61 protein-coding genes, 5 tRNA genes and 2 pseudogenes (2 of these 68 cut by a window edge) are annotated in these 57,671 nt (G+C 41.7%); 11 read left to right on the top strand and 57 right to left on the bottom strand.

What is annotated here, in order from left to right:
- From J4856_RS07035 to J4856_RS07015, 5 genes and pseudogenes are all read left to right on the top strand, one after another.
- Positions 1–53, top strand: partial view of a GTPase domain-containing protein gene (locus J4856_RS07035; protein WP_025837534.1) — the 3' portion only. The gene continues 610 nt to the left of window position 1, outside the view; the window shows 53 of its 663 coding nt (coding positions 611–663); its start codon lies beyond the left edge, outside the window; it ends in the stop codon at positions 51–53.
- A gap of 5 nt (positions 54–58) precedes the next feature.
- Positions 59–532, top strand: coding sequence for a hypothetical protein (locus tag J4856_RS07030; protein ID WP_025837533.1), 474 nt, complete (start codon positions 59–61; stop codon positions 530–532).
- Entirely contained in the window at positions 514–1,257 is a 744-nt protein-coding gene (locus J4856_RS07025; protein ID WP_025837531.1) for a hypothetical protein, read from the top strand. The genes J4856_RS07030 and J4856_RS07025 overlap by 19 nt, the downstream gene beginning before the upstream one ends.
- An 825-nt stretch (positions 1,258–2,082) precedes the next feature.
- Positions 2,083–5,472 (top strand): annotated as a pseudogene (locus tag J4856_RS07020) (SusC/RagA family TonB-linked outer membrane protein).
- 12 nt (positions 5,473–5,484) lie between these two features.
- Positions 5,485–7,401 (top strand): SusD/RagB family nutrient-binding outer membrane lipoprotein, encoded by a 1,917-nt coding sequence (locus tag J4856_RS07015; RefSeq protein WP_025837529.1) that lies wholly within the window; start codon positions 5,485–5,487, stop codon positions 7,399–7,401.
- 712 nt (positions 7,402–8,113) lie between these two features.
- On the opposite strand, the gene rplQ is transcribed toward J4856_RS07015, so the two are convergent.
- From rplQ to rpsL, 33 genes are all read right to left on the bottom strand, one after another.
- Positions 8,114–8,596: a 50S ribosomal protein L17 gene (gene rplQ, locus J4856_RS07010; protein ID WP_025837528.1), complete on the bottom strand. Its 483-nt coding sequence runs from the start codon at positions 8,594–8,596 to the stop codon at positions 8,114–8,116.
- 58 nt (positions 8,597–8,654) lie between these two features.
- Positions 8,655–9,653, bottom strand: coding sequence for a DNA-directed RNA polymerase subunit alpha (locus J4856_RS07005; protein WP_025837524.1), 999 nt, complete (start codon positions 9,651–9,653; stop codon positions 8,655–8,657).
- A 13-nt stretch (positions 9,654–9,666) separates the two neighbouring features.
- Complete coding sequence (gene rpsD / locus J4856_RS07000) at positions 9,667–10,275, bottom strand: 30S ribosomal protein S4 (RefSeq protein WP_025837523.1); 609 nt, start codon at positions 10,273–10,275, stop codon at positions 9,667–9,669.
- 37 nt (positions 10,276–10,312) lie between these two features.
- Entirely contained in the window at positions 10,313–10,702 is a 390-nt protein-coding gene (rpsK, locus tag J4856_RS06995; protein WP_004383890.1) for a 30S ribosomal protein S11, read from the bottom strand.
- A 20-nt stretch (positions 10,703–10,722) separates the two neighbouring features.
- Positions 10,723–11,103, bottom strand: a complete 381-nt coding sequence (gene rpsM, locus J4856_RS06990; protein ID WP_025067926.1) for a 30S ribosomal protein S13 — start codon at positions 11,101–11,103, stop codon at positions 10,723–10,725.
- A gap of 98 nt (positions 11,104–11,201) precedes the next feature.
- Positions 11,202–11,318: a 50S ribosomal protein L36 gene (gene rpmJ / locus J4856_RS06985; protein WP_004352823.1), complete on the bottom strand. Its 117-nt coding sequence runs from the start codon at positions 11,316–11,318 to the stop codon at positions 11,202–11,204.
- Between the two features lie 13 nt (positions 11,319–11,331).
- Positions 11,332–11,550: a translation initiation factor IF-1 gene (infA, locus tag J4856_RS06980; RefSeq protein WP_004352768.1), complete on the bottom strand. Its 219-nt coding sequence runs from the start codon at positions 11,548–11,550 to the stop codon at positions 11,332–11,334.
- Between the two features lie 7 nt (positions 11,551–11,557).
- The gene (gene map, locus J4856_RS06975; RefSeq protein WP_025837519.1) at positions 11,558–12,358 is read right to left on the bottom strand and encodes a type I methionyl aminopeptidase; all 801 of its coding nucleotides are present in this window, start codon (positions 12,356–12,358) and stop codon (positions 11,558–11,560) included.
- Positions 12,359–12,374: 16 nt separating this feature from the next.
- Complete coding sequence (secY, locus tag J4856_RS06970; protein ID WP_025837517.1) at positions 12,375–13,715, bottom strand: preprotein translocase subunit SecY; 1,341 nt, start codon at positions 13,713–13,715, stop codon at positions 12,375–12,377.
- A 4-nt stretch (positions 13,716–13,719) separates the two neighbouring features.
- The gene (gene rplO / locus J4856_RS06965) at positions 13,720–14,166 is read right to left on the bottom strand and encodes a 50S ribosomal protein L15 (RefSeq protein ID WP_025837516.1); all 447 of its coding nucleotides are present in this window, start codon (positions 14,164–14,166) and stop codon (positions 13,720–13,722) included.
- Between the two features lie 26 nt (positions 14,167–14,192).
- Entirely contained in the window at positions 14,193–14,369 is a 177-nt protein-coding gene (gene rpmD, locus J4856_RS06960) for a 50S ribosomal protein L30 (protein ID WP_025837515.1), read from the bottom strand.
- Between the two features lie 19 nt (positions 14,370–14,388).
- Positions 14,389–14,901 carry a 30S ribosomal protein S5 gene (gene rpsE / locus J4856_RS06955; protein WP_025837514.1) on the bottom strand — a complete coding sequence of 171 codons (513 nt, stop codon included), beginning with the start codon at positions 14,899–14,901 and terminating at the stop codon, positions 14,389–14,391.
- Positions 14,902–14,907: 6 nt separating this feature from the next.
- Positions 14,908–15,252 (bottom strand): 50S ribosomal protein L18, encoded by a 345-nt coding sequence (gene rplR / locus J4856_RS06950; RefSeq protein ID WP_025837513.1) that lies wholly within the window; start codon positions 15,250–15,252, stop codon positions 14,908–14,910.
- A gap of 21 nt (positions 15,253–15,273) precedes the next feature.
- Complete coding sequence (rplF, locus tag J4856_RS06945; RefSeq protein ID WP_009012402.1) at positions 15,274–15,840, bottom strand: 50S ribosomal protein L6; 567 nt, start codon at positions 15,838–15,840, stop codon at positions 15,274–15,276.
- 14 nt (positions 15,841–15,854) lie between these two features.
- A complete protein-coding gene (gene rpsH, locus J4856_RS06940; protein WP_025837511.1) occupies positions 15,855–16,250 on the bottom strand; it encodes a 30S ribosomal protein S8 in 396 nt (131 codons plus the stop codon).
- Positions 16,251–16,374: 124 nt separating this feature from the next.
- Positions 16,375–16,677: a 30S ribosomal protein S14 gene (gene rpsN / locus J4856_RS06935; RefSeq protein WP_004361619.1), complete on the bottom strand. Its 303-nt coding sequence runs from the start codon at positions 16,675–16,677 to the stop codon at positions 16,375–16,377.
- A gap of 5 nt (positions 16,678–16,682) precedes the next feature.
- Positions 16,683–17,237, bottom strand: a complete 555-nt coding sequence (gene rplE, locus J4856_RS06930) for a 50S ribosomal protein L5 (RefSeq protein ID WP_025837509.1) — start codon at positions 17,235–17,237, stop codon at positions 16,683–16,685.
- Positions 17,237–17,554 (bottom strand): 50S ribosomal protein L24, encoded by a 318-nt coding sequence (rplX, locus tag J4856_RS06925; RefSeq protein ID WP_025837507.1) that lies wholly within the window; start codon positions 17,552–17,554, stop codon positions 17,237–17,239. Before rplX ends, rplE begins: the two co-directional genes overlap by 1 nt.
- 20 nt (positions 17,555–17,574) lie before the next feature.
- Complete coding sequence (gene rplN / locus J4856_RS06920; protein WP_004361616.1) at positions 17,575–17,940, bottom strand: 50S ribosomal protein L14; 366 nt, start codon at positions 17,938–17,940, stop codon at positions 17,575–17,577.
- A gap of 2 nt (positions 17,941–17,942) precedes the next feature.
- Positions 17,943–18,209: a 30S ribosomal protein S17 gene (gene rpsQ / locus J4856_RS06915; protein WP_004361615.1), complete on the bottom strand. Its 267-nt coding sequence runs from the start codon at positions 18,207–18,209 to the stop codon at positions 17,943–17,945.
- Between the two features lie 2 nt (positions 18,210–18,211).
- Entirely contained in the window at positions 18,212–18,406 is a 195-nt protein-coding gene (gene rpmC / locus J4856_RS06910) for a 50S ribosomal protein L29 (RefSeq protein WP_025837504.1), read from the bottom strand.
- A gap of 5 nt (positions 18,407–18,411) precedes the next feature.
- Positions 18,412–18,840, bottom strand: a complete 429-nt coding sequence (gene rplP, locus J4856_RS06905; protein ID WP_004361613.1) for a 50S ribosomal protein L16 — start codon at positions 18,838–18,840, stop codon at positions 18,412–18,414.
- Positions 18,841–18,854: 14 nt separating this feature from the next.
- On the bottom strand, positions 18,855–19,583 hold the full coding sequence (gene rpsC / locus J4856_RS06900; RefSeq protein WP_025837499.1) for a 30S ribosomal protein S3: 729 nt from the start codon (positions 19,581–19,583) through the stop codon (positions 18,855–18,857).
- Between the two features lie 8 nt (positions 19,584–19,591).
- Positions 19,592–20,005, bottom strand: coding sequence for a 50S ribosomal protein L22 (rplV, locus tag J4856_RS06895; RefSeq protein ID WP_065367842.1), 414 nt, complete (start codon positions 20,003–20,005; stop codon positions 19,592–19,594).
- A gap of 36 nt (positions 20,006–20,041) precedes the next feature.
- Positions 20,042–20,311 (bottom strand): 30S ribosomal protein S19, encoded by a 270-nt coding sequence (rpsS, locus tag J4856_RS06890; RefSeq protein WP_004361611.1) that lies wholly within the window; start codon positions 20,309–20,311, stop codon positions 20,042–20,044.
- Between the two features lie 22 nt (positions 20,312–20,333).
- The gene (gene rplB, locus J4856_RS06885) at positions 20,334–21,161 is read right to left on the bottom strand and encodes a 50S ribosomal protein L2 (protein WP_004361610.1); all 828 of its coding nucleotides are present in this window, start codon (positions 21,159–21,161) and stop codon (positions 20,334–20,336) included.
- A gap of 7 nt (positions 21,162–21,168) precedes the next feature.
- The gene (rplW, locus tag J4856_RS06880) at positions 21,169–21,513 is read right to left on the bottom strand and encodes a 50S ribosomal protein L23 (RefSeq protein ID WP_025837496.1); all 345 of its coding nucleotides are present in this window, start codon (positions 21,511–21,513) and stop codon (positions 21,169–21,171) included.
- Between the two features lie 22 nt (positions 21,514–21,535).
- A complete protein-coding gene (rplD, locus tag J4856_RS06875) occupies positions 21,536–22,165 on the bottom strand; it encodes a 50S ribosomal protein L4 (RefSeq protein WP_025837494.1) in 630 nt (209 codons plus the stop codon).
- Complete coding sequence (gene rplC, locus J4856_RS06870) at positions 22,165–22,779, bottom strand: 50S ribosomal protein L3 (protein WP_025837493.1); 615 nt, start codon at positions 22,777–22,779, stop codon at positions 22,165–22,167. The genes rplD and rplC overlap by 1 nt, the downstream gene beginning before the upstream one ends.
- 71 nt (positions 22,780–22,850) lie before the next feature.
- Complete coding sequence (gene rpsJ, locus J4856_RS06865) at positions 22,851–23,156, bottom strand: 30S ribosomal protein S10 (RefSeq protein ID WP_004352787.1); 306 nt, start codon at positions 23,154–23,156, stop codon at positions 22,851–22,853.
- An 87-nt stretch (positions 23,157–23,243) separates the two neighbouring features.
- Positions 23,244–25,361, bottom strand: coding sequence for an elongation factor G (gene fusA, locus J4856_RS06860; RefSeq protein ID WP_065367841.1), 2,118 nt, complete (start codon positions 25,359–25,361; stop codon positions 23,244–23,246).
- Between the two features lie 27 nt (positions 25,362–25,388).
- Positions 25,389–25,865: a 30S ribosomal protein S7 gene (rpsG, locus tag J4856_RS06855; RefSeq protein ID WP_025837490.1), complete on the bottom strand. Its 477-nt coding sequence runs from the start codon at positions 25,863–25,865 to the stop codon at positions 25,389–25,391.
- Positions 25,866–26,083: 218 nt separating this feature from the next.
- Positions 26,084–26,467, bottom strand: coding sequence for a 30S ribosomal protein S12 (gene rpsL / locus J4856_RS06850; RefSeq protein ID WP_004335835.1), 384 nt, complete (start codon positions 26,465–26,467; stop codon positions 26,084–26,086).
- A gap of 872 nt (positions 26,468–27,339) precedes the next feature.
- Between rpsL and J4856_RS06845 the strand changes: the two genes are divergently transcribed.
- The 4 genes from J4856_RS06845 to J4856_RS06830 all read left to right on the top strand — a co-directional run bounded on the left by J4856_RS06845 (position 27,340) and on the right by J4856_RS06830 (position 33,568).
- Positions 27,340–28,227, top strand: coding sequence for a TonB-dependent receptor plug domain-containing protein (locus J4856_RS06845; protein ID WP_065367840.1), 888 nt, complete (start codon positions 27,340–27,342; stop codon positions 28,225–28,227).
- 108 nt (positions 28,228–28,335) lie between these two features.
- Positions 28,336–30,216 carry an IS1634 family transposase gene (locus J4856_RS06840; protein WP_065367839.1) on the top strand — a complete coding sequence of 627 codons (1,881 nt, stop codon included), beginning with the start codon at positions 28,336–28,338 and terminating at the stop codon, positions 30,214–30,216.
- Positions 30,217–30,386: 170 nt separating this feature from the next.
- Positions 30,387–32,267 carry a TonB-dependent receptor domain-containing protein gene (locus J4856_RS06835; RefSeq protein ID WP_234967333.1) on the top strand — a complete coding sequence of 627 codons (1,881 nt, stop codon included), beginning with the start codon at positions 30,387–30,389 and terminating at the stop codon, positions 32,265–32,267.
- Positions 32,268–32,281: 14 nt separating this feature from the next.
- Positions 32,282–33,568: a hypothetical protein gene (locus J4856_RS06830; protein ID WP_025839984.1), complete on the top strand. Its 1,287-nt coding sequence runs from the start codon at positions 32,282–32,284 to the stop codon at positions 33,566–33,568.
- A gap of 358 nt (positions 33,569–33,926) precedes the next feature.
- Here the strand turns inward: J4856_RS06830 and J4856_RS06825 are convergent, their stop codons facing one another.
- From J4856_RS06825 to J4856_RS06815, 4 genes and pseudogenes are all read right to left on the bottom strand, one after another.
- A complete protein-coding gene (locus J4856_RS06825) occupies positions 33,927–34,313 on the bottom strand; it encodes a DUF1634 domain-containing protein (protein WP_025839983.1) in 387 nt (128 codons plus the stop codon).
- 1 nt (position 34,314) lies between these two features.
- Entirely contained in the window at positions 34,315–35,151 is an 837-nt protein-coding gene (locus J4856_RS06820) for a sulfite exporter TauE/SafE family protein (RefSeq protein ID WP_025839982.1), read from the bottom strand.
- 195 nt (positions 35,152–35,346) lie between these two features.
- A pseudogene (locus J4856_RS13215) lies at positions 35,347–35,501 on the bottom strand (DUF3467 domain-containing protein); the annotation flags it as partial.
- A gap of 57 nt (positions 35,502–35,558) precedes the next feature.
- Positions 35,559–35,849, bottom strand: a complete 291-nt coding sequence (locus tag J4856_RS06815; protein WP_025839981.1) for a hypothetical protein — start codon at positions 35,847–35,849, stop codon at positions 35,559–35,561.
- 379 nt (positions 35,850–36,228) lie between these two features.
- On the opposite strand from J4856_RS06815, the gene J4856_RS06810 reads away from it, so the two are divergent.
- The gene (locus tag J4856_RS06810; protein ID WP_428842430.1) at positions 36,229–37,191 is read left to right on the top strand and encodes an IS256 family transposase, variant Zn-binding type; all 963 of its coding nucleotides are present in this window, start codon (positions 36,229–36,231) and stop codon (positions 37,189–37,191) included.
- 271 nt (positions 37,192–37,462) lie between these two features.
- Here the strand turns inward: J4856_RS06810 and J4856_RS06805 are convergent, their stop codons facing one another.
- The 19 genes from J4856_RS06805 to J4856_RS06715 form a co-directional block, all read right to left on the bottom strand.
- Complete coding sequence (locus J4856_RS06805) at positions 37,463–37,792, bottom strand: DUF3467 domain-containing protein (RefSeq protein WP_025838823.1); 330 nt, start codon at positions 37,790–37,792, stop codon at positions 37,463–37,465.
- 496 nt (positions 37,793–38,288) lie between these two features.
- The gene (gene rpoC, locus J4856_RS06800; protein WP_065367610.1) at positions 38,289–42,659 is read right to left on the bottom strand and encodes a DNA-directed RNA polymerase subunit beta'; all 4,371 of its coding nucleotides are present in this window, start codon (positions 42,657–42,659) and stop codon (positions 38,289–38,291) included.
- Positions 42,660–42,687: 28 nt separating this feature from the next.
- Positions 42,688–46,497 carry a DNA-directed RNA polymerase subunit beta gene (gene rpoB / locus J4856_RS06795; protein ID WP_025838821.1) on the bottom strand — a complete coding sequence of 1,270 codons (3,810 nt, stop codon included), beginning with the start codon at positions 46,495–46,497 and terminating at the stop codon, positions 42,688–42,690.
- A gap of 148 nt (positions 46,498–46,645) precedes the next feature.
- Positions 46,646–47,023, bottom strand: a complete 378-nt coding sequence (gene rplL / locus J4856_RS06790) for a 50S ribosomal protein L7/L12 (protein WP_025838819.1) — start codon at positions 47,021–47,023, stop codon at positions 46,646–46,648.
- Positions 47,024–47,087: 64 nt separating this feature from the next.
- Complete coding sequence (rplJ, locus tag J4856_RS06785; protein ID WP_025838817.1) at positions 47,088–47,606, bottom strand: 50S ribosomal protein L10; 519 nt, start codon at positions 47,604–47,606, stop codon at positions 47,088–47,090.
- Positions 47,607–47,624: 18 nt separating this feature from the next.
- Entirely contained in the window at positions 47,625–48,317 is a 693-nt protein-coding gene (gene rplA / locus J4856_RS06780) for a 50S ribosomal protein L1 (RefSeq protein ID WP_025838815.1), read from the bottom strand.
- Between the two features lie 21 nt (positions 48,318–48,338).
- Positions 48,339–48,779 carry a 50S ribosomal protein L11 gene (gene rplK, locus J4856_RS06775; protein ID WP_025838813.1) on the bottom strand — a complete coding sequence of 147 codons (441 nt, stop codon included), beginning with the start codon at positions 48,777–48,779 and terminating at the stop codon, positions 48,339–48,341.
- 54 nt (positions 48,780–48,833) lie between these two features.
- Complete coding sequence (gene nusG, locus J4856_RS06770; protein WP_025838811.1) at positions 48,834–49,382, bottom strand: transcription termination/antitermination protein NusG; 549 nt, start codon at positions 49,380–49,382, stop codon at positions 48,834–48,836.
- A gap of 11 nt (positions 49,383–49,393) precedes the next feature.
- Positions 49,394–49,585: a preprotein translocase subunit SecE gene (gene secE / locus J4856_RS06765; protein WP_025838808.1), complete on the bottom strand. Its 192-nt coding sequence runs from the start codon at positions 49,583–49,585 to the stop codon at positions 49,394–49,396.
- Positions 49,586–49,602: 17 nt separating this feature from the next.
- Positions 49,603–49,675, bottom strand: a tRNA-Trp gene (locus tag J4856_RS06760).
- Positions 49,676–49,736: 61 nt separating this feature from the next.
- Entirely contained in the window at positions 49,737–50,933 is a 1,197-nt protein-coding gene (gene tuf, locus J4856_RS06755; protein ID WP_025838806.1) for an elongation factor Tu, read from the bottom strand.
- Positions 50,934–50,995: 62 nt separating this feature from the next.
- A tRNA-Thr gene (locus J4856_RS06750) sits at positions 50,996–51,067 on the bottom strand.
- A gap of 6 nt (positions 51,068–51,073) precedes the next feature.
- Positions 51,074–51,146, bottom strand: a tRNA-Gly gene (locus J4856_RS06745).
- A gap of 18 nt (positions 51,147–51,164) precedes the next feature.
- A tRNA-Tyr gene (locus J4856_RS06740) sits at positions 51,165–51,246 on the bottom strand.
- A gap of 29 nt (positions 51,247–51,275) precedes the next feature.
- Positions 51,276–51,349: transfer RNA gene (locus J4856_RS06735), tRNA-Thr, on the bottom strand.
- A gap of 87 nt (positions 51,350–51,436) precedes the next feature.
- The gene (hpf, locus tag J4856_RS06730; protein WP_025838804.1) at positions 51,437–51,736 is read right to left on the bottom strand and encodes a ribosome hibernation-promoting factor, HPF/YfiA family; all 300 of its coding nucleotides are present in this window, start codon (positions 51,734–51,736) and stop codon (positions 51,437–51,439) included.
- Positions 51,737–51,758: 22 nt separating this feature from the next.
- Positions 51,759–52,643: a tyrosine recombinase XerC gene (locus J4856_RS06725; RefSeq protein WP_025838802.1), complete on the bottom strand. Its 885-nt coding sequence runs from the start codon at positions 52,641–52,643 to the stop codon at positions 51,759–51,761.
- A 71-nt stretch (positions 52,644–52,714) separates the two neighbouring features.
- Positions 52,715–52,906, bottom strand: a complete 192-nt coding sequence (gene rpsU, locus J4856_RS06720) for a 30S ribosomal protein S21 (RefSeq protein ID WP_009012368.1) — start codon at positions 52,904–52,906, stop codon at positions 52,715–52,717.
- Between the two features lie 245 nt (positions 52,907–53,151).
- Complete coding sequence (locus J4856_RS06715) at positions 53,152–54,939, bottom strand: aminopeptidase P family protein (RefSeq protein WP_025838800.1); 1,788 nt, start codon at positions 54,937–54,939, stop codon at positions 53,152–53,154.
- A 543-nt stretch (positions 54,940–55,482) separates the two neighbouring features.
- On the opposite strand from J4856_RS06715, the gene J4856_RS06710 reads away from it, so the two are divergent.
- On the top strand, positions 55,483–56,475 hold the full coding sequence (locus tag J4856_RS06710; protein WP_065367611.1) for a malate dehydrogenase: 993 nt from the start codon (positions 55,483–55,485) through the stop codon (positions 56,473–56,475).
- A 186-nt stretch (positions 56,476–56,661) separates the two neighbouring features.
- Here J4856_RS06710 and J4856_RS06705 read toward each other — a convergent pair whose 3' ends face one another.
- On the bottom strand, positions 56,662–57,671 hold the 3' portion of the coding sequence (locus tag J4856_RS06705; protein WP_065367612.1) for a DUF4374 domain-containing protein. 238 nt of this gene lie beyond the right edge of the window; 1,010 of the gene's 1,248 nt are visible here — the last part of the coding sequence; its start codon lies beyond the right edge, outside the window; it ends in the stop codon at positions 56,662–56,664.

Raw genomic sequence — 57,671 nt, 5'->3', positions numbered from 1 at the left:
GCAACCTCACGAATGAAAAGGATATGAACGAATTAGTAAACAAATTATTTTAATAATTATGGAGAGTATTTTATGGTCACAAGGAGCGTCTCCGACAGAGAGTTCCACATTCGTCATTAATGGCACAATAAAGAGAGAGAAGTATTCCGAAAGCAACCAAAAAGCATACGATAAACTCATAAGTATGAGTGAGCAAGTTCTACATGCTAAGATCACAAATCTTTTGTACAAAAGAGGACTCATATCTTCATATCAAACAAAGATTGCACACAAGAAGGGAGATGGAATCTTTTTTAAATCTATCTATAAAAGTTTAGATGAGGCAGGGAGAAATATACCATATATGTTTTATTGTCAAACAGATAACATAGATGAAGCTTATGCCATATTCTGTAGAGATTCAAAGATGGCTGGTAGAGAGGTTTATGACTCCGAAGGCAAGATGCTGAAACTCATATTCAATTTAAATAAATACACCTTGATTTCTATAAGTTTAATTATAATTGCTATAATATGGAAAATAATAAGTTAGAAGCAGCTATACTGCAAATAAGCACAGAAGAACGTGCAGTTAATTATCAGTGGGAGAAAGATGCTGATAAACTTGATAAAAACATTTCTATTGTTTGTATGGATGATATTCAGAAAATGAAGGATAATGGATGGACATTCAAGACTAATATGCCATTATGCGAAGGTATGACATTAGCATTACATCCTTTTATCCACAAATGTTATATAGATATTACTTCAGCAGAAGATGAAATATTCAAAGATAAATTAGATTGCCTTGGGAAAGTATCAAAATTACTTGGAGTCAAAATATTTGAAGCAAAAGCAATTTTCATTGAAGAAAAACATCGTAATTTAGATGCATCTGGTAACATTAACTACAAAGCAGTAAAATTAGATGCTTCATATAGAAAAGAGGAAGAAGAGAAATATGCAAAAACATATAGCCGTAAAGAAACTTTCTCGGGTGAATTCACACAAATAGGCTATGAGAAAGCAAAACAATTAATAAAGCAATATAAATTAAATGATTTAGACTATATAGTCGAGCAAAGAAATCCTGAAGATAGTAGTAAACTTTCTGCACAAGAAGTTAAGGTACAACTAACAAAAGAATTAAATAGTTTAGCAGAATGTGCATTCTCTCTCAACATCTTGAAAGGGGTATTTACACTAAACGCAAATGTTAAACAAACTATCGCTACCCAGAAAAAAGTTATTTTAGAAACAAAATTAATATTCTAAAATTGACTAAAAAGATGGGAAGAAAATCTATTTAGTCATTCCTTAAAAACAAAGACTAACCCCAACTTGATTGCGCCCCACACGAAGATATCTCTGGCTATATCTTTATGGTTCCTAATTGGGCACACAAATGGTTCCGCCACAATGGGTATGTGTCAAGAATATTAAAGTAAAAACACTTATGCTAAAAAACAATCCCGAAAGTTTATAATAACCTTCGGGATTGATAATTCTGACTTTCCGTTTTCTCATGCGGACAAGTTTGATGGCATTCTATTCGACTGCTACAACTTTTGAATAGTCCTTCACTTTAACAATATAGATAATCTCATTCTATCAACAATCTACAGATTTAACGGAAGAACCCAAAATAATCACCCCTTTTATTGCCTAATATATTTATTTTGTTTAAATTTGCTCACAGAAGAAGAAATATATAAACAAGCGTTAAGCTACACTTTGTGTTATCAAACGTACTAACACTAACCAACAATCGAGATTACAATATCTACAATACTCAATATCATCTTTGGATTATAAATCTACCCACTCAAAGAAGTTATTAAAAATGCTATATGCCGTAAGGAAGTAAACCAACGCATAAAAAGCCAACTCACTAATTCGATGCTTAATAAATCTGATGTGATAAGGTTTCGTGACATCTTCAAATCATCATATAACAAAGAAAAGAGCGTGAAAAGCTGACTTTATTATTCAAAACAACAAAACCAAACAAAAAGAGTTGGCACCGAATGAAAGTGAGATAGAGACATAAATAACACCTAAACAATAAATATTACACATTAATCTTTAACTATAAGCAAAATGAACAACAAGCAGAACAAAGCGCAAGCCTTATGGCGAATCTGTATGATGGCACTGATATGGATGTTCGCTACTGAACTTTATGCGCAAAATGTCACAGTTAGTGGCATTGTAAAAGACCCAACGGGCGAGCCTGTAATCGGTGCTTCTGTAACGGTGAAGGGTACAAATATGGGTACAGTGACTAATATCGATGGGCAATACACCTTACAATGCCCCGCAAAAGGTACATTAGTATTTTCATACTTGGGAATGAAACCTAAAAATGCAGATATTAATGGTCGCCAACAGATAAACGTTACCCTTGAAGAAGAAGCTACTACGCTTAACGATGTAGTGGTTACGGCATTGGGAATTAAACGACAAACAAAAGCATTGGGTTATGCTGTCACCGAGCTAAAAAGCGATGAACTGGAGCGAGCCAACACAGTTTCTCCTGTCACTGCATTGCAAGGTAAGGTGGCGGGTGTAGAAATCAGCCAGTCAGACGGTGGAATGTTTGGTTCTACTAAAATTCAGATAAGAGGCGCATCTACCCTTAATGCCAACAACCAACCTATCTTTGTAGTAGATGGTGTGATATTAGATAATGCCACAAGCCAATCAGGAGACGCTGATTGGAATAGCAATATCAATGACTATGGTAACCAACTAAAGAATCTTAACCCCGACGACTTTGAGAGTGTGAGTATACTAAAAGGTGCTGCCGCAACAGCATTGTATGGTTCACGCGGTTTGAATGGTGCTGTCGTAATTACCACTAAAAGTGGGAAAGCAGGCAAAGGGGTTACTGTAAAGGTTTCGCAAACAGTAGGATTAGAAACTGTCTATCGTTCACCAGATCTACAAAACACTTATATGATTGGTTCGTTCCCTGGCGCTGTAGACTATGGAGACGAATACACTGCCACGGGAAATCTTTGGAGCGATAATATGACATCGTTCGCACGCAATTCTAAAGGTGAATACTCGCTCATCGAACAATATGGGAACTATGCTTGGGGACCAGATATCTCATGGGCTGAGGGTAAACAGTTTGAACAGTACGATGGAACAATGGGAACAGCGAAAATGTTCCCAAACAACTATAAAGATGCTTACGACACAGGCTTTAATACCAATACGAATGTATCATTGCAAGGTGGTAATGATCGTACACAATTCTACGCTTCTGCATCTTATAAGTACAATAAGGGTACTACACCACGCAACACCTTTAACCGTCTGTCTTTCTTAGGAAAAGCTTCACAAAAGATTGGGAATATCGTGACAGTAGATTTCAGCGTGAACTTTACGCAATCACAACCCCGTAATGCACCATTAAACATCGGAGAATACTTTGCAAATAGTACGTTCCCACGTGAATACGACGTTAATCGTTATCGTAACCTTTACAAAGGGGAACATGGTGGACTTGCCAACGCAAAATATGGCGATCTTTATCGTGCAGTACCAGGGAAGGAACTATGGTGGAGTATCTTTGAGAACGATTACAAACAAACAGAAACAATGTTCCGTCCTGTGCTTAATATCAATATTCAAGCACTACCTTGGCTGCAGCTTTCGACTGGTGGTTCACTCAACTATTATGCTATCGATGGCGAACTAAAAGCCCCTGGTAGTGGTTATGCCAACGAAGGTGGTTCTTATGCACTCTCACACACGCACACTACACAAGAGAACTTGTACCTCGCAGCTAATATAAACTATCAAATTAATAATGATTGGGAAGTGCACGGGTTCTTACGTGAGGAATATTTTTAACCAATATGCACAGTATAATAGCGAGAGTACAAACGGTGGACTTATTGTGCCCAACCAATTCTTTATCAAGAATTCAAAGCAACAAGCCAGCTTTAATGCGTATAAGTTCAACACCAAAACGTATTGTTTCCACCATTTTTATGATTGGAACAAGCTGGAAAAATCAGCTATTCTTAGACATAACGGGACGTAACGACTGGTCATCAGCCCTGGTTTTACAGCTACGGAACAGGTAACTTCTCTTATTTCTATCCTTCAGTTTCTGGCTCGTGGATTATCACTGAAACTTTTAAAGACAAACTTCCTAAATGGGTTAGCTTTGCAAAAGTACGCGGCTCTTGGGCGCAGGTGGGTAACGACACGTCTCCTTATTATATAAATTCGGGCTATTCTGTGGCAACATATCAACGTGGCGATAAGAAAATCTATGGCATGATTATTCCTGAAAATATGAAGAGTACCAACTTAAAACCTGAACGTAAGAATGCTTGGGAAGTGGGACTTGACTGGCGTTTCCTTGATAGTAGGATTGGATTAGACCTTACCTATTATAAGGAGAATACTAAAAACCAAATTATGACCATCAATGTACCTTGGGAATCAGGCGTAAAAGAAAAGCTAATCAACGCTGGTAATATACAGAACTCAGGTATAGAAATAGCACTCAACACAACTCCTATAAAGAAGAAACAATGGCAATGGGATCTAAATTTCACCTACACTCGCAACCGCAATAAGATTGTAGAACTAAGTCCTGATGTAACCTCTTACATTAATCTGGATGGTGCAGCAAACTATGGTAACTACCGCATAGCCTCTGTCGCCAAAGTAGGCTCCGACTATGGTATGCTAATGTCTGACTCTTGGATAAAGACCGACGAAAAGACTGGCAAACCAGTGGTGGGCTACACTAACAAATTCCGAACAGTGTATTATAAGCGCGGAGGTACTGTGAAAGAAGTTGGTTCTATGTTGCCTAACTTCCTTGGATCACTAAATTCTACCCTAAGATGGAAAGACCTTAGTCTCTATGTGCTATTTGACGCACGCTTTGGAGGATACGTTGCTTCGTATAACTCACGCTACGCAACTGCATACGGATTCTCTGGAGAGACCGAAAAATACCGTAAGGGCATGACCTGGACCAGCAAATACGCTAATGCGCAAGATAAGGTGTTTACTGATGGCTTTATCCCTGATGTCGTTTTCGATGCAGGGACTATTGTTACCACGCCGGGAGGAACTAACCAAGACGTTAGTGGTATGACTTATCAGGAGGCTTATGAAAAAGGTTATGTAGAACCAGCACACCTGCAAAGTGCAGCATACTTTAAGAATAGCTGGGGAACAGGCGTTATTAACGATGATTGGTTTAAAAAAATCAATTACATCGCCCTACGAGAAATAACTCTCTCGTACAACGTTCCAACCAAAATTAGCAGCTATATCGGGGCAAAGAACCTGTCTCTCAGTTTCACCGGGCGTAACTTGGCATACCTACTGAATACTGCACCAAATCACGAAAATCCTGAATCGGTACGTGGAACAGGAGCTGCACAGTTCCGTATGCGCTCATTTATGCCTTACACAGCAAGCTATCTCTTCACATTAAACGCTACATTCTAAACATTTTTCATTATGAAACAGAATATTTTAAAATTCAAATCGCTTGCCTTTGGTATATGTACCACATGCATGGTACTGACAACAGGATGCAGCGAAAGCGAATACGCAAAGATAAATACCGACCCATCGACTATCGCCGAAGGAAATCCTATATTCTTGTTTACTCAAGAACAAGTGCAATACCAACCCTTCGATTATCTACTATGGTATTATGATGGGGCATACACATCAAAAATAGTTCAGGCGTATTCTCCGTCAAGTAGTTTTAACGACTTGTACAACAAGTTGGCTGAACTGGGCGGTGTGGGTTCTCAGCTCATTTATGTTAAACGATACGAGAACGACATTAAAGCTACTATTGATAAGATGCCAGCCAATAAAGCTGCTCAATACTCACACCTTTCGGCTATGGCAAACGCTCTAACAGTTTACATGGGACTGTTCGATACCGACCTCTTTGGTTCAAGACCTTACTCTGAAGCTGCACAAGCCCAATATGGAGGTACATTAACACCTAACTACGAATCGCAGGAGAGCCTATTCGACCAATGGCTAACCGAACTGAACGCCGACCTGGATAAACTGAAGTCAACGACAACGCAGATAAGTGTTGGAGACAATGACTTAGCCTACGGGGGAGATACTAAGAAATGGGTAAAATTTGTAAACGGCCTAAAACTTAAAATTGCTGTAAGACTTCTTCACCAAAATAAAAATAAAGCCTTAAAAATAGCCGAAGAAGTGGGTGCTGACGATGCAAACGTGATGCAATCTATTACAGACGACTATGTATATAACAAGGGTACGGGTGGAGATGGCGGTAACAACACCTATGGAAGTGATAATAGTGTGAACTTAGGTGTTAGCAGCAAAAACGTTATCGACTTCATGAAGCGTAACAAAGACCCACGAATGCTGGTAATGTTTACCAAAAACGACTTCAACTCTGAGGTTATTCAAGCATTCTTCGATGCACAAGCAAGAGGTGATAACAACTGTGCTATTCCTAAATATATTTTAGACCAGGTAAATTATACCACGGATGCTTCTGGTAAAAAACATTTCGACAGTTGGAAAGGTGACGGCGAACCATGGGTGCGCTATCAGGGATTGCCTATCGGTATGGCTATATCTGAAAAGGCCGAATACACTGGGAACAACAACTATTTTGTAACTACCCGATGGAAAGTAACTGATGGTGACAAATCGAAAACCTACTCACCGCTGTCATACTTTAACGAGGAATTAGTGCGTGGACGCGTTGACTTCACTTTCCCAACAGCTCCGAAAGGTAAAGTAGTGCAAGACACTGAAGATAACCCACTTTACGAAATGACTCTTTCCACAGCCGAAATGAACCTCTATCTGGCTGAGTTTAAATTACTGGGTGCTAACTTGCCACATACTGCAGCCGAGTACTTCAAACTTGGTGTTGAGGCTTCAGCAAAGGCTTATAACCGTTTAGCAATACTGAACAAAATACCTTATTACGATAAGGCACATTGTAATGACAAGTTAGACGAGCCAGTTACCTACGACGATGCTGCTATTGCTACGATGATGGCTAATTCTGACTACCAGCTAACTGGTAATGTTCCAAGTGATTTAGAGAAGGTTTACATCCAATTGTATCTACATTTCTTCTATCAACCACTTGAGCAGTTTGTAACAGTGCGCCGTTCTGGTGTTCCTAAAGTAGGTAGTTCGCTCATCCCTTGGGTCACAATGAAACCCAACACCGAGTTGCCTCGCCGATTCTATATCGCTCAACCCGATCCAGCTGACAAGATGCGTACTATTATCGAGACTGCAATGACACAGCAAGGTTTCACATTTACTGATGGACAAAAACCAGAACTGCTTAATTCGGAAAGAGTATGGTACGATAAAGGAGCTCCAAACTTTGGTGAAGGTCCCAACTATTTATAGGAAAAATAAAGAAAAATCATAAACACTATGAAGAAGCAGGTTGGTAAAAAACTAATAAACATATACCAATCTGCTTCAAAATGACTTTCCTTTAGATTAATAAAAGAGAGATGTGTCAAAGCACAAATCACTAACTTGATACTTTCAATCTATAAGTAGGCTCCAACTAAAGACGAAAAAAGACCATTTCTTTACTCAAAAAAGGGTATAGAAATGGTCTTTTTTTCTTCAGAAATTTGGAGTGATACCTTTTGATATTAGAACTTTGAAGAAGCGTCACACAGAGAAATGGAGAGCACGGAAGATTGCTTACAACAAAGCTATTATTGACACAGAGGCACCGTTGGTGCGTGGAGAAACAGAGGAGATTTGCAAGTTTAATTAATACTTAGGCCTACTTCACTACAAAGCAGTGGTTTGCAAGATTAGTTAAAATCGTTTATTACCAAAACTATCAGCAACACGTACACTACGGCTCTGTCGCTCTTTGTACCTTCGGTACCTCCGTGATATTGTCTGCTTTCACCTCCGTGTTCTCCCCCCTCTGTGTGCCTTTTATATGCAGTAGGCTTACTTTATCACTCCATATTTCGGAAGAACCTTATTTTTAGGATCATCATAAGCATCCAAATTACTTTAATTACGAAATATAAAAACTCCCGATACATCAAGTACCGGGAGTTTTCTATTATAGAGATAAATTTTATACGGATTATTCAGCCTTTGCCTCTTCAGCAACATTCTCAACAGCCTCTGCAGGAGCATCAGCCTTCTTTGTAGAACGACGGCTACGACGAGTCTTCTTAGCTTCAGCCTTTGGAGTCTTAGCCATATTCTCGTTATAGTCAACAAGCTCAATAAATGCTATCTGAGCAGCGTCACCCTGACGGGTACCAAGCTTGATAACGCGTGTATAACCGCCTGGACGATCAGCTACCTTTACTGAAATCTCCTTAAAGAGCTCAGTAACAGCCTCTTTGTTCTGAAGATAACGGAATACAACACGACGTGAGTTAGTTGTATCATTCTTAGAACGTGTAATCAGCGGCTCAACATACTTCTTAAGAGCCTTTGCCTTAGCAAGAGTCGTAGTGATTCTTTTGTGCTGAATCAAAGCAACTGCCAAGTTTGAAAGCAACGCAGCGCGGTGGTCAGCAGTACGACCCAAATGGTTGAATTTCTTATTATGTCTCATTTTGTTTTTAACTTGTTGTGGATAAACCCGTCAACTTGTCGTTTTGGCAACTTATCAACTATTCTTTATCCAATTTATACTTTGTAATGTCGGTTCCAAACGACAGATTCAGACTCTCGAGCAAATCATCAAGCTCAGAAAGCGATTTCTTACCAAAGTTACGGAACTTCAAGAGATCAGTCTTGTTGTACTGTACGAGGTCGCCTAATGTCTCTACATCAGCTGCCTTCAAGCAGTTGAGTGCACGAACACTCAAGTTGAGACTTGCGTCGGTCAACTTGGTCTTCAAGAGCTGGCGCATGTGCAGAACCTCCTCATCAAACTCCTGGTTGCCCTCCTGATCTGGATTCTCAAGAGTAATCTTCTCATCAGAGAACAACATGAAGTGATAAATAAGAATCTTTGCAGCCTCTTTCAATGCATCCTTTGGGTGAATGGAACCATCAGTCGTAACTTCAATGATGAGTTTGTCATAGTCGGTCTTTTGTTCAACACGATATGGTTCAACTGCATACTTAACGTTACGAATTGGGGTGTAGATGGAATCGATTGGGAGTACGTTTACATCAGTGCAGAATTCACGATTTTCCTCAGCAGGAACGTAACCACGTCCCTTATTGATGGTCAAATCAATCTGCATAGAAGCCTTGGAGTCTAAATGACAAATCACCAAATCAGGGTTTAACACTTCAAATCCAGTCAGATACTTACCGATATCACCTGCTTTGAATTCGGTTGAATTCTCTACGGTGATACTAACTTTCTCATTCTCGAATTCTTCTACTACTTGCTTGAATCGAACTTGTTTGAGATTCAAGATGATGTTGGTAACATCTTCCTTTACACCAGGGACTGAAGAGAACTCATGCTCAACACCAGCTATACGGATGGTGTTGATTGCAAAGCCTTCCAGTGATGAAAGGAGGATGCGGCGAAGAGCGTTACCAATGGTAACACCAAAGCCAGGCTCAAGAGGACGGAATTCGAACTTGCCGAAATGGTCATTGGCCTCCAGCATCACTACTTTATCAGGTTTTTGAAATGCTAATATCGCCATTAATTTAATGATTTTATTGTTTAGAGTACAACTCAACGATTAACTGCTCCTTTATATTCTCAGGGATGTCAGCACGGTCTGGACGATGGAGGAACTTACCGCACTTAGCATTGTCATCCCACTCAATCCATGGGTATTTGCTGTGGTTGAAGCCTGCCAAAGCAGCCTCGATAACCTCAAGTGACTTAGCCTTCTCGCGAACGCCGACAACGTCACCAGCCTTTACCTGATATGAAGCAATATTTACAACATTACCGTTAACAACAATGTGCTTGTGGCCTACGAGCTGACGCGCAGCTGCACGTGTAGGAGCGATGCCAAGACGGAACACTACATTATCGAGGCGGCTCTCGAGAAGTTGAAGAAGAACCTCACCTGTAATACCATCTGCCTTAGCAGCTTTGTCGAATAGATTACGGAACTGACGCTCCAAAACGCCATAAGTGTATTTAGCCTTCTGCTTCTCTGCAAGCTGAGCACCATACTCAGATACCTTACGACGACGGTTATTACCGTGCTGTCCAGGAGGGAAGTTTCTCTTAGCTAATACCTTATCTGCGCCGAAAATTGGTTCACCGAAACGGCGTGCGATTCGTGATTTTGGACCTATGTATCTTGCCATAATTAATATGAATTCTTTTAATTGTTATAAGATGTGATTATACACGACGACGCTTTGGAGGACGGCAACCGTTGTGTGGTAATGGAGTAACGTCAACGATTTCAGTTACCTGAATACCTGCTGCGTTCACCGCACGGATAGCGCTTTCACGACCGTTACCTGGACCCTTAACGAATGCCTTAACCTTACGAAGACCGAGATCGAAAGCTACCTTAGAGCAATCCTCTGCTGCCATCTGTGCAGCGTAAGGAGTATTCTTCTTTGATCCACGGAATCCCATCTTACCAGCTGAAGACCAAGAGATAACCTGACCCTCGTTGTTAGCCAAAGATACAATGATGTTATTGAATGAGCTGTGCACGTGAAGCTGTCCGAGTGCATCAACTCTTACATTTCTTTTCTTAGATGTTGCTGATTTCTTTGCCATAATTAATTTCCTCCTTAGAATTACTTAGTAGCCTTCTTCTTATTAGCAACAGTCTTCTTCTTTCCCTTACGGGTACGAGCATTGTTCTTAGTACTCTGACCGCGAACAGGAAGACCATTACGATGTCTTACACCACGATAGCAACCTATATCCATGAGGCGCTTGATGTTCATCTGGATCTCAGAACGGAGATCACCTTCAACTTTGAATTCAGCACCGATAATTTCACGGATCTTGGCTGCCTGGTCATCAGACCACTCGCTGACCTTCAGGTCACGGTTAATACCAGCCTTATCCAATATCTTTGCTGAACTACTTCGACCAATACCATAGATATAGGTCAATGCGATTTCGCCACGCTTATTCTGGGGCAAATCTACTCCAACAATTCTTATTGCCATTGTTTGATAATTAATTAATTAAATGTCATTTAACGCTAAAAAGCACGCAAAGGTAAGCATAATTTATGAGATTGCCCACCTTGTTACACTTTTTTAACTTAACCCTGACGCATTTTAAACTTAGGGTTTTTCTTGTTAATAACGAACAGACGACCCTTACGACGAACGATCTTGCAATCGGCTGTGCGCTTCTTTAATGATGCTCTTGTCTTCATATCTCTATGTTGTTTATTTGTATCTGAAAACGATTCGACCCTTAGTAAGGTCATATGGACTCATCTCAACCTTCACCTTATCACCTGGAAGGATCTTGATGTAGTGCATTCTCATTTTACCGGAAATATGAGCGGTGATATCCACACCATTCTCTAATTCCACTCGGAACATTGCATTTGAAAGTGCTTCAAGAATTGTTCCGTCCTGCTCTATTGCAGTTTGCTTTGCCATATACTAATTAAAAATTTTGTCCTTCTAAATGTTCAACTTCCTCAAAAGAAGATAAAATATCAGCCTTGCCGGCCCTAATCGCAATAGTATGTTCAAAATGAGCTGCAGGGCGACAATCACGTGTAACTATACTCCAACGATCAGGTAACAAGCCTATTTCTCGTTTACCCATTGTAACCATTGGTTCAATCGCAATACACATTCCAACTTTAAGTAATACTCCACTACCCCGCTTACCATAATTAGGGACAGCTGGGTCTTCATGCATCTCACGTCCTATACCATGTCCTGTTAATTCACGAACAATACCATAACCTTGAGCTTGACAATAATCCTGAATAACTTGACCGATATCACCAACGTGATGGCCTGCCTGAGCCACTTCAATACCCTTGTATAGAGATTCCTTCGTCGTACGAAGGAGTGTCTTGACATCTTCACTTACTTCCCCTACACAGAATGTATAGCAACTATCTCCGTTAAAACCGTTCAATAAAGTACCACAATCAACAGAAATAATATCACCATCCTTCAGAATAACATCCTTACTTGGCACACCATGTACTACAACGTCATTTACCGACGTACAGATGCTACCAGGGAAAGGAGGCCCATAAGCATTAGGGAAACCTTTGAAGGTAGGTATCGCACCATTATCACGAATAAACTCTTCAGCTATTTGATCTAATTGGAGCGTAGATACACCAGGCTTAACATGACGACCAACTTCTGCTAGTGTTTTACCGACCAGCAGGTTGGCCTCACGCATAAGTTCGATTTCATCTTCAGTCTTTAGAAATATATTCATTCCTTAAGATAAAGATTTAATAGGCTGCAACACCACCATTGCCACGTGTATGTCCTGAATTGAGGAGTCCATCATAGTGACGCATCATCAAGTGTGATTCAATCTGTTGAAGCGTATCAATAACAACACCAACAAGAATCAACAATGAAGTACCACCAAAAAACTGACCAAAAGCATCAGCAACATTTAAATATCCTGCTAATGCTGGCATAATAGCAATGAAAGCGATAAACAAAGCTCCAGGTCCCGTAAGACGAGACATAACAGTATCAATGTAATCTGCAGTATCCTTTCCAGGTCTAACACCAGGGATAAATCCGTTATTACGTTTCATATCCTCAGCCATCTGAGTTGGATTAAGTGTTATCGCAGTATAGAAATAAGTAAACACGATGATGAGAAGCACATAAACGCAGTTATATGCGAAACTCTTTGTGTTCATTAAAGACTGAAGTACAGAGTTTGTACTATCAGAAGAATACTGAACAATTGCTAATGGTATGAACATCAAAGCCTGTGCAAAGATGATAGGCATTACATTAGCAGCAAATAGTTTCAAAGGAATATACTGACGTGCACCACCATATTGTTTATTTCCTACAACGCGCTTGGCATACTGCACAGGAATCTTACGAGTACCTTGTACTAGAAGGATAGCCGCACAAACAACAGCATAAAGGATAATAATCTCAATGATAAGCATTACGATACCACCACCGATAGCTTCAGAAACACGATTACTAAATTCCTGAATAACCGCCTGTGGAAGACGTGCAATAATACCCACCATAATAATTAAGGAAATACCATTTCCGATACCCTTATCTGTAATACGCTCACCCAACCAAAGAATGAACATTGATCCTGCAGCAAGAATAATAGTTGCAGGAATCATAAATGTAGTCCAATCAATACCTGATGCAAGTGCACCAGAGGCCTGCATTTTTAAGTTCATAAGGTAAGACGGTGCCTGAAACAGTAGGATGACTACTGTCAGGACACGCGTATACCAGTTTATTTTCTTATGGCCGCTCTCACCTTCGCGCTGCATCTTTTGGAAATAAGGTACAGCGACAGCGAGGAGTTGCATAACAATAGATGCTGAGATGTAAGGCATAATTCCTAATGCGAAGATTGACGCATGAGAAAATGCACCACCGGAGAACATGTCCAAAAGTGACATAAGACCGCCCTTGGTCTGTGCTTGCAATTTTTCCAACAGGGCAGGATTGATGCCAGGAAGCACCACAAACGACCCAAAACGGTAAATAGCTGTGAACAGAATGGTGATGAGAAGTCGCTGACGCAAATCCTCAATCTTCCAACAGTTCTTCAGTGTCTCAATAAACTTTTTCATTAACTTAGATTATAGTTGTGTTACCACCAACTGCCTTAATAGCTTCTTCGGCAGTCTTAGAGAATGCATTAGCTGAAACTTCCAACTTAGCCTTCAGTTCACCATTACCGAGAACTTTAACAAGTTCCTTACCATTTGTAAGACCAGCGGCCTTGAGTTCCTCAACACCGATCTTTGTAAGGTTGTGCTTCTCAGCAAGAGCCTGAAGAGTAGAAAGATTTACAGCAAAATATTCTTTGTGGTTGATGTTCTTAAATCCAGCCTTCGGTACACGACGCTGGAGAGGCATCTGACCACCCTCAAAGCCGATCTTTTTCTTATAACCAGAACGTGACTTTGCACCCTTGTGACCACGAGTAGAAGTACCACCGAGTCCAGAACCTGGACCACGACCAATACGACGACGTGAATGTGTAGAGCCAACAGCTGGTTTCAAACTATTTAATTTCATAATTACTGTTTTCTTTAAAAGATTAATTAATCAATTACTGATACCAGATGATGCACCTTACGGATCATACCGCGGCAGCTTGGAGTATCTTCTACTTCAACAACCTGAGAAATCTTACGAAGTCCCAAAGCACGCAAAGTTTCTTTCTGGTCTTTAGGAGCACCGATACGGCTCTTAATCTGCTTAATCTTAATTGTTGCCATAAAATTATACCTCCTAAAATTAACCGTTAAATACTTTTTCCATACTGATACCACGCTCACCAGCTACTGTATATGCATCACGCATTTCAGCAAGGGCAGCAATAGTAGCCTTCACAAGGTTGTGAGGGTTAGAAGACCCCTTTGACTTTGCAATCACGTCAGAAATACCTGCGCTCTCAAGAACTGCACGCATAGCACCACCGGCTTTCAAACCAGTACCGGCTGCAGCTGGCTTAAGGAGAACATGAGCACCACTAAAGCGAGCTTCTGCCTCATGAGGAACAGTACCCTTCAAAACAGGAACCTTAACGAGGTTCTTCTTAGCTGAGTCTGTACCCTTCTGGATAGCAGCAGTAACTTCGCCAGCCTTACCAAGACCCCAGCCAATAACGCCTTTACCGTCACCTACAACGACGATAGCTGCGAATGTGAAAGTACGACCACCCTTTGTAACCTTAGTTACACGGTTGATAGCAACCAAGCGATCTTTCAGTTCTACATCACTATTTACTTTTACTCTATTCATTGCCATAATCGTTTAGAATTTAAGTCCTCCCTCACGTGCAGCATCAGCCAAAGCCTGTACACGTCCGTGATAGAGATAACCGTTACGGTCAAAAACAACCTGCTCAACACCAGCAGCCTTAGCATGCTCTGCAACGAGCGCACCCACTTTCTTAGCCTGCTCAATCTTAGCCATCTTTTCGAGGCCGAGAGAAGAAGCTGAAGCGAGGGTTGTTCCGGTCAGATCGTTAATAACCTGTGCATAAATCTGCTTATTACTGCGGAAAACGCTCAAACGTGGGCGCTCAGCAGTACCGTTCACACTCTTACGAATGCGGAACTTTATCTTAATTCTTCTTTGTTCTTTCTTTGTTGTCATAATCGTAATGATGTATTAAAGTTACTTAGCTGCAGCTGTCTTACCAGACTTTCTGCGAATAACCTCACCCTGGAACAGGACACCCTTACCCTTATAAGGCTCAGGCTTACGGAAAGAACGAATCTTTGCACAGATGAGACCAAGCAGCTGCTTGTCAGCTGATTCAAGAGTGATGATTGGATTCTGGTTACGCTCACTCTTTGTCTCAACCTTAACTTCTGAAGGAAGTTGAATAAAGATTGGGTGAGTATAACCAAGAGAGAACTCTACCAAGTTACCTTGGTTAGAAACACGATAACCTACACCAACAAGTTCCAATGTTTTCTTATAACCTTCACTTACACCAACAACCATGTTGTTAACGAGTGAACGATAGAGACCATGGAAAGCCTGCTTCTGCTTATAGTTTACCGGGCTATTCTCATCAATTTCGAATGTTACCTGACCGTCCTCGATGATAGTCTTAATAGAAGAATCAACCTTCTGAGAAAGTTCACCTTTAGGACCCTTTACTGTAACAACACCATTGTTAAGAGCAACTGTAACGCCAGCTGGAACACTAATTGGCAATTTTCCTATTCTTGACATATTCAATCCTCCAATTAATAAATGTAGCAAAGAACCTCTCCACCGATCTTCTCAGCAGCAGCTTCCTTGTCTGTCATTACACCTTTAGACGTGGAAAGGATAGCAATTCCAAGTCCGTTAATTACTCTCGGCATGTCTTTGCAACCAGTATACTGGCGAAGACCTGGGGTAGAAACACGCTTCAATTTCTTGATAGCGCTCTGCTTTGTTACAGGATCGTACTTCAGTGCGACCTTGATTGAACCTTGGGGACCATCCTCGATGAACTTGTAGTTCAAGATGTAACCCTTCTCGAAGAGAATCTTAGTAATAGACTTCTTCAAGTTAGACGCAGGAACCTCAACAACACGATGATGAGCCATAATTGCGTTTCTGAGTCTTGTCAGATAATCTGCTATTGGATCTGTCATAAAATATAAATGTTTAATTAATCGGGACTACCCCGACAATATTAAAAATCGCTTGAAAGCGGATAATGAACTGCAAAGATACAAAATAAATTTCACAATTCACTATCCGCATCGATATATTTGATTACCAGCTTGCCTTCTTCACACCTGGTATAAGTCCTTGAGATGCCATCTCACGGAACTGTATACGAGAGAGGCCGAACTGACGAATGTATCCCTTTGGACGTCCTGTAATCTTGCAACGATTGTGCAAACGGATAGGATTAGCATTCTTAGGAATAGACTGCAATTTGCGAGCAGCCTCATAAGCCTCTTCAGGATCATTTGAAGTAGCGATAATCTTCTTCAGAGCTGCGCGTTTCTCAGCATAGCGCGCAACAAGCTTTGCACGCTTTACCTCGCGAGCTTTCATTGATTCTTTTGCCATATCAATTAATCGTTTTTAGCATTCTTGAATGGAAGTCCGAAGCCCTTGAGCAAAGCAAAGCCTTCTTCGTCAGTCTTAGCTGATGTAACGAAGGTAATGTTCATACCTTGGATGCGGTCAACCTGATCGATATTAATCTCTGGGAAGATGATCTGCTCGGTAATACCGAGAGTATAATTTCCACGACCATCAAACTTGCTCTCAATACCCTTGAAGTCACGGATACGTGGCAAAGATACGCGAACGAGTTTCTCGAGGAATTCATACATACGCTCACGACGCAGAGTTACCATAACGCCGATAGGCATCTTCTTACGCAACTTGAAGTTTGCAATATCCTTCTTAGAATAGGTTGCAACTGCCTTCTGACCTGTGATTGAAGAAATCTCGTTAACAGCAACCTCGATAAGCTTCTTATCTTGAGTTGCATCACCAAGACCCTGATTGATAACAATCTTCTTCAAAACAGGAACCTGCATAGCTGAAGAATAGTTGAACTGCTTCTGCAAAGCTGGAGCAATCTGCTCCTTATACTGTTTCTTTAACTGAGCTGTATTCATTACTTAATTTCCTCCCCTGACTTTTTAGCGATACGCTTAACAGTCTTGCCTTCACGTTCAATCTTGATACGTGTAGCCTTACCGCTCTTCGGATCGATGAGACTTAAATTTGAGATATGAATTGCAGCCTCCTGCTTAATGATACCACCCTGAGGGTTAGCTGCAGAAGGTTTTGTGCTCTTAGAGACCATATTCAAGCCCTCTACAATAGCACGTTCCTTAGCTGCGATAACCTTAAGCACCTTTCCAGTCTTGCCCTTATCTGCACCAGCAAGAACAATGACCTGATCGTCTTTCTTTATATGGAATTTTGCCATTTTATTATTCTATTTAATAATTAAAGAACCTCAGGTGCCAAAGAAACGACCTTCATGTTCACTGCACGCAACTCACGAGCAACAGGGCCGAAGATACGGCTACCACGAATTTCGCCAGCATTGTTGAGCAATACACATGCATTATCATCGAAACGGATGTATGAACCATCAGCACGACGAATTTCCTTCTTTGTGCGAACGATCAAAGCCTTTGATACTGCACCCTTTTTCAATTCACTTGATGGGATGACGTTCTGTACAGCAACTACGATAACGTCACCAACACTTGCGTAACGACGGCGTGTGCCACCGAGCACACGGATGCACTTAGCTTCACGAGCACCGCTGTTATCACATACTGTAAGTTTTGATTCTGTCTGTATCATAATTACTTAGCTTTTTCTACAATTTGAACTAATCTCCATCTCTTTGTCTTAGAAAGAGGACGAGTTTCCATGATAAGCACTGTATCACCTACATTAGCCTCATTTTTCTCGTCATGAGCATGGTACTTCTTTGTCTTCTGGACAAACTTACCATAAATAGGGTGCTTCTCCTTGAACTTAGCTGCAATAACGATGGTTTTATCCATTTTGTTGCTGATAACGACACCCTGTCTTACTTTTCTTAAATTTCTTGTTTCCATCTGGACCATTGTTATTTATTAAGTTCTCTCTGTGAAAGTTCTGTTTTCATACGTGCAATGTCACGACGAGCGGCCTTAATCTGAGATGGATTCTCAAGCGGAGTAATCTGATGATTCAGCTTCATCTTTGCGAGAGCTGTTTCAGCATTTTCTATTTTCTCAACCAATTCCTTGGTTTCGAGTTCTTTTACTTCTTTAATCTTCATCTTTCTTAAGCGTTTTTATCGAAATCACGTCTAACAATAAACTTTGTCTTAACAGGCAGCTTCTGTGCAGCGAGGCGGAGAGCCTCCTTTGCGATATCAAAGCTTACGCCTTCTACTTCAAAGAGAACACGACCTGGGGTAACTGGTGCAACCCATCCTGCAGGATCACCCTTACCCTTACCCATACGAACATCGGCAGGCTTACGTGTGATTGGCTTATCAGGGAAGATGCGAATCCAGACCTGGCCCTGACGGTTCATATAGCGGTTTACTGCTATACGAGCGGCCTCAATCTGACGGCTGTCGATCCACTTAGCCTCAAGTGTCTTGATGCCGAATGAGCCGAAAGCCAATTGTGTACCTCTGTGGGCGTTGCCTTTATTGCCACGTCCGTCTTGAGGTCTTCTATATTTTACTCTTTTTGGCTGTAACATGTTAGCTTCTTCTTTTAACGGTTATTGTTTCTTCTACGATTACCTCTTCCAGAACGGCCACCATTGTTAGAACGGCCATTGTTCTTCTCCTGAGTAAAGTTAGGAGTGAGATCTACCTTGTTGTAAACTTCACCACGGCAAATCCATACCTTAATACCCAGCAAACCAACCTTTGTAAGGGCTTCTGTCTGACAATAATCGATGTCTGCACGGAATGTATGCAGAGGAGTACGACCCTCTTTGAACATTTCCTTACGAGCCATTTCGGCACCATTCAGACGACCTGTAATTTGAATTTTTATACCCTCAGCACCAGCACGCATTGTGTTGGCAATAGCCATCTTGATAGCACGACGGTAAGCAATCTTACCTTCTACCTGGCGAGCGATATTGTTACCAACGATGTTAGCATCAAGTTCAGGTTTCTTAACCTCGAAGATATTAATCTGAATCTCCTTCTTGAAAAGGTTCTTCAACTCTTCTTTAAGCTTATCAACATCCTGACCACCTTTACCGATAACGATACCCGGACGAGCGGTGCAAATAGTAATGGTGACGAGCTTCAATGTGCGCTCAATGACAATACGGGATACGCTTGCTTTTTCCAAACGCTTGTTCAGGTAAGTACGAATCTTACGATCCTCTACGAGATTATCCCCGAAGTTTTTGCCACCGAACCAATTTGATTCCCAACCGCGGATGATACCAAGACGGTTGCTAATTGGATTAACTTTCTGTCCCATTCTACTATTTATTTATCATCATTATTAGCGTCATTCTTTGAGTTAACAAAGAGAGTGACGTGGTTAGAACGTTTGCGGATTCTGTAGCCACGGCCCTGTGGTGCAGGACGCATGCGCTTCATTGTAACGCCTTCATCTACGAAGATCTTAGAGATATAAAGTTCACCGTCTTCAGCCTTGCGGTCATTCTTTGTCTCCCAGTTGTTGATAGCTGAACGCAGAAGTTTCTCAACGTTCTGAGCAGCTGCTTTCTTGGAGAATCTTAGCACGCCAAGGGCACGATTGACCTCCATACCACGGACCATGTCAACTACATAGCGCATCTTACGTGGAGAAGAAGGACAGTCCTTGAGCTTTGCAAAATACTGGCTTCTCAAAGCTTCTTTACGAGCTTCAGCCTTTATACGTTTTCTTGCTCCCATTATATTTTTCTATTTTCTAAATGGATTATGACCTGCTTACCTCTTATTATTACCAGAGTGACCACCGAAACGGCGTGTAGGGCTGAACTCTCCGAGCTTGTGACCTACCATGTTCTCAGTAATGTAAACAGGGATAAATTTATTTCCGTTATGAACTGCAACAGTGTGACCCACAAAATCAGGGGAAATCATTGATGCTCTGGCCCATGTCTTAACTACATTCTGCTTACCACTCTCATTCATAGCAAGAATCTTCTTCTCGAGTGATACGTTGATGTATGGACCTTTTTTTAATGAACGACTCATAATTTACTCTTAATTACTTTGATTACTTCTTGTTAGCTCTCTCAATAATGTACTTGTTTGAAAGCTTCTTAGGTGCACGAGTCTTAAGACCCTTAGCGTACAAGCCCTTACGTGAACGTGGGTGACCACCAGACTGGCGACCTTCACCACCACCCATTGGGTGATCAACAGGGTTCATAACAACACCACGGTTGTGTGGACGACGTCCCAACCAGCGAGAGCGACCAGCCTTACCAGACTGCTCAAGTGCGTGATCAGAATTACCTACACTACCTACAGTTGCCTTACAAGCTGACAAAATCTGGCGTGTTTCACCAGAAGGGAGCTTGATAACACAATAACTGCCTTCACGAGAAGTAAGCTGAGCAAAGTTACCAGCCGAACGAACGAGCAATGCACCCTGACCTGGACGTAACTCAATGTTATGAATTACAGTACCAACAGGAATGTTAGCCAAAGGAAGTGCGTTACCAACCTCTGGTGCTGCCTCAGCACCAGACATTAGTGTTGCACCGACCTGCAGTCCGTTAGGAGCAATAATGTAACGTTTTTCACCATCAGCATAGTATAACAGCGCAATACGAGCTGATCTGTTTGGATCATACTCGATTGTCTTCACTACAGCTGGAACACCATCTTTCTCTCGCTTGAAGTCAATAAGACGATACTTCTTCTTGTGACCACCGCCCATGTAGCGAACAGTCATCTTACCGGTGTTGTTTCGACCACCGGTAGAACGTTTACCGTAAACGAGAGACTTCTCTGGCACGGATGCAGTAATATCCTCGAACGTGCCAATAACCTTGTGTCTTTGTCCCGGTGTAACCGGGTTTAATTTACGTACTGCCATTTTTTATTTAAATATTGCTATAAAAATCGATTGAATCGCCATTCTTCAAAGTGACGATAGCCTTCTTGAATGCGTTCTTCTGTCCCTTAACGAGACCCGCTTTGGTATAACGTGCCTGACGTTTACCAGCGTAACGAATCGTATTCACATCTACTACTGTAACGTTGTACAAAGCCTCAACTTCTTTCTTAATCTCAAGTTTGTTGGCCTCAGGCTTAACGATGAAACCATACTTTGGCTGAGCCAAAATAGTTTTCTTTTCACCCCTGTGCTTTACAACCTTATCCTCAGAAGACTTGTCTGTCAACTTGGTCATCTTCTCAGTGACCATTGGTTTAATGATAAATCCCATAATTCTTCTTGTCTCCTAATTATTACTTGGTTAAGATTTCGTCGATAACCTTCAGAGAGTTCTCAGTAACAACTACTACGTCAGCATTCAAAACTTTGTATGAATTAACCTGAGCAGCAGTCATAACCTCAGCCTTCTGTAGATTACGAGTTGACAAATATACGTTTTTCTCTACTTTTGGCAAAACAAGAAGGACTTTCTTGCCGTCAACTTTAAGATTTTTAGCAATGTTTACAAAATCTTTAGTCTTAGGAGCATCAAGGTTGAAATCTTCAACAACTACGATAGCATTATCTTGTGCCTTATAAGCCAAAGCAGACTTACGAGCAAGTACCTTAACCTTCTTGTTCAGCTTGAAGCTGTAATCACGTGGCTTAGGACCAAACACACGTCCACCACCTACGAGGACTGGAGAATTGATATCACCACGACGAGCACCACCGCCGCCTTTTTGGCGACCCAACTTACGAGTAGAACCTGCATGCTCACTTCTTTCTTTAGACTTAGCTGTACCCTGACGCTGATCAGCGAGATACTGCTTAACTGCGAGATAGAGGACGTGATCGTTTGGCTCAATACCGAAGATATTCTCGTTAAGAGTTACCTTGCGGCCGGTCTCCTGACCTTTGATATCTAATACGTTAATATCCATTACTTCTTAATTATTACGGTTGAACCATTACATCCAGCAACACTACCCTTAACAAGGATAAGATTGTGCTCTGGAATAACCTTTAACACCTGAAGGTTCTGAGTTGTAACTCTGTCGCCTCCCATCTGGCCGCCCATTCGCATGCCCTTGAACACCTTAGCTGGGTAAGAACAAGCACCGATAGAACCCGGCTTACGAGCGCGGTCATCCTGACCGTGAGTAGATTGACCTACACCACCGAATCCGTGACGTTTAACAACACCCTGGAAACCTTTACCCTTAGATGTACCTACAACGTCAACGAACTTTTCATTGCTGAACAATTCAACAGTAATAGTGTCACCGAGGTTATACTCCTCGTCAAACTTGAACTCGGCCAAGTGCTTCTTTGGTGTTGTGCCGGCTTTCTTAAAGTGTCCCTGCTGTGGCTTAGAAGTTCTCTTCTCCTTAGCTTCGCCGAAACCTAACTGAACAGCCTTGTAACCATCTTTTTCTATGGTTTTAACCTGGGTTACAACACAAGGACCAGCTTCGATAACAGTGCACGGTACGTTCTTACCGTCGGCACTGAAAACGGATGTCATTCCGATTTTCTTTCCTAATAATCCTGGCATTTCAATTAATGATTTTAAAATGAATGTAAATGCTTTTTGTATTAATTTGATTCTTATTTGTCAACAGTTGACTACACCTTAATCTCTACCTCTACACCTGAAGGCAATTCAAGCTTCATCAAAGCGTCAACAGTCTTTGCTGTAGAGCTATAAATGTCGATAAGGCGCTTGAAATCTGAGAGCTGGAACTGCTCACGTGACTTCTTGTTAACGAATGTAGAGCGGTTTACAGTGTAAATACGCTTGTGTGTTGGCAATGGAATAGGACCGCTAACGATAGCGCCTGTAGCCTTAACAGCCTTCACAATCTTCTCTGCTGACTTGTCAACCAACTGGTGGTCGTAAGACTTCAGCTTAATACGAATCTTCTGACTCATGTTTAATTTATTGTTTATTATTGATATTCAAAAAGGTTGCTCTCCCATAAGAGTCATTCGCTATGAGAGAGCATTGCCTTATATTATTTATTTAACGAGACCTGAATTACCCTTCAACTCATCAAGAATCTCCTTAGCGAGAGTGCTTGATACTGGTGAGTGGTGATCATACTCCATTGAAGAAGTAGCACGACCTGAGGTAATTGTACGAAGAGCAGTTACGTAACCAAACATCTCAGCTAATGGAACCATAGCCTTAACGATACGGGCACCGCTTCGTGCCTCTTCCATACCCTGAACAAGACCACGACGCTTGTTCAAGTCACCGATAACATCACCCATGTTCTCCTCTGGAGTAACAACCTCCACCTTCATGATAGGCTCCATAAGAACAGGACCTGCCTTAGGGCAAAGAACCTTGAATGCCTGATGAGCTACAAGTTCGAATGACAACTGGTCTGAGTCAACTGGGTGGAAAGAACCATCCGTTAATGTAACCTTAAGACCAGTCAATGGGAAGCCACCGAGTACACCATTGCCAAGACAATCCTTGAATCCCTTCTCTACTGCAGGGATGAATTCCTTAGGTACGTTACCACCCTTAACTACATTGATAAACTGCAAGTCGCCCTCCTCATAATCCTCGTCCTTAGGCTCGATAGTTACGTCGATACAAGCAAACTTACCACGACCACCAGACTGCTTCTTATAAGTCTCACGGCTCTGAGCAGCCTTAGTAATAGCCTCTTTGTAGTTAACCTGTGGCTTACCCTGGTTACACTCAACCTTGAACTCACGCTTCAAACGGTCAATAATAATATCAAGGTGAAGCTCACCCATACCAGAGATAATGGTCTGACCGCTCTGCTCATCAGTACGAACTGTGAAGGTTGGATCCTCTTCAGCGAGCTTAGCAAGACCATTGTCAAGCTTAGCAACATCAGCCTGACTCTTAGGCTCTACTGCAATAGAGATCACAGTATCAGGGAAGGTGATAGACTCAAGGATGATTGGGGCATTCTCGTCGCAGAGAGTATCACCAGTACGAATATCCTTGAAACCTACACCAGCACCGATATCACCTGCGTCGATAGACTCCATAGGGATTTCCTTATTAGAGTTCATCTGGAACAGACGGCTGATACGCTCCTTCTTGCCAGAGCGTGTATTGTAAACGTAGGAACCAGCAGCAACCTTACCTGAGTAAACACGGAAGAATACCAAACGCCCCATGAATGGGTCAGTAGCAATCTTAAATGCCAAAGCAGCTGTAGGCTCACTCTCGCTTGGCTTACGTGACTCTTCCTCATCAGTATCAGGATTGATACCTACGATAGCTGGTGTATCCAATGGTGAAGGCAAGAAAGCACAAACATAGTCGAGAAGTGGCTGTACGCCCTTATTCTTATATGAAGAACCGAGAAGCATTGGGCAGCACTCCATAGAGATACAACCCTTACGGATAGCAGCAATAAGCTTATCCTCAGGAATGTCTTGACCTTCAAGGTACATCTCCATCAACTCATCGTCGAAGTTTGCAGCACCCTCAAGAAGTTTCTCGCGCCATTCAGCAGCCTCATCAGCGAGGTCAGCTGGGATATCTTCAACATCATACTGAGCACCCATTGTCTCATCGTGCCACAAGATAGCCTTCATCTTGATTAGGTCAACAACACCTTTGAAGTTCTCCTCTGCACCAATAGGAATCTGAATTGCGATTGGGTTAGCACCAAGGATATCCTTCATCTGCTGCACCGTCTCATAGAAGTCAGCACCAGAACGGTCCATCTTGTTTACATAACCAATACGTGGTACGTTATACTTATCAGCCTGGCGCCATACAGTCTCAGACTGTGGCTGTACACCATCAGCTGCAGAATAAGTAGCAACAGCACCATCTAGAACACGCAGTGAACGCTCTACCTCAGCAGTAAAGTCAACGTGTCCCGGAGTATCAATCAAGTTAATCTTATAAGACTTGCCAAGATAATTCCAGTTACATGTTGTAGCAGCAGATGTAATAGTGATACCACGCTCCTGCTCCTGTGCCATCCAGTCCATGGTAGCAGCACCATCATGAACCTCACCAATCTTGTGAGTCTTACCTGTATAAAAAAGAATACGTTCAGATGTAGTCGTCTTACCGGCATCGATGTGTGCCATAATACCGATATTACGCGTCAAATGTAAATCGTGATTTGCCATTTCTTTTACCTTATTATAATAACTTGATTAGAATCTGAAGTGAGCAAATGCACGGTTAGCCTCAGCCATGCGGTGCATATCTTCCTTACGCTTGTAAGCACCACCTTGGTTATTGAAAGCGTCAATAATCTCAGAAGCAAGCTTATCAGCCATACTCTTACCACCACGCTTACGTGCAAAAGCAATCATATTCTTCATTGAAACACTCTCCTTACGATCTGGGCGAATCTCTGTTGGCACCTGGAATGTTGCACCACCGATACGGCGGCTCTTCACCTCTACCTGTGGAGTGATGTTATCAAGAGCCTGCTTCCACACTTCGAGTGGAGACTTCTCTTCATCCTTCATCTTGCCACCCACGATATCAAGGGCTGCATAGAAAATCTCGTATGAGGTATTCTTCTTACCATCATACATCAAGTGATTCACGAACTTTGACACCTTCTGATCATTAAACTTTGGATCTGGAAGGATTAAACGCTTCTTTGGTTTTGCTTTTCTCATTTTAATTTTAAACTTTAATTCTGCGGAGGCTGTCGTCTTTCGTTCTTCAACGCCCTCTCTAGAGCATTTACTCAACCTTTGTGATTACAAATCTCCAGCAAAACTGTTTGTTTTTAGTTTTTTCTTTGAAAGAGCCTTGGAGCATCGACCATCACCGGCCGTTGCACCTCGGCTTTATGGATTGAAGTATCTTTTGCTGCCTCTAGGCAACGCAGATATTACTTCTTAGCTGCCTTTGGACGCTTAGCACCGTACTTAGAACGACGCTGTGTACGATTAGCAACACCGGCAGTATCAAGAGTACCACGAACGATGTGATAACGTACACCAGGAAGATCCTTAACACGACCACCACGAACAAGAACAATACTGTGCTCCTGCAAGTTGTGACCCTCTCCTGGAATATAAGAGTTAACTTCTTTCTGGTTGGTCAAACGAACACGGGCAACCTTACGCATTGCCGAATTAGGCTTCTTAGGAGTCGTTGTGTAAACACGAACACAAACACCACGACGCTGTGGACAATTGTCCAAAGCCGGTGACTTGCTCTTGTCAACGATGTCCTTTCTGCCTTTTCTTACTAATTGTGAAATAGTAGGCATAATTTTACTTTTTTATTGTTATATATTTATTTTGTTTATTTTCAATCCATTACAAACATAAGTGAGACGTACTAAAAGCGACATAATTCACTCTGTTGTTTCGGTTTGCAAAGGTACAAATATTCCATTAAACGACCTAATAATACGAAAAGGAATACTCTTTCAAACTACCAACATTAACAATAAATAACTTTTTATTTGTTATTTAACACTTCAAACAGCCTATTCTATTACCATTTACAGCTTAAATTTAATAGCACAGAGGCTTTCACCCAGCCAACTTTGGATAAAAATAGACTAAAATGGAAAATGAAAAAAGATAAATAACTCATATTTGTCTATAAAAAGAATCGACGATTGTCAACTAAAAAATCGGCATAACAGCTAAAATAATTTTTCAAAATTAAGATTCCTAACTCTTCTGATAAGGGAATTAATATCCTGATAATCCTTTTCCTCACAACACTTTACGAACAACTCCTCCCAAGTAATCTATATCCCTTTATGAGTTACGGCCTCAACACACTTGATGCATACCATCCGCACCACATGTGCTAAGTATCCGCACCACATGTGTTCAGCACCCGCACCAAACATACTAAACCTAATCACATCATCGCATAAAGGTAATCATACACTAACAATGCATACACAAAGAACCTAAAACCATTCAAACTCTTTGACTAGAGCAAACAAACATAATGAGTAATATAATTAATTAGCAATAACGGACAAGCAAACAAACAAAATCACACTTTTTAGGTATTGTGTTATTAATTTAAAAGAGATACCTTTGCGCCACAAAAAAAGCTACACATTATATAATGTAGCCATAAAGTATTAAACCCTAAGTGGGATAACAATAAAAATTCATGATACAAAACATTAAGAGGAGCTTAGCCCTATTATCGATAGCGTATGCTGTCAACCTAAGTGCGCAGACAACGTACAAGGCGTGTGTTATAAATAAAGATACAGGAGAACCCATCATTGGTGCTGTTGTAAGAGGCAATAAAGGAGTTGAAGCGGTAACCAACGAAGATGGTTATTTCTCATTAAACACAAACGATGACCAAACTCTCTATATTAGTTACATTGGTTTTAAGGAACAAAACATTAAGGCACAATCGCTAAAAGAACAGTCAACCATCAGTCTCATCCCTGGCATTGACCTTAAAGAAGTGCTGGTTACGGCAAGTATCTCTAGTGCACGTAGCCAGAAAGCACTTGGTAGTAAAGTCGATCACATTGACGTCACAAATCTCAGCAAGAATGCTCACACTAATTCACTCAGTGACATTCTTGATGGCAAAATTGGTGGCGTACAGATGTATCAAAGCAATGGTAAAGTCGGCATGCCAATCCGCTTTAACATGCGAAGTGGTGCAACGATGAGTATGGAGCGCGACCCTATCATCTATGTTGATGGCGTGAAATATAACAATTCCAACATCTCTGACATTAATAGTTCTCAGGATGCTTTAAGTGCTCTGAATGACTTAGCCATTGATGACATCGCCACGATTGATGTCATTAAAGGTCCATCTGCTGCTGCCAGCTATGGAGCAGAGGCAGCCAATGGTGTTATTGTTATCACAACCAAAAGAGGTAAGACCAATAATGCAGAGAACAGAAAAGCAGACATACAAGTTAAGATGTCATTAGGTGCTGCTACACTCGCAAGAAAATATGATCAGTTTGTTAACCCAAGTTTAACCGGTAAAAATATTTTTCATAAATTTTCGGGATGTTTTATGTAGTATTAATTTCATAAATAATTGAAAATCAGGCATAGGGTATTGTAACGAGGAGTAAAATCTGATTTGTAGGACACCGTCATATCAAAATTATTTTGTTACTTTGCACTCATGCACGCAAATGTACAGACACGATTCAACCCTGCAACAGGCGACATGGCTCCTTATTATCGCATCAAGGAGTCATATCGTGACGTGCAGGGTCATGTACATTCGCTAATTCTGTTGAACATCGGGTTCGAGCCTTCACTTACAGCCGTACAGGTTCGAAAAATTGCATACGCACTTACCGAACGCTTCAAAAACAGAAGTACACCCTCGCTTTTCAAGGAACATCTTGACGGACTTACTCCTATTGAACAGGTAAAGGCTGATGAATGGTGGAGCCGTATGGAGAACGAAGGTGGAATTGATAGGTTTAACAAGGAAGAGCAGAAGTCGCTGAGAAAATATGAGAACTACGTTGACCTTGAGACGGCAAAATATACTGACGCAAGGAATGTCGGTGCTGAGTGGCTCTGCAAGCAGACGATAGACAAACTGCAATTAGAGGGTTTCCTGCGCAAAAACGGCTGGACGGAGAATACAATACACACAGCTTTGTCAGCATTGATTGTTCGCACAGTATATGCTGTTTCTGAACGTTCGTCTTATTATTATTTGCGTGATAACTCGGCTGCTGGTGAACTTTATAGTGGAGTTCCTGGCTGGACACCAGGAATCAATTCTCTGTATAAAGTCACTGACAAATTATATGAACTAAAGGAACAGTTAGAGCGTCATCTGTGCAACGTTACTGACGATCTCTTTAATATAGACAACAAGTTGATGCTCTTCGACTTAACCAACTTCTATTTCGAGGGCAGCAAGCGTAACAGCAACAAGGCCAAGTTCGGCCGATCAAAAGAAAAACGCTCTGACTGTAAGCTACTTGTACTTGCACTATGTATCAATAAAGAAGGTTTTATACGTTATTCTTCTATCTTGGAGGGTAATACAGCAGACCCTAAGTCTCTGCCCAATATGATTGATACGTTAGCAAAGAGGAATCCATCACGGACAAAAGATACGCTCGTTGTCATGGATGCAGGTGTTGCCACGGAAGAGAACTTGGAGCTGATCAAAAGAAAAGGTTACAATTATCTCTGCGTATCCCGTACAAAGATGAAGGACTATACGCTCAGTGATGATAACAAGAGTGTTACGGTAATGGATGCCCGTCGGCAGAAAATAACGCTGAAAGAGGTTAAGACAGAAGATGACAAGGATTATTATCTCGAAATAACATCTCCTTCGAAAGCTATGACAGAGTCGTCTATGAACAGGGTCTGGAGAGAGCGTTTTGAGATGGAACTGAAGAGAATAAACGATGGAATCTCCAAGAAAGGTGGAACAAAAACCTATGAAAAGGTTGTTGAACGTACAGGACGTGCCATACAGAAGTACCCATCTATAGCGAAGTTCTATCAGATAAGCTACATAAAAGATGAGAAGAAACCCAAGCAGATGCTGCGCGTAGACTGGGAGATAAAAGACCTCTCTGCAATGGAGTCCGGTCACGGAGTCTACTTCCTCCGCAGCAATGTCAGGACACTTTCTGAGCGTGTGACATGGGAATACTACAATCTCATTCGTGAGATAGAATGCACGAACAGGCAACTTAAGAATGACCTCAACCTCCGTCCTATCTATCATCAGAAAGATGAGCGAAGCGACGCACACCTCTTCTTCGGTTTATTAGCCTATTGGGTGGTAAACACCATCCGCTGTCAATTAAAACGAGAAGGAGAATCCTGTTACTGGACTGAGATTGTACGACGTATGAGCACCCAGAAGCTCGTCACAACAAAAGGGAAAAATCCATTAGGTGAGAACATCGAGATGCGCCAATGTAGTAGTCCTTCGAAGCAAGCAAAACAGATATACGATAAGTTGAACTTAAAACACTCACCATACAAAAAGAATAAAATTTGTAGGACACAGAGTCCATAAGAAAAACGAGGAGAGTACGGTGACTGCAAGAAATAGGCGAAAGTGGGGGTTAAACTTGGGTTAACAACGACCCGATTAACAACTTCTTCCAAACGGGTTGGCAAAAAAACATCTATGCTTCAGTCTCAAAAGCATTCAAGGGAAATCAGAATCTCTTTTTCTCATATAACATGAATGATGTAGCAGGTATTATTCCAGGCAACAAGGATAAACGACATAGCACAAAGATGGCATACGACCTTCGTTCCGGTCGTTTCTCACTCGGCGCTACCGCATCGTATATTCATGGTAACATCAGTCTTCCACAAACTGCAATGGGTAGATATGATGCAATATGGAACTTAATGATTAATCAGACACCATGGCCATACGTTGACGAGAGCACATGGCGAGCACAGAGCTGGACCTACGGAAATGACCGTTTCATCGGTAACCTCCATCTGAGCTATATGCTTCCAGCAGACGTAAAGATTGAGACAATCATTGGCGCAGACGTAAACCATACAGAGGGAATCTATCGCTTGCCTTTCGGTTACAAGTTAGGAAACAATGCTGAGGGTGCTAAAAATATTAGCAATCGTAGAAACTCTAACTTCAACTGGGACATAAAGGCTACTCGTAAGTTCCATCTTGCTGACAAATGGGATTTCACAGCAACCCTGCTCTCACAGATTGTACGTCAATATGAAACACTGAACAGCATCTCGGCTTCACGTTTCAGAAGTGATATCGATAATATCTCAGCTGCTACAGAACGTACTATATCTGAGTCAACTTTCGAGCAACGCACATGGGGTCTTTATGGCGAAGCATTCGTTAATTATGACAATCGTTTGTTTATCAATGCGGGGGTAAGACGTGACGCATCCAACCTCATTGGTAGTAATGTGGCAAGCATCTATTATCCTTCTTTGAGTGCATCCTATAATCTGAAGAATAAGAAATTCCGTGTTGCCTATGGTGAAAGTGGACGACTTCCCTACCCTACAGACGCCCGCACATCTTACGTCATGGACGGAATCAGTGCTTATGGCCCAATTGTTAAACCTCAGTACAAAGGCAACCCTGATATCAAGCCAGAGCGTATGAGAGAAATTGAATTAGGTACAGATTGGACTATCCGTAACAGACATACATTAGCACTTACGCTATATGCACAGTACACTACTGATGCCATCATCTACGACGACCTTCTGTCAAGCGATGGCTGGATTGGAAGCGTTCCACGTAACGTAGGACGCATTAAGGGGCATGGTATAGAGTTCAGTTATAATGGTAACCTCTGGAAACAGGCAAATCGTCATTCTCTTGACGTATATGCAAACCTTAATTATCAGGCAAACAAAGTAACTGATACTGGCGGAAAGGATATCAACAACTATCCGAACGTTGTAAAAGTGGGGCAACCTGTCTATGCTTTCTATTATCACACTGTTGAGAAGCCAGCATTTAATGCAGATGGAACATACAACCCAAAAATAGGTGCAATAGAGAGTGATGACTATCAGTATCTTGGTAAGCCATTCCCATCTGTTAATGGTTCGTTTGGTTTCGACCTAAAACTCTTCAGCCATTTCACCTTCGGTACAAAGTGGAATTATGCTTTGGGGGCATCTGTCTATAACCAAAGCTTCTATAATGTATCTGGTTTGGGCGACAACTTGAAAAAGCGTAACGACCAGTTGCAGGCTCTCACTAATGCTACCGTAGGTACTACTGAATATAACCAAATTGCAGAGGAACTCGCTCGCAGCGCACGATTCAGAGCTAACTACATTGAGAAAGCTAACTTCCTCCGCTTGTCAACCCTCTACTTAGGTTATGACCTATCATCACTCTCACGTAAGTGGACACGAAACGTTGTCAATGGAATGCGTTTCTCTTTCGCAATACAAAATGTATTTGTCCTTACCAACTACTCTGGTGCTGACCCACAAGTAGAAGGCAATGGTGGAAATCGTAAGCAGAGAGGTATTGGAAGCCTATCACGTGACATCACCAATACACCGCATCCACGTACATACACAGCAACATTAAGTTTCACATTATAAAAGAAGACGTTAAAATGAAAAAATCAATATATGCTATTCTCGCCCTTTCTATACTATTCGCAAGTTGTGATTCATGGGTAGAAAATGCGGAAACACCAAGTAATACACTTACAAGAGACCAACTGAATAAATCGGCAATGGTTGCTAATGTTCAAAGCAATAGTATTACTGATGGTCCGTTGGTAGCCTACGTAAAGACGCTTCAAGGCGATGCCTCTGCTGCAGCCTTCCTCGCTTTGGGTACAACCGTTGACGAATTGACCGAAGGAACGATTCCTAATGCACTCCTATATCGTCAGATAGCAACTGACAACCTCACCCCAACTTCGGGAACTCAGAATGATCTATGGAATAAAATCCATAACTATTATGCACGCAGTATTGAACTAACAGAGATAGCAGGACAGATAACAGGAACAAATGCAGAGCAGACAGAGATTGTAAAAGCATATGGTAACTACGTTGGACATCTCCATGCCGGTTACGCTCTTCAGTTGCTTGCAGAGTCTTTCTCCACGACCCCTGCAGCAGAAGGAGGTTCTGTTATCCTGAATAAGGCTGTTGTTTCGCACGAGACATTACTAAACAAAGCTAAGGAGCAATATGAAGCTGCAGAGAAAGCTGCAAAGTCTGATGCACTAAAGTCCTTCAAGGGCTTTGACCAAGACGCAGCTATCCGACAAGTAAAAACTTACGAACTAAAACTGGCTATGCATCGTGGACAATACGCAGACGCTAAGACTTTCGTAGAAGGTGCATTGAAGGATGGTGAAACAGTGGAGGTAATCTATAACAACGATGGTGCAGACAACCCACTTTACAGTGCTATCGGTCCTAATAGTCGTGACGTGCAGGTAAGCCCTTCTTTGGAGGCAGCAAGAACTACCTCTGCCGATAAGAAAGCTTTACCATTAGCGCACGCAAGTGTAGATAAGAAGAACCCGAATCGTTATAATATCTATGCGTCAGCGCTAACAAGAAAGGGTTCTATGATACTCTCAAACGATGATGACATCCATCTTATCAAGGCTGAGCTCATTGAAAGAGGTGTTATGACGGGTGATGCAATGACAGAGGTTAATAAGGTCATTGGCAAGTATGACGCTGCAAGTCAACTTTCAACCGCCCCTACCCTCGCTCAAATAGCCGAGTTGCGTCGCATCTTCCTTGCTTTCCGTGGTGAGCGCACAGCGGATATCCGTCGCGGACTGGAACAAGGTACTGCCGCAACAACTTGGGCAAGCCGTAAAATCAAGTGGTTACCAATGCCCGAGAAAGAATTGCAAAGCCAAAGATTATAAGGATTGGAACACCCTTTTTACCCACAACGGACGCACAATTTGTGTGTCCGTTTTTTGCTATTAGACAAGCATCTTTTAGGGTCGTTCCGTTAAATATGTAAATGCTTATTGTGTTTGAAAGAGATGAGAACTATTCCTTAATACAATATTCCACTCTAAAAAAGTTGGCTTAAAATAAATGCAGAACAACTTCGATATTATAGTCAACGCATTGGAAGACAGGTATCAAGAAAAGCTCACAACAGTGGACATATTTTAAGCAAGCGTTAATGGTCCACGCTCATAGGTGTTCACAAAGCAATTTAGTTAGAATAGCCATGAAATAGAGGAGTGGAAAACTTTAGTCATTTAACATCGATTAGCCAACACCTACAAGAGAGTTCATGATAATAATAAAAAGAACTATACCTGTAATGACTACATAAAGCCAGTCGCGCTGAATACTAAAATCAACCAACGAGAGCACAACACGCATTACTGGTGTAAGCATAAGGACAATAACCCCCAATTGTACCCAACCTGCAGCTGAGAACGATAGAACCGACTTAAAGATTCCCTCAAACGTGGTATAACTAATATCTCCCTTATGGAATTCACTATAATCGGGCAAGGTAGAATCAGAAGAGGTAACAAGATACCAAATACCTCCTATCAAGGCGATTAGACATGCTGTAAAGACTCCAATGCGCAAGGTATTGCCAATCAGAGCATTCATATTATTCTTTGAGTTTGAACTACTTTCCATATCAGAACTTACCTATTATACCATTATATATCATATTTAAAGCAGCCAACAAAATAGCCACAGCAAAAATCTTTCTCAATAGCCTCACATCTAAACGCTTCAGTAACTTTGCACCACTCATTGCACCAGCTAACACGCCAACCATTATTGGAAAGGCAATACCTGGTTCAACATATCCACGCTGAAGATAAACAACAGCAGACGTTACAGCTGTAACACCAATCATGAAATTACTTGTAGTTGTACTTACCTTAAACGGGACTTTCATGCACCCATCCATTGCTAATACCTTTAATGCGCCACTACCAATACCTAATAGTCCAGATAAAGCACCAGCAAGAACCATTACAGAGAAACCTCCTGTAACATTGGTCAACTCATACTTTTGCTGTTTACCATCTTTAGTAGGATAAGAACCAAACAGTTTTAATTTCATAGCCAACCGACTCCCTTTCACATCCACATAATCGGTCTTCTGGCGAAACTGCAATGCTATTGTAAGGAGTAAGACCGCACCGAAGACAATAGCAATGGCATTCGTTGGCATCCATAAAGCTACCGCGGCACCCAAGACAGCACCTATACTCGTTGCTATTTCAAGGAACATACCCAAACGAATGTTGGTCATACCTTCTTTCACATACGCGCTCGCCGACCCCGAAGATGTAGCAATAGAAGCTACCAAAGCTGCTCCGATTGCATAATGAAAGTCAATGCCAAAACATAAGGTAAGAAGAGGAATAACAATAACGCCTCCACCTAATCCAGTCAAGGAACCCAGTAAACCTGCACAATAGGCACCTAACAATAAAAGAATAGTAAATACAATAATACTCATTGAGATTTAATTTTGAATGCAAAAGTAAGCAAATATTTCGATTGTAGATAGCTTTTTTAAGAAATTAAACTAAGCCTTATCTAAAAACAAAGAAACACCATTGACCAAAAGAAGTACATTTATCATGCTAAGAATCTTACATTCTCAAACACGCTAGCGCAATTACTGCTAAAATTTTAATCTTAAAGGGATTATTTATGCATCGACCTTACCATTGCCGAATGGAGCGATGGTGCGTGGTCCCTGCTCTTTGGGTTTGTGGCGGTCAATCTTACCAAACTCTTTCTCATAGCGTACTACACATTGCCCTGCAAAGCTGCAAGAAGACGCAATGCGTACTCAAGAACAATAAATTCTTTCTCCTTTTACGCAATGATAATACATTAAAGTTATTTGCTCTAATCTAACTATAAAAGTTTTACTCTAAACCTATTAGATTTCCACATCAAAATAACACTACTAACAGAACTTTCTTTAGGTTCATCCACTAAAGTCAAATCAATCAATAGAGCCTTATCACATTTTTTTGGTATCTTTCCGTCTTCTGCGAGGCTACTTATTCCCATGTCAACTAATACTTGTAAATTATTTTCATGCAGTTCAAAACCAACACATGCTCTTTTGGTTTCAAAAGAAAACCTAATTGACTTACAAAAGATGCCCTTTTGAGGTCTTACTTTCGCCCTTCTAAAGTCCAATTAGGTACCTTTTCTTACACAGGCTCATAACTAACTGATTTACTATCGGTTACAAACTTGTCTTTTGCATATATTTTTGCCGTTATTTGTAGATGTTTTATTCAAAATTATGTAATAATTTTTCAAAACCATTATCTACAACGCTTTTTTTTACAGCATTTTTATTTACCTTTGTAAATCAAAAGAACATCTTATTATGTGGATATTTATAGAGTTTATCATTACACTGATACTTATGCCCTTTATCATTAAGTGGAGAGATTGGGGCTGGCTATCGTGCTTCATATTTATAGGACTAAGCCTTACTTTCACACCTCTTGTTGGTATCTTTTTTTGGCCTATATGACAAAAATGTGCTTAAAATCCTTGTAACTATCTAATAATCATTATCTTTGTTTTATTTATATTTTTATGGCAAAAAATCTGCTTTTATTGTGGCTCAAAATCGACTATAAAACGTGGTCATCTTAATGGTAGTCAACGCTGGTATTGTAAGTGCTGTAAGAGGAGCTTTGTTGGACATAATCGCCTTACCAATACCATTGTCAATAATCGTTATTCCAAGGGTAATCTAACAGTCAAAGATCTATCAGAGGAGTACGGAGTTTCAACCAGGACAATTTATAGAAAACTCACCAAATCTTATAAAGAAGAACTTCCCAACCTTCTTGTTCGCCCTGTAGTGGTTTTAATGGATGCCACCTATTGGGGACGTAATTTTGGTGTCGTTATCATGAAGGATTCATTGTCTGGTGATGTACTTTGGTTTAAGTTTATCAATAGGCATGAACGTCTTGAAGACTATAAGGAGGGCATAAGCTACTTGGAGTCACTTGGGTATACCATTCAAGGGCTTGTATGCGATGGTTTTAAGGGACTTAGGCAAGCTTTTCCCAATTATAAATTCCAATTATGCCAGTTCCATCAAGTAATGACTATAAAGACAAAACTAACTTCAAGACCCAAGCTTGAGGCTTCAAAAGAACTGCTTGAATTATCCAAGATGTTATGTCATACGGACAAGGAGTCCTTTATTGGGGCTTTAAAGGAATGGTACACCAAGTGGGAGGATTTTCTTAAGGAACGGACAACAACAGAAGATGGAAAATCACATTATACTCATAAAGCTCTACGTAGTGCTTTTTTGAGCCTTAAAAGGAATATGTCGTCATTGTGGACATACTATGATTACCCTGAATTGAAGATGCCAAATACAAACAATGCCATTGAATCACTCAATGCAGATTTAAAGACAAAATTGAACCTACACAAGGGGATCAGTATGGAAAGAAGAAAGATCTTCATCCAAGACTTTATAAAGTCCCATTCTCCTAAGAAATAAAAGGGGAATGGGAGATTTTAAGCACATTTTTGTCACATAAGAGAAAACGACGCTAAAATAAGCACACTTTTGTCACATAAGCCCTTTTTTTATAAATATGCTTTTCGAGGTTAAATCCATTACGCCCAAATGGTTGACGAACTGATTTCCTACTATTGCTATAGACACAAGTAATACGACAACTGCACATTCTATATCTCTCGAGATTATCAAAAAACGAAAGCCGCCCGATTGCTCGGACGGCTTCATTATTTATTCCTTAAAAAGATGCTTATGCATCAACCTTACCAGGACCGAATGGAGCTATCGTACGTGGCTCCTGATTTGGCTCGTGGCGATCAATCTTACCAAACTCTTTCTCATAGCGTACTACATTGTCCTGCAAAGCTGCAAGGAGACGCAATGCGTGCTCAGGAGCAATAATAACACGGCTTGTTACTGTTGCCTTTGGAACACCTGGTAGAAGTGTAGCAAAATCGAGTACAAACTCTGAACTTGAATGAGAGATTATCTGGAAGTTTGTATAAACACCTTTAGCGATTTCTGGTGAGAGATCAATCTGCAACTGCTGTCCCTCTTGATTCTGATTGTTATTGTCCATTTTGTTAATATGATTTAGATAATAATTTATTACTCTTATGCAAAGATACAACATTAAAATGATTTGCCCAAATCAACCACAAAGATTAACCTTTGAATTTAAGCAGACAGGTCAAACCTTTTATGTCAACCTAAATAAAAAAGATTCTATAACGAATCGTGTGGGTTGTGTATTGATATTCCACCGGTTTGGTGCGGGCGCTTAGCACATGTGGTGCGGATGCTTAGCACCAATGGTGCGGATGGTATGCACCACATGTGCGGAGGATTAACACCATTGCTGTATATGTAAGGGTAGGGATTTAATGTGCATTAAGTGAATTAAAACTAAGGTTAATTGCGAGTCTTATTTGGTTGAAGGCTATACTTTTTTTGACAATATTTTTAGGCTCTATGACAAATTACCCACACGATTCATTATAGAGCCATAAAAAATAAAAAGGGATTCACAACATGATTGCAAACCCCTTTTTATCTTATATATGAAAGGCTAAAGATTACTCTTGTGTAGCCTCTGCCTCTTGCTTAGAGAAGTCAAGAATGTTCTTCTTATTTGCTTCCATACGCTCATGTTCCTCTTGAGAACCAACGATAAGTTTCTGCCACTGGCGAAGACCTGTACCAGCTGGGATGAGGTGACCGCAGATTACGTTCTCCTTCATGCCTTCAAGGTTATCGCTCTTGCCACGGAGAGCAGCCTCGTTAAGTACCTTTGTTGTCTCCTGGAAGGAAGCAGCACTCATAAAGCTCTTAGTACCGAGGGCAGCACGTGTGATACCCTGAAGAATCTGGGTAGCTGTTGCTTGAACAGCATCACGTACCTGAACGAGTTTGAGGTCACGACGCTTAAGGCTTGAGTTCTCGTCACGCAACTTGCGTACAGAAAGAATTTGCCCCTTATAGCAATTCTCTGAGTCGCCTGGATCGGTAACAACCTTCTTGCCCCAGATACGATCATTCTCCTCAGCGAAGTCTAGTTTATCAATAAGTTCTTGCTCAAGGAATGTTGTATCACCTGGATCGTCAATACGTACCTTACGCATCATCTGACGAACGATAATCTCAAAGTGTTTGTCATTGATCTTCACACCTTGTAAACGATATACGTCCTGAACCTCATTAACAATATACTCCTGAACAGCTGTTGGACCCATGATAGACAGGATATCAGCTGGAGTGATAATACCATCGGACAATGGAGTACCCGCACGAACAGCATCATGTTCCTGTACAAGAATCTGCTTAGACAAGCTTACAAGGTACTTACGTTGCTCACCAGTCTTAGAGGTCACGATAATCTCGCGGTTACCACGTTTCACCTTACCCATTGTAATCTCGCCATCGATTTCAGAAACGACAGCTGGGTTAGATGGGTTACGAGCCTCGAAGAGCTCAGTAACACGTGGAAGACCACCAGTAATGTCACCGGCACCACCAACTGAACGCGGAATCTTAACGAGTGTCATACCCGTCTTCATCTCAGCACCATCGAGTACAACCTGCTCTAAGTGACCACCTACAGGAAGGTTATATGTTCCGAGGATATCAGATGGAGCATAAAGACCATCAGGCCCCTTCTTAGCACCAACCTTAACAATATCAACTGTTGGCAGTTTTGTCTTATCGCGTGAGTCGATGATGATACGCTCAGTAAGACCTGTTGCATCATCGGTCTCTGCCTTGTAAGTAACGCCCTCAATAACATCGTGAAGACGAAGGATACCAGCATACTCACTAACAATAACAGCGTTGAATGGGTCCCACTTACAGATCAAATCACCCTTCTTAACAGTATCACCAGACTTGAAGTAAAGTGAACTACCATAAGGTACGTTATCAGTAAGGAGTACGATACCAGTGTTAGGATCAACGAAGCGGATTTCAGCCAAACGGCTAACAACCATCTGACACTCCTTCTCATCATCGTCAACGTATGGTACGGTACGAAGTTCGTCAAACACAATCTTAGCATCATTCTTGGCTGTAATAGTTGCATTGGCTGCAGCATTACCAGCCACACCGCCGGCGTGGAACGTACGAAGTGTAAGCTGTGTACCTGGCTCACCAATTGCCTGTGCAGCAATTACACCAACAGCCTCACCCATCTGTACCATACGTGCAGTAGCAAGGTTACGTCCGTAACACTTCTTACATACACCTTTCTTGCTTTCACAAGTGAGTACAGAACGGATTTCAACCATCTCAATAGGAGAGTTTTCTATAGCCTGTGCCTTTGCTTCTGTAATCTCCTCACCTGCTGCAACGAGAATGTCACCAGTAGAAGGATTGATAACATCGTGAACAGAAACACGGCCTAAGATACGCTCATAAAGACTTGCAATAACCTCATCACCATTCTTCAAGGCACGACACTCGAGGCCACGGAGTGAGCCACAATCTTCCTCGTTGATAATAACATCATGAGAAACATCAACAAGACGACGGGTTAGGTATCCAGCATCGGCAGTCTTCATAGCCGTATCGGCAAGACCCTTACGAGCACCATGAGAAGCAATAAAGTACTCCAACACAGACATACCTTCCTTAAAGTTAGAGATAATTGGGTTCTCAATAATCTGAGCACCTTCAGCACCTGCTTTCTGTGGCTTTGCCATAAGACCACGCATACCAGCAAGCTGAGCAATCTGGTCAGCAGAACCACGGGCACCAGAGTCGAGCATCATATATACTGCGTTAAAGCCCTGGTCAGCCTCTGTCATGTGCTTCATAACAGCCTCCTTAAGATTGTTATTTACGTGTGTCCATGCATCAATAACCTGATTATAACGCTCCTTATCAGTAATGAAACCCATCTCATAGTTAGCCTTCACCTGATCAACTTCGCCCTGTCCCTTACCTACGATGTCTTTCTTCTCATCCGGAACGATGATATCATCAAGGTTAAATGAAAGACCAGCAACATAAGCCATTCGGTAACCAAGATTCTTGATACCATCAAGGAACTCACAAGCACGTGCCATACCGACAGCCTTAATAACATCAGCAATAAGACCACGGAGTGATTTCTTTGAAATAATACCATTGAAGAATCCGATCTCGGTTGGAATCATCTGATTAACGATAACACGACCAACAGATGTTTCAACCATACGCTTCTGGATCTTACCATCAACGAGGTCATCAACGATTACCTTAACCTGGGCATGAAGATTACATCTCTTCTCATTGAAAGCAATGATTGCTTCTTCAGCACCGTAAAACGTAAGACCTTCTCCCTTAGCACCTGGACGAATCTTTGTGATATAATAGAGACCAAGCACCATGTCTTGTGAAGGAACGGTGATAGGCGCACCATTAGCAGGGTTAAGAATGTTGTGGCTCTGGAGCATCAAAATCTGAGTTTCCAATATAGCCTCATTACTTAATGGGAGGTGGACAGCCATCTGGTCACCATCAAAGTCAGCATTGAACGCTGTACATGCCAATGGGTGCAACTGGATAGCCTTACCCTCGATAAGCTTAGGTTGGAATGCCTGGATACCAAGACGGTGAAGTGTCGGGGCACGGTTCAACATTACTGGGTGACCCTTCATTACATTCTCAAGGATATCCCAAATTACCGGTTCACGACGATCAACAATCTTCTTGGCACTCTTAACCGTTTTCACAATACCACGCTCAATGAGCTTGCGAATAATGAATGGCTTATAGAGCTCTGCTGCCATCAACTTAGGCAGACCACACTCGCCCATCTTCAACTCAGGACCAACAACGATTACTGAACGCGCAGAATAGTCAACACGCTTACCGAGGAGGTTCTGACGGAAACGTCCTTGCTTACCCTTCAAAGAATCTGAGAGTGACTTCAGAGGACGATTACTCTCGCTCTTAACAGCCGATGACTTACGACTATTATCGAAGAGTGAATCAACAGCTTCCTGAAGCATACGCTTCTCATTACGGAGAATAACCTCAGGAGCCTTAATCTCCATCAAACGCTTCAAACGATTGTTACGGATGATAACGCGACGATAGAGATCGTTGAGGTCAGAGGTTGCAAAGCGACCACCATCCAATGGTACTAATGGACGAAGTTCTGGTGGAGTAACAGGGATAATCTTCATAATCATCCACTCTGGTCTATTCACGCCTATTGACTGGCGGAAACCTTCAACGACCTGCAGACGCTTCAAAGCTTCTGTCTTACGCTGTTGGCTAGAATCAGTTGTTGCACGATCACGTAACTCGCCAGCTAAACGATCCAAGTCGATATTTTGAAGGAGGTCGTAGATAGCCTCTGCACCCATCTTTGCAATAAACTTACTAGGATCAGAATCGTCTAAGCGTTCATTACCCTCAGGGAGCTTATTGTCAAGGATATCAAGGTACTCATCTTCTGAAAGAAGGTCGAACTTATGAGAACCATTCAAATCCTCATCAGTCTCAGCATTCTTCATACCTTCTACGACACCCGGCTGGATGACAACATATTTCTCGTAGTAGATAACAGCATCAAGTTTCTTGGTTGGCATACCGAGGAGATAGCCAATCTTATTAGGAAGACTACGGAAATACCAAATATGTGCAACAGGAACAACCAGTTCAATGTGTCCAGCGCGCTCACGACGCACCTTCTTTTCTGTTACCTCAACACCACAACGATCACATACGATACCTTTATAACGGATACGCTTGTACTTACCGCAGGCACACTCATAATCCTTTGTTGGACCAAAGATACGCTCGCAGAACAAACCATCACGTTCTGGTTTATAGGTACGGTAATTGATCGTCTCTGGCTTGGTTACTTCACCAAAAGAGTTCTCAAGAATCTCCTCAGGTGAAGCCAGTCCGATAGTAATTTTGCTGAAATTACTCTTTACTTTATTATCTTTCTTAAAAGCCATGTTTTACTTCTATTATGGGGTGTACGTATTAATCAAGTTTGACACTCAGACCGAGACCACGAAGTTCGTGTAACAACACGTTTAGTGACTCTGGAATACCTGGAGTTGGCATTGGTTCACCCTTAACAATAGCCTCGTAAGCCTTTGAACGACCAACGACATCATCAGACTTGATTGTCAGGATTTCTTGGAGAACATGAGATGCACCGAATGCCTCAATAGCCCAAACCTCCATCTCTCCGAAACGCTGACCACCAAACTGTGCCTTACCACCAAGTGGCTGCTGTGTAATCAATGAGTATGGACCGATACTACGAGCATGCATCTTATCCTCAACCATGTGTCCAAGCTTCAAGAAGTAAGTGATACCTACTGTAGCTGGCTGGTCGAACTTCTCACCTGTCTCACCATCATAGATATAGGTTGAACAGAGATTTGGCAAACCTGCCTTATCTGTCCACTCCTTCAAGTCAGAAAGCTTAGCACCATCGAAGATAGGAGTAGCAAACTTAACACCTAACTTACGACCAGCAGCACCGAGGATAGCCTCGAAAATCTGACCAAGGTTCATACGAGAAGGCACACCCATTGGGTTCAATACCAAATCTACAGGACTACCATCCTCAAGGAAAGGCATATCTTCTGTACGAACAACCTTTGATACAATACCCTTATTACCATGACGACCTGCAAGTTTATCACCCACCTGAATCTTACGTTTCTTAGCGATGTAAACCTTAGCCATCTGCAATACACCTGAAGGAAGTTCATCACCAATAGTGATGGCAAACTTCTTACGCTTCATCTCAGCATCCATCTGCTTGTATTTGCGTATGAAGTTCATAATCAACTGCTGAATCAAGAGGTTTGTATGCTCATCATCAGTCCAACCATTTGATTGGATTCCCTCATAATCGAGGTTCTTCAACGCAGCTACAGTGAACTTGCTTCCCTTTGTGATGATCTCAGCATCAGAGTAGTCTTTAACACCCTCAGATACCTTGTCTTCTGTCAATTCGAGTAATTTATCAACCAAAAGGTCTTTCAAATCATTGATCTTAGCCTCCTGCTCCTCATCAATCTTTGCAAGTATGTTCTTGTCTTGACGCTTGCTTTCACGTGTCTTGATAGCACGGCTGAAGAGTTTTTTATCAATAACAACACCGCTCAACGATGGGTTAGCCTTCAATGAAGAATCCTTAACATCACCTGCCTTATCACCAAAGATTGCACGAAGCAACTTCTCTTCCGGTGAAGGATCACTTTCACCCTTAGGAGAAATCTTACCAATCATGATATCGCCTGGCTCAACACGAGCACCGATACGGATTATACCATTATCGTCAAGGTCTTTTGTAGCTTCCTCACTGACATTAGGAATATCAGCAGTAAATTCTTCGACACCACGCTTAGTTTCACGTACTTCAAGGGAGTACTCATCAACATGAACAGAAGTCAATACATCTTCGCGAACCATGCGCTCAGAAATTACGATAGCATCCTCATAGTTGTAACCCTTCCAAGGCATGTATGCCACAACAAGGTTACGACCCAATGCTAACTCACCGTTCTCAGTTGCATAGCCTTCAGTAAGGATATCACCCTTCTTCACACGCTGCCCCTTATCACAGATAGGACGAAGGTCAACTACCATGTTCTGATTAGTACGACGGAACTTAGGTATGCGATATTCTTTCAAAGCTGGCTCAAAGCTAACGAACTCCTCATCATCAGTACGATCGTAAAGAATACGGATAGTGGAAGCATCAACGTAGTCGATAACACCATCGCCCTCAGCTGTAACCATTGTACGTGAATCCTCACATACCTGCTTCTCAAGACCGGTTCCAACAATAGGCGCATCATTATGAAGCAAAGGTACTGCCTGGCGCATCATGTTACATCCCATCAAAGCACGGTGACCATCATCATGCTCCAAGAATGGGATAAGACCTGCTGATACTGAGGCAATCTGTTGTGGAGATACGTCGATAAGATCAACATCAATAGGAGATACAACAGGATAATCAGCATCCTGGCGACACTTAACATAATCACGAATGAATGTACCATCTGAATTCAATGGTGCATTACCCTGTCCGATAATCTTATCTTCCTCTTCCTCTGCAGTTAAGTAAACAACATCCTTGTTATCCATGTCAACCTTTGCGTCATGCACTCGGCGATATGGTGTAACGATAAAACCAAGATCGTTAATCTTAGCATACATACAGAGTGATGAAATCAAACCAATGTTTGGACCTTCAGGAGACTCAATAGGACATAGGCGACCATAATGTGTATAATGAACGTCACGTACCTCGAAACCTGCACGCTCACGAGAAAGACCACCAGGACCAAGAGCCGAAAGACGACGTTTGTGTGTTACCTCTGCTAATGGGTTGGTCTGGTCCATGAACTGACTCAATGGATTAGTACCAAAGAAAGAGTTAATAACACTTGAGATGGTCTTTGCATTAATCAAATCAGTTGGCTGGAACACTTCGCTGTCTCGAACGTTCATACGCTCACGGATAGTACGATTCATACGTGCAAGACCAATAGAGAATTGATTAGCCAACTGCTCACCAACCGTACGAACACGACGGTTTGACAAGTGGTCAATATCATCAACCGTTGCATTTGAGTTAATGAGGTTGATAAGATATTTTATAATCGCAATGATGTCATCCTTGGTGAGTACACGTACATCCATGTCTGTGTCCAAATTCAACTTCTTGTTGATTCTGTAACGACCTACCTCACCCAAGTCATAACGCTTGTCTGAGAAGAATAGGTTTTGGAATACTTCACGTGCGCTTGCATCATCAGCAGCATCAGCATTACGCAACTGACGATAAATATAGTTAACTGCCTCTATCTCCGAGTGGCTTGGATCTTTAGCAAGTGTATTAAAAATAATAGAGTACTTGCTGGCAGCTTCTTCGTCTTTATGTAGTAAGATGGATGATACAGAGCTATCAATAATAACATCTGCTATCTCATCAGTAACAGTCGTTTCACGTTCAACAACAACCTCGTTTCTTTCAATAGAAACAACCTCACCGGTATCTTCATCAACGAAATCTTCAGTCCAAGACTTCATAACGTTACCAGCAAGTTTACGACCAATAGCTGCCTTCACATTCTTCTTATTTACCTTAACCTCCTCACAGAGATCAAAAATCTGAAGAATATCACGATCAGACTCATAACCGATTGCACGAAGCAATGTTGTTACAGGCAACTTCTTTTTACGGTCAATATAAGCATACATGACATTGTTGATGTCAGTGGCGAATTCAATCCATGACCCCTTAAAAGGAATGATACGAGCACTATAAAGTACTGTACCATTTGCATGAACACCCTGGCCAAAGAAGACACCCGGAGAACGATGTAACTGAGAAACAACAACACGTTCAGCGCCATTGATAACGAAAGTACCATTGCTGGTCATGTATGGAATTGTACCCAAGAACACATCCTGTATAAAAGTACCAAAATCCTCATGATCAGGATCAGTACAATACAGCTTCATTTTAGCCTTCAAAGGTACACTATAAGTCAAACCACGCTCAAAACACTCGTCAATAGAATATCTTGGTGGGTCAACATAGTAATCCAGGAACTCAAGGACGAAATTGTTACGCGTATCGGTGATAGGGAAGTTCTCTGCGAACACCTTATACAAACCGTCATTCTTGCGTTCCTCAGGCGGAGTATCCAGCTGTAGGAAGTCACGGAATGACTTCAACTGCACATCGAGGAAATCCGGATATGGGTACGGATTCTTTACGCTGGCGAAATTTACTCTGGGTTTATTTTCTAATGCCATAACTGAAATTAAATATTCAAATTTTTAAAGTCCAGCATCGGACTAAAAGAGGGAAAACTCCCTTGTATATGTCGAAAGACACAAAAAGGTTAGGACTCACCTACTTGGTAAATCCTAACCATTGTTTATTTATGGTGAAGAAGTAGAATTACTTCAACTCTACCTTAGCACCTTCTGCCTCGATAGCGGCCTTAAGGTTCTCAGCCTCTGCCTTAGCCATGCCTTCCTTCAAAGTAGAAGGTGCACCATCAACGAGATCCTTAGCTTCCTTCAAACCGAGACCACAAGCCTCTTTAACAGCCTTAACAACTTTGAGCTTGTTAGCACCAGCGTCAACGAGAACTACATCGAAATCTGTCTTCTCCTCAGCTGCGGCACCTGCAGCACCTGCAGCAGGACCTGCAACAGCAACAGCTGCAGCTGCTGGTTCAATACCATACTCGTCCTTGAGGACAGTTGCCAACTCATTTACTTCCTTAACAGTAAGATTTACTAACTCTTCTGCAATAGCTTTTACGTCTGCCATTTTATTCTAATTTTTTAATTTTTTGTTCTAAAAATAATATATCTGATTGACTTTATTAGATTTTTTACTCAGGACGCTCGCCTAAAGTCTTAAGCACACCATGGATGGTGCCAGCACCTGACTGGAGAGCAGAAACAACGTTCTTTGCAGGAGACTGCAGCAATGCCACAACATCTGCGATGAGCTCGTTCTTGCTCTTGAGAGCTGAAAGTTCTTCGAGTTTTTCAGCACCAACGAACAGAGATTCCTCTGCATAAGCAGCCTTAAGAGCAGGAATACCTTCCTTCTTATACTCCTTCAACAACTTTGCTGGTACGTTAGCAGTCTGTGTGAACATAACTGCTGTATTACCCTTCAAAGAACCATACAGTGGTTCAAAATCTACATCTGAAGCTTCAAAAGCTTTGTGAAGAAGGTTATTCTTCACAACAACCATGTTGATTTCGCTCTTGAAACACTTACGGCGAAGAGAACTTGTTGCCTCAGCATTCAATCCGGTTACATCAACCAAATAGAAATGAGGATAATTCTTAATTTTCTCACCGAGTTCAGCGATAATTGTATCTTTTACTTCTTTCTTCATTGTACAAAACTTTTAGAGTTATTCAGCTGATTTAGGATCAATCTTGACACCCTTACTCATTGTGCTAGAAATAAAGATACTCTTGATATATGTACCTTTAGCAGCAGCAGGCTTCAGCTTGATAACAGTAGAGATAAACTCCTTAGCGTTACCACAAATCTGCTCAGCAGTCATACTAACCTTACCGATTGATGTGTGGATAATACCAGCCTTATCAACCTTGAAGTCAATCTTTCCCTGCTTAACATCCTTAACTGCCTTAGCAACATCCATAGTCACAGTACCGCTCTTTGGGTTTGGCATCAATCCACGAGGACCGAGAATACGACCCAAAGGACCTAACTTACCCATACATGATGGCATAGTGATAATAACATCAATATCAGTCCATCCGCCCTTGATCTTCTCAACGTATTCGTCAAGACCAACATAATCAGCACCAGCTTCCTTAGCGGCAGCTTCCTGATCAGGTGTACAGAGACAGAGCACACGTGTGACTTTACCAGTTCCGTATGGAAGTGACACGACGCCACGAACCATCTGGTTAGCCTTACGTGGGTCAACACCGAGACGCACATCAATGTCAACAGAAGCGTCAAACTTAGTAGTGGTAATATCCTTTACCAACTGTGATGCCTCTGCCAATGAATATGCCTTCCCTGCTTCAACCTTCTCAGCTACTGATTTCTGATTTTTTGTCAGTTTACTCATTTTTACTTTTGAAGTTTAAAATTATTTACCAGGGAAGTCCCCTTTTACAGTGATACCCATACTACGAGCTGTACCAGCAATAAGTCTCATTGCACTCTCTACCGTAAAACAGTTGAGGTCTGGCATTTTGTCTTCTGCAATTGCCTTTACCTGCTCCCAAGTTACGGATGCAACCTTTTTGCGGTTTGGCTCTCCAGATCCGCCTTTCACCTTAGCTGCCTCCATGAGCTGAACAGCTGCTGGAGGTGTTTTAATGATAAAGCTGAAAGACTTATCGTTGTAGTAGGTAATTACGACTGGAAGAACTTTACCAGCCTTGTCCTGGGTACGGGCATTGAACTCCTTGCAGAACCCCATGATGTTAATACCCTTAGAGCCTAATGCAGGTCCTACTGGGGGGGAAGGATTTGCAGCGCCACCTTTAATCTGTAATTTGATTAATCCAGCTACTTCTTTAGCCATTTCTTTTGTTAATATTAAAAATTAAACTATAGTAGAATAATATCCGTAACAATACTATTCTTCTTTTGCGACTTGCATAAAACTAAGTTCCAATGGATTCTGACGACCAAAAATCATCACCATCACTTTCAGTTTGTGTTTCTCAGTATTCACCTCTTCGATGATACCATGAAAACCACTGAACGGACCATCAGTAACCTGTACCGTTTCACCTACCATGTATGGGATATTCTGTACTTCTACAAGTTCAGTATCTTCTACATTACCCAGCAAGCGATTGATATCAGCTTGACGGACAGGTGTAGGTTCAGACATACCTCCGAGAAATCCTAAAACATTAGGCATGAAACGCAACGTAGATGCTACATCTGCAGTCATATTGGCTTGGACAAGCACATAACCAGGAAGACTTAATTTTTCCTTGACAACACGCTTACCATCTTTACGCACAGTCGCGTGTTTTTCCATAGGTAGTAAAACCTCGAAAACACGCTCAGCAAGTTTTTCGTTCAGACGCAATTGGGCATCGATATATTCCTTTACCTTAGCCTCTTTGCCACTGACAGCACGAAGAACATACCATTTCTTTTCTGTATCTGCCATTTCCTAATGAATTATCTTGGATATACAAACTCCATTACGTGTTGGAACAAGGAATCCATAGCAAACACTACCAATGCAATGATAACGGAAGCAGAAATAACTACCATTGCACTATGTGTTAACTGGGCACGTGATGGCCAAGTAGTTTTATGCGCAAGTTCGTCGTAGCAAGCCTTGCAATAATTAACTATCTTATTAAACATAAAATTTTCTCTTATTGCACGGGTTGAAGGGCTCGAACCCTCGACACCTGGTTTTGGAGACCAGTGCTCTACCAACTGAGCTAAACCCGTAGGTTAGTTCCCGATTCCCAAAAGAATCGGGAACTAATATATTGTAATCTTAAATTATCGATTACTTAACGTCGTCAAGGATTGCTGTAATCTGACCAGATCCTACTGTACGACCACCCTCGCGGATAGCGAAACGAAGACCCTCGTTCAAAGCAACCTTATAGATCAATTCAACTTCGATCTCAACGTTGTCACCTGGCATAACCATTTCAACGCCCTCTGGGAGCTTGATCTCACCTGTACAGTCCATTGTACGAAGGTAGAACTGTGGACGATACTTGTTACCGAATGGAGTATGACGACCACCCTCTTCCTTCTTCAATACATAGATAGATGCCTTGAAGTGATCGTGAGGAGTAATAGCACCTGGGTGTACGACTACCATACCACGCTTAACTTCAGCCTTATCGATACCACGAAGGAGGAGACCTACGTTATCACCAGCCTGACCTGTTGGAAGGTTCTTGCGGAACATTTCGACACCAGTAATAACTGACTTCTTGTCCTCACCGAGACCGAGCAACTGAACCTCGTCACCTACCTTACAAACACCAGTTTCGATACGACCGGTAGCAACGGTACCACGACCTGTAATAGAGAATACGTCCTCAACAGGCATCAAGAAAGGCTTGTCAATCTCGCGCTCTGGCTCCAAGATCCAAGTATCAACGGTATTCATGAGTTCCATTACAGAATCTACCCACTTCTCAACACCATTCAAAGCACCAAGTGCAGAACCGCGGACAATTGGAGTATCCTCTTCGTAACCATACTGCTCGAGAATCTCACGAACCTCCATCTCAACGAGGTCAAGCATTTCCTCATCGTCAACCATATCACACTTGTTCAAGAACACAACCAAGCGTGGTACGTTTACCTGACGAGCGAGCAATACGTGCTCACGAGTCTGTGGCATAGGACCATCAGTAGCAGCTACAACCAAGATAGCACCATCCATCTGAGCAGCACCAGTAACCATGTTCTTCACATAGTCGGCGTGACCTGGACAGTCTACGTGAGCGTAGTGACGATTAGCTGTTTCGTATTCAATGTGTGCAGAGTTAATGGTAATACCACGCTCTTTCTCCTCAGGAGCATTATCAATCTGATCGAAAGACTTAACATCCTCTGTACCGAAGCCCTTCTCATGAAGAACCTTTGAGATTGCTGCAGTAAGAGTGGTCTTACCGTGGTCAACGTGACCGATAGTACCAATGTTTACATGCGGTTTGGTACGCACGAATTCTTCTTTAGCCATAGCTTTTTCTTATTTAATATTAAATGAATAATCTGTGATTTTAGTAACGCTTTTTATAGCAGAGCTGTAACTGAGAGTTGAACTCAGGACCTCTTCCTTACCAAGGAAGTGCTCTACCACTGAGCTATTACAGCAAAGAGAGCGGAAAACGGGGCTCAAACCCGCGACCCCCAGCTTGGAAGGCTAGTGCTCTATCAACTGAGCTATTTCCGCAAATTACATTTTCTGATGTGGGTAGTGATGGATTCGAACCACCGAAGCTAGAAGCAGCAGATTTACAGTCTGCCCCATTTGGCCACTCTGGAAACTACCCGTCAGCAAATGTATCCCCCTTTCAAGGAGAGCCTCTTGTCGGATTCGAACCAACGACCCCGAGATTACAAATCACGTGCTCTGGCCAACTGAGCTAAAGAGGCATTACTTTGCAGCCGAAGGCTACCTGTCGTAAAACGGCTGCAAAGATAAGACTTTTATTTTAATCTCCAAAATATTTCAGAGATTTTTTAATGCTTTCTCTGTTTTTCCTTATACTTGGTGAGCTGTACCTTCATCGCATCTAAACATTGATCAATACCTTCTTCAAAGGTATCGCAAGTTTTTTCAACAAACAAAGTATTTCCAGGAACTGCCACTGTCAAACTTGTTGTTTTATTTAATGCTGTAGCCGGCTTCTCAACCTTCAATTGCACCTCTACTTTCTGAATGTCTTCGTAAGACTTTTCTAATTTTTCTACCTTCTTGGTCACAAATTCCTGTAACTTTTCGGTTGCGTCGAAACGAATCGACTGGATCAAAATTTCCATAGGTACCTCCGTTTTTAAAAGGTTAAGCCCTTGGGTGGGCATTTTTATAGACTTTTTTCAACTGCTCAAAGGTTGTATGAGTATAGATCTCTGTCGTTGACAGGCTCTCATGCCCAAGCAGTTTTTTTACACTTTCCAGTCCTGCTTCATGATTGAGCATTGCCGTGGCAAATGTATGGCGAAGAACGTGTGGCGAACGCTTTTTCAACGTTGACACTTTTGTTAAGTTCTTCTTAACCAAACTTCTCACCTGTGCATTCGTCATCCTTTTGCCCTTCTCCGTTAGAAAGAAGGCTGTAGAATCACCTTTTGCTATCGTGTTTCGTATCACCAGATATCGTGCAAACACTTCAGCAAGTTCCTTACCAAAAGGGATAATCCGTTGCTTATTTCTCTTACCTGTTACTTTTACTTCACAAGTGACATTGTCAATATCATCATCGTCAAGACCAATCAGTTCTGACAGGCGAATACCCGTCACATAGAATGTTATAATTATTGTACGTTCTAGTACGTCCTTATAACTATCTGTCCACCTATTCAAATCTAACAACCTTTCCATCTCTGATTCCTTAAGGAACTGAGGAAGAGGTTTTTGTCTTTTTGGACCTTGAAGGCCATGAACAGGGTCTCTATCAACAAGTTTTCGACGAAGTGCAAATCGATAGAATGATCTCAACGCACTGAGTCTTCTATTGACTGACGAAGCAGAGTTTCCTCTGTCCATCATAAACTCCATCCAATTTCTAACAACATCAGAATCTACAGACTCCCAAGAGAGTTGACAATCAAGTTGCTTATAAAACCGTTCGAACTCTATCAAGTCCTTACGATAGTTGATTACCGTCATCGGAGAATAATTCCTTTCAAACTTTATGTAATCTAAGAACTTTTCTACCATCGGCATATTGTCAAATCATTTATATGGCAACGAATTTACGGAAATTAATCCAAACCGCCAAATTTTTAAAGAAGATTTTATTCTTCTGCGTCACGAAGGTGCTGTACATAAACGGCACGTTCCATCTTCAGGCGCTTCTTAACAGATGGCTTGTCAAACTGCTGACGAGCACGAAGCTCTTTAACAACACCTGTCTTCTCAAACTTTCTCTTGAACTTCTTGAGCGCGCGCTCGATGTTCTCACCGTCCTTTACTGGTACAATAATCATGCTTTTTGTTTTAAATTATTTATTAATTAAACATATGCGAAAGGGTATGACACCACTTTTGCGCCTGCAAAGTTACACTTTATTATCCTAACTTCCAAACATTTGCGGTTTTTTCCTACATTATAATCAAATCAAGAGGATATCAGAAGAGGTGTGAGAGCATCTTCAGATCAGGGTAATTACCAGCTATTTTCTTTATTAGAGAGGCTGCAAGACAGACCATTTGAGACTGGAGCAGATAAAAGTTAAATTGGCAAAGTTGCTTTTCTAAGCCACTCCTTTTCAACGTCAGTCAAATAAGGCTTTAAACTGGTATAAACACGTTGATGATAGTTATTGAGCCACTCATGCTCCTCAGCACTCAACATCTCAAGTACAATCGGAGTTGTATCAATCGGCGCAAGGGTAAGTGTTTCAAACTTGAGAAAATCGCCAAAGGCTGTTGTCTCGGCAGGAACAATGAGCAAGGTATTTTCAATACGCACACCAAACTTACCTTCCAAATAAATACCTGGCTCGTTAGTAACGGTCATTCCTGCCTGCAACGGAGCAGGTCTCCATTCCATACGTATTTGGTGAGGACCTTCGTGTACGTTTAAGTAACTTCCTACCCCATGCCCTGTTCCGTGCATATAGTTATAACCTTCACGCCACATCGGCACTCGTGCTATTGCATCCAGCTGTGAACCGCACACCCCTACAGGGAACTTACACATATCGAGTTGAATATGTCCTTTTAACACCAGCGTATAAACTCGTCGCTGTTCTTCGGTCAATTCACCCAAGGCTATGGTCCGTGTGATATCTGTCGTACCATCTAAGTATTGTGCGCCACTATCAATAAGGACTAACCCACGAGGTTTTACAGGGATATCAGTCTCAGGTGTTGCTTCATAATGCACAATAGCTCCATGTTCTTCATAACCAACAATTGTATCAAAAGAAATTCCTTTAAACTTTGACTGTTCAGCACGCAGGGCTGTCAAACGCACATCAAGTGAGATTTCTGTTTGTCCTCCAGCCTCAACAGCAGGCTTCAACCATGCAAGAAACTTAACTACCGCAACTCCATCACGTAACATTGCATCACGGAACCCATCTTGCTCTGTCTTATTCTTCACTGCTTTCATACTAACAATTGGAGAAACCCCGTTAAAAATTTTCTCAACTGGCACCGCTGTCGCCAACGAATAGTTTACAGAAGACATATCAACCAACAGGGATTTACCCTCATAAGAACGAAGTCCCTCCTCAACAGCGTCATAAGTCTCAACCTCTATATGTTCTGAGTCAAGATAGTCTTTAACCTCTGCTGGAAGTTTTACATTATCTATATATAAACTAACTTTTTCAGGGGATATCAAAAGATAAGATACAAACACGGGATTACAATGCACGTCGTTACCTCGGAGGTTCAATACCCACGCAATCTCATCAAGTGCGGTCACCAACAAACCATCAGCACCGACACCTGCAAAATACTTGCGAATCCTACTTATCTTACTCGAAGTCGGCTCTCCAGAATACTCCAACGGATGAAGACAAACCTTATTGTCAGGTATTACGGGCCTATCCGTCCATAGCACAGCCATAGGATCAGCATCTGTTCGCACAGTAATGTTCCCATTTGTCGTCAACTCATGTTCTATCGCAGTAACTTCTGCAAAGGAATTAACATTTCCATCCAGACCAACCACGGCCTTCTCATAGTGTGAGAGCTCATTAACAAGCCATTCAAGTATAGAAGGAGTACCCTCTACTCGAAGTTTCATTAATTGAAATCCTGTCCCTTTCAGTTCTTTTCCGGCAGCAATGAAATAACGAGAATCAGTCCACAAGGCTGCGTGGTCTAGCGTAACAACTGCGGTGCCTGCAGAGCCAGTAAACCCAGATATCCATTCACGACTTTTCCAATGTTCAGCAACATACTCACTGTTATGCGGATCACTACTTGGGAAAATAAATGCAGAGATACCATTCTCTTTCATCCACGAGCGAAGATGCTCTATACGCTCATTAATAGTATGTATCATATTAATGTTTTTAAGGTTCAATAAGTATTTTCAGTTCACATTCCGGTTAACTTCTACAACCTCCTATTCCATCGAAGAAGTTCCCTTGTTTTCGCCGCTAAGTTAAACAATAAAATTAGAAACTCCAAGTCCAATTGACAAGAATTATTGGCTCTATAATGAATCGTGTGGGTAATTTGTCATAGAGCCTAAAAATATTGTCAAAAAAATATAGCCTTCAACTAAATAAGACTCGCAATTAACCTTAGTTTTAATTCACTTAATGCACATTAAATCCCTACCCTTACATATACAGCAATGGTGTTAATCCTCCGCACATGTGGTGCATACCATCCGCACCAAACCGGTGGAATATCAATACACAACCCACATGATTCGTTATAGAACCGAATTATTTAATTTGATAGATAGAGTTTACAAAGCCTCTACTTTTTATAATTAATAACACATTTATTCGAGAATATCTTTCTTACATAGTCATTTTTTTGTATCTTTGCCATAACTATAAGAAAAGGGAATTTAACTTTTAATTAAATATCTATTATGAATTATTTAACAAACGAAAAGCTCGTTATCGTCGGTGCTGGCGGTATGATTGGTTCAAACATGGTTCAGACTGCTCTTACACTCGGTCTTACTCCTAACATCTGTCTCTACGATATCTATGAGCCAGGCGTTCATGGTGTCTTCGATGAGATGGAGCAGTGCGCTTTCCCTGGTGCAAATCTCTCTTACACTGTTGATCCAGCTGAAGCTTTCACTGGTGCTAAGTACATCATCTCTTCTGGTGGTGCTCCACGTAAGGAGGGTATGACACGTGAAGATTTGTTGAAGGGTAACTGCCAGATTGCTGCTGATTTCGGTGAGAATATCAAGAAATATTGCCCAGATGTTAAGCACGTTGTTGTTATCTTCAACCCAGCTGACGTTACAGCATTGACTGCTCTTATTCACTCTGGTTTGAAGGCTAACCAGCTCACTTCACTCGCTGCTCTTGACTCTACTCGTCTGCAGCAGGCATTGGCTCACGAGTTTGGCGTACAGCAGGATAAGGTTACTGGTGCACACACATACGGTGGTCACGGTGAGCAGATGGCAGTATTCGCTTCTAAGGTTAAGATTGATGGCAAGCCATTGGCAGAGATGGGTCTTTCTGCAGAGCGTTGGGAAGAGATTAAGCACCACACAGTACAGGGTGGTTCAAACATTATCAAGCTTCGTGGCCGTAGCTCATTCCAGAGCCCAGCTTACAATGCTGTTAAGATGATTGAGGCTGCTATGGGCGGTGAGAAGTTCACCTTGCCAGCAGGTTGCTACGTTAACGACGAGAAGCTCGGCTTCAAGAACGTTATGATGGCTATGCCTACAACTATCGATGCTACTGGTGTTCACTACACTGAGCCAACAGGTACTCCAGAGGAGATGGCTTCTCTTCAGGCTTCTTACGAGCACCTCTGCAAGATGCGTGATGAGATCATTGGTCTCGAGATCATCCCAGCTGTTGCTGACTGGAAGAACGACAACGCAAATTTGTAAGATAGTTGACGAGTTAACAAGTTAACAAAGCAAAATAAAAAGGCAATCAACATTTCGTTGGTTGCCTTTTTTATTGTACAAAGCTAAGTTAGTTGACGACTTAACAAGTTATATGTTTACAAAGCAAAATAGAAAAGAGGATGTATCAATTTTGACACACCCTCTTTTCTATTGTACAAAGATAAATTACTTCGCAAAACTATGGAAGAAGCTTGGATTTCCTTTCACCTGTACGACTGGCCCAGCCACTTCTTTCGTGTCAGGGTTATATGTGTAAAATCCATTCGCTTTCTTATTGGCACTTCCAAAGACAATCAGGTTTTTATGCCTGCCGATAGCTATTCCTTGCGGGTTGGAAATTTCCATTCCCTTTATGACAGCCACCGTCTTCTGCTTTAGGTCGATAACAACTGGAATATTGGTAAGGCTGACATAAGGATTCTTCAGTCCATTAGGATCAAGACCGAATGAGTTAGCATATGCGTAAGCCTTTCCGTTGTCGGCGTAGAATATCGTTGACAGGAAGTTGGCATACTTAGTCGTCAGACCTACAACCTCTGTTTTGTCAAGCCGGATATAGTAGTCGGGATCGATGTCTGTCGAACCGTTCTTTATGCGTACAATACCACCATTGAGCCCTGGGATGAAACCGAATGAACCGATACAGTTGATATATATGTCTTTGTTCTCATCCATGAAAATGGAACCCGGGTCTATCGGGCGTGTGGCAAAGCACAGTCCCAAGGTAGTGTTAACGATATGCTTTTCAACCTTATCAGTCTTCACATCAATCATAGCCAGTTCAATATTATTACGTGTAGGCATATATTGAGCATTCATTTGGTTCAGTCCAACAAAGAGTTTACCATCACGAATAATCATTGCAGCAGGTGCAACCCTCGTATCTGACTGTTTCAGATTATTAAGGTCAATATCAGCAATCTTTGTCATAGTTGTTGGGTTGAATACCATCACAACACCAATACCTTGTAAACTGACGTATGCTTTCTCACTACTTGCCTCAACGATGTTACATGCTGCAGCACCAGCAGGAATAGACAATGCACCTTCTTTCTTCCATGTACCATCGTTCATAATTCTATAACGATTTATCTCCGCCTTCGTGTTACCCATATAATCAGGGAATGAGTAGACATTGCCCGACTCTGTAACAATTGGCGTAGAACCAAAACCGC

This window comes from Prevotella scopos JCM 17725 (assembly GCF_018127785.1).
Classification (GTDB): domain Bacteria; phylum Bacteroidota; class Bacteroidia; order Bacteroidales; family Bacteroidaceae; genus Prevotella; species Prevotella scopos.
Note: the sequence above shows the minus strand (reverse complement) of the source record. Positions and strands in the feature narration are given on the sequence as shown.

Bases quoted from the DNA above. Each gene is read 5' to 3' on its own strand.
- J4856_RS07030 (WP_025837533.1), top strand. From the start codon at position 59: ATGGAGAGTATTTTATGGTCACAAGGAGCGTCTCCGACAGAGAGTTCC.
- J4856_RS07025 (WP_025837531.1), top strand. From the start codon at position 514: ATGGAAAATAATAAGTTAGAAGCAGCTATACTGCAAATAAGCACAGAA.
- J4856_RS07015 (WP_025837529.1), top strand. From the start codon at position 5,485: ATGAAACAGAATATTTTAAAATTCAAATCGCTTGCCTTTGGTATATGT.
- rplQ (WP_025837528.1), bottom strand. From the start codon at position 8,596: ATGAGACATAATAAGAAATTCAACCATTTGGGTCGTACTGCTGACCAC.
- J4856_RS07005 (WP_025837524.1), bottom strand. From the start codon at position 9,653: ATGGCGATATTAGCATTTCAAAAACCTGATAAAGTAGTGATGCTGGAG.
- rpsD (WP_025837523.1), bottom strand. From the start codon at position 10,275: ATGGCAAGATACATAGGTCCAAAATCACGAATCGCACGCCGTTTCGGT.
- rpsK (WP_004383890.1), bottom strand. From the start codon at position 10,702: ATGGCAAAGAAATCAGCAACATCTAAGAAAAGAAATGTAAGAGTTGAT.
- rpsM (WP_025067926.1), bottom strand. From the start codon at position 11,103: ATGGCAATAAGAATTGTTGGAGTAGATTTGCCCCAGAATAAGCGTGGC.
- rpmJ (WP_004352823.1), bottom strand. From the start codon at position 11,318: ATGAAGACAAGAGCATCATTAAAGAAGCGCACAGCCGATTGCAAGATC.
- infA (WP_004352768.1), bottom strand. From the start codon at position 11,550: ATGGCAAAGCAAACTGCAATAGAGCAGGACGGAACAATTCTTGAAGCA.
- map (WP_025837519.1), bottom strand. From the start codon at position 12,358: ATGAATATATTTCTAAAGACTGAAGATGAAATCGAACTTATGCGTGAG.
- secY (WP_025837517.1), bottom strand. From the start codon at position 13,715: ATGAAAAAGTTTATTGAGACACTGAAGAACTGTTGGAAGATTGAGGAT.
- rplO (WP_025837516.1), bottom strand. From the start codon at position 14,166: ATGAAATTAAATAGTTTGAAACCAGCTGTTGGCTCTACACATTCACGT.
- rpmD (WP_025837515.1), bottom strand. From the start codon at position 14,369: ATGGCAACAATTAAGATTAAGCAGATTAAGAGCCGTATCGGTGCTCCT.
- rpsE (WP_025837514.1), bottom strand. From the start codon at position 14,901: ATGGCAATGAATAGAGTAAAAGTAAATAGTGATGTAGAACTGAAAGAT.
- rplR (WP_025837513.1), bottom strand. From the start codon at position 15,252: ATGACAACAAAGAAAGAACAAAGAAGAATTAAGATAAAGTTCCGCATT.
- rplF (WP_009012402.1), bottom strand. From the start codon at position 15,840: ATGTCAAGAATAGGAAAATTGCCAATTAGTGTTCCAGCTGGCGTTACA.
- rpsH (WP_025837511.1), bottom strand. From the start codon at position 16,250: ATGACAGATCCAATAGCAGATTATCTGACAAGACTCAGAAACGCAATT.
- rpsN (WP_004361619.1), bottom strand. From the start codon at position 16,677: ATGGCAAAAGAATCAATGAAAGCTCGCGAGGTAAAGCGTGCAAAGCTT.
- rplE (WP_025837509.1), bottom strand. From the start codon at position 17,237: ATGAATACAGCTCAGTTAAAGAAACAGTATAAGGAGCAGATTGCTCCA.
- rplX (WP_025837507.1), bottom strand. From the start codon at position 17,554: ATGGCAAAATTCCATATAAAGAAAGACGATCAGGTCATTGTTCTTGCT.
- rplN (WP_004361616.1), bottom strand. From the start codon at position 17,940: ATGATACAGACAGAATCAAAACTTACAGTATGTGATAACAGCGGTGCT.
- rpsQ (WP_004361615.1), bottom strand. From the start codon at position 18,209: ATGGTCCAGATGGAAACAAGAAATTTAAGAAAAGTAAGACAGGGTGTC.
- rpmC (WP_025837504.1), bottom strand. From the start codon at position 18,406: ATGAAGATTAAAGAAGTAAAAGAACTCGAAACCAAGGAATTGGTTGAG.
- rplP (WP_004361613.1), bottom strand. From the start codon at position 18,840: ATGTTACAGCCAAAAAGAGTAAAATATAGAAGACCTCAAGACGGACGT.
- rpsC (WP_025837499.1), bottom strand. From the start codon at position 19,583: ATGGGACAGAAAGTTAATCCAATTAGCAACCGTCTTGGTATCATCCGC.
- rplV (WP_065367842.1), bottom strand. From the start codon at position 20,005: ATGGGAGCAAGAAAACGTATAAAGGCTGAAGCTCGTAAAGAAGCTTTG.
- rpsS (WP_004361611.1), bottom strand. From the start codon at position 20,311: ATGAGTCGTTCATTAAAAAAAGGTCCATACATCAACGTATCACTCGAG.
- rplB (WP_004361610.1), bottom strand. From the start codon at position 21,161: ATGGCAGTACGTAAATTAAACCCGGTTACACCGGGACAAAGACACAAG.
- rplW (WP_025837496.1), bottom strand. From the start codon at position 21,513: ATGGGATTTATCATTAAACCAATGGTCACTGAGAAGATGACCAAGTTG.
- rplD (WP_025837494.1), bottom strand. From the start codon at position 22,165: ATGGATATTAACGTATTAGATATCAAAGGTCAGGAGACCGGCCGCAAG.
- rplC (WP_025837493.1), bottom strand. From the start codon at position 22,779: ATGCCAGGATTATTAGGAAAGAAAATCGGAATGACATCCGTTTTCAGT.
- rpsJ (WP_004352787.1), bottom strand. From the start codon at position 23,156: ATGAGTCAGAAGATTCGTATTAAGCTGAAGTCTTACGACCACCAGTTG.
- fusA (WP_065367841.1), bottom strand. From the start codon at position 25,361: ATGGCAAATCACGATTTACATTTGACGCGTAATATCGGTATTATGGCA.
- rpsG (WP_025837490.1), bottom strand. From the start codon at position 25,865: ATGAGAAAAGCAAAACCAAAGAAGCGTTTAATCCTTCCAGATCCAAAG.
- rpsL (WP_004335835.1), bottom strand. From the start codon at position 26,467: ATGCCTACTATTTCACAATTAGTAAGAAAAGGCAGAAAGGACATCGTT.
- J4856_RS06845 (WP_065367840.1), top strand. From the start codon at position 27,340: ATGATACAAAACATTAAGAGGAGCTTAGCCCTATTATCGATAGCGTAT.
- J4856_RS06840 (WP_065367839.1), top strand. From the start codon at position 28,336: ATGCACGCAAATGTACAGACACGATTCAACCCTGCAACAGGCGACATG.
- J4856_RS06835 (WP_234967333.1), top strand. From the start codon at position 30,387: ATGAATGATGTAGCAGGTATTATTCCAGGCAACAAGGATAAACGACAT.
- J4856_RS06830 (WP_025839984.1), top strand. From the start codon at position 32,282: ATGAAAAAATCAATATATGCTATTCTCGCCCTTTCTATACTATTCGCA.
- J4856_RS06825 (WP_025839983.1), bottom strand. From the start codon at position 34,313: ATGGAAAGTAGTTCAAACTCAAAGAATAATATGAATGCTCTGATTGGC.
- J4856_RS06820 (WP_025839982.1), bottom strand. From the start codon at position 35,151: ATGAGTATTATTGTATTTACTATTCTTTTATTGTTAGGTGCCTATTGT.
- J4856_RS06805 (WP_025838823.1), bottom strand. From the start codon at position 37,792: ATGGACAATAACAATCAGAATCAAGAGGGACAGCAGTTGCAGATTGAT.
- rpoC (WP_065367610.1), bottom strand. From the start codon at position 42,659: ATGGCTTTTAAGAAAGATAATAAAGTAAAGAGTAATTTCAGCAAAATT.
- rpoB (WP_025838821.1), bottom strand. From the start codon at position 46,497: ATGGCATTAGAAAATAAACCCAGAGTAAATTTCGCCAGCGTAAAGAAT.
- rplL (WP_025838819.1), bottom strand. From the start codon at position 47,023: ATGGCAGACGTAAAAGCTATTGCAGAAGAGTTAGTAAATCTTACTGTT.
- rplJ (WP_025838817.1), bottom strand. From the start codon at position 47,606: ATGAAGAAAGAAGTAAAAGATACAATTATCGCTGAACTCGGTGAGAAA.
- rplA (WP_025838815.1), bottom strand. From the start codon at position 48,317: ATGAGTAAACTGACAAAAAATCAGAAATCAGTAGCTGAGAAGGTTGAA.
- rplK (WP_025838813.1), bottom strand. From the start codon at position 48,779: ATGGCTAAAGAAGTAGCTGGATTAATCAAATTACAGATTAAAGGTGGC.
- nusG (WP_025838811.1), bottom strand. From the start codon at position 49,382: ATGGCAGATACAGAAAAGAAATGGTATGTTCTTCGTGCTGTCAGTGGC.
- secE (WP_025838808.1), bottom strand. From the start codon at position 49,585: ATGTTTAATAAGATAGTTAATTATTGCAAGGCTTGCTACGACGAACTT.
- tuf (WP_025838806.1), bottom strand. From the start codon at position 50,933: ATGGCTAAAGAAGAATTCGTGCGTACCAAACCGCATGTAAACATTGGT.
- hpf (WP_025838804.1), bottom strand. From the start codon at position 51,736: ATGGAAATTTTGATCCAGTCGATTCGTTTCGACGCAACCGAAAAGTTA.
- J4856_RS06725 (WP_025838802.1), bottom strand. From the start codon at position 52,643: ATGCCGATGGTAGAAAAGTTCTTAGATTACATAAAGTTTGAAAGGAAT.
- rpsU (WP_009012368.1), bottom strand. From the start codon at position 52,906: ATGATTATTGTACCAGTAAAGGACGGTGAGAACATCGAGCGCGCGCTC.
- J4856_RS06715 (WP_025838800.1), bottom strand. From the start codon at position 54,939: ATGATACATACTATTAATGAGCGTATAGAGCATCTTCGCTCGTGGATG.
- J4856_RS06710 (WP_065367611.1), top strand. From the start codon at position 55,483: ATGAATTATTTAACAAACGAAAAGCTCGTTATCGTCGGTGCTGGCGGT.